The sequence below is a fragment of the Amycolatopsis sp. CA-161197 genome (assembly GCF_050942255.1).
Taxonomy (GTDB): Bacteria; Actinomycetota; Actinomycetes; order Mycobacteriales; family Pseudonocardiaceae; genus Amycolatopsis.
This window is the reverse complement of record NZ_CP192059.1, coordinates 2,515,692-2,571,860: the sequence shown is the minus strand read 5'-3', so window position 1 is coordinate 2,571,860 and position 56,169 is coordinate 2,515,692. Positions and strand designations below refer to the sequence as shown.

Below are 56,169 nucleotides of genomic sequence, written 5' to 3'. Positions count from 1 at the left end.
TGCCGATCTACGACGGAGCGGCGTTCGCGCGGCGCGGGGTCGTGTTCGTGTCGGTGAACTTCCGGCTGGGCGCGGAAGGCTTCGCGCTGCTGCCGGACGCGGTCGCGAACCGCGCTCTGCTCGACCAGGTCGCGGCGCTGGAGTGGGTGCGCGCCGGGATCGCGGCGTTCGGCGGGGACCCGGACGCGGTGACGTTGTTCGGCACGTCGGCGGGCGCGGGCGCGACGCTCGCGCACGTGGCGATGGACCGTGGTTTGTTCCGGCGGGCCATCGCGCAGAGCGCCAACGCGCGGGCCGCGCTTTCCGCGTCCGACGCGCTTCTGGTCACCGGCGAGATCGCGCGCGCGGCCGGCGTGGAGCCGACGGCGGCGGGGTTCGCGCGCGTTGCCCCGGAGAAGCTCGCCGCGCTGTCGACGGCGGCCGTCACGGACCTCACGGCCGACCTCGACCCCGCGCGCTGGGGCGCGACGACCGTGGCCGCCGCGCAGCCGTTCCTGCCGGTCGTGGACGGGGAGGTGCTGGCCGAACCGCCGTTCGACGTGGTGCTGCGCGGAGGCGGGGTGGATCTCTTGATCGGCACCAACGCCGACGAACTGCTGGCGCTGGCCGGCGCGTCGCTTCCGGACAGTGTCTCGCATTCCGACGTGACGGAGTTGCTGGGGCGCCTGGGTCTTGCGGTCGAGGCCGTTGCCGAAGGGACCACGCCGGTCGAGCTTTACGCCGACGTGCTGACCGATGCGCTGTTCCGCCGTCCGGCCTCGGAGATCGCGCGAGCGCGGGCGGCGTTCGTGTACGAGTTCGCGTGGCCCTCGCCGTTGCCCGGGGTGGGTGCGGCGCACGGGCTGGAGCTGGGGTTCGTGTTCGGCAACCTCGGGTTGTCCGCGCTGGAAGGGCCGACGCCGCCGCGCGAGCTGGCCGATCGGGTGCAGGCGGCGTGGGTGGCCTTCGCCGCGACCGGTGACCCGGGGTGGCCGCGGCACGGCGAGGACGGCGGGGTGTTCGTGTTCCGGGCCTGACGGCCTTGAAAAACCACGCGTTCGCCTCCGTGTGGATCGCCGTTACTGTCGGATGCATGTCCGACGCCGTGCTTCTCGCCGTCGACGAGAACGCGGAATCGCTGCGTGACGTCGAACGGGAATTGCGCGAGCGCTACGCGCGCCACTACCGCATCGTGAGCCTTGCTTCGGCTCAGGAAGCGTTGGCGTTGCTCGAAGAACTCGCCGCGGACGGTGAAGACGTCGCGCTCGTGCTGGCCGGTCAATGGCTTTCCGGGACGACGGGCGGCGAATTGCTGGCCCAGGCGCGCCGGCTGCACCCACACGCGAAACGCGGGCTGCTGATCGCGTGGGGCGAATGGGGCGACCGCGCGACGGGTGAGGCGATCTTCGACGCGATCGCGCGCGGGCACATCGACCACTACGTGCTCAGGCCGCTGGCCGCACCGGACGAGGTTTTCCACCACGCGATCTCGAACCTGCTGCTCGAATGGACCGAGGTGCGGCGCACGTCGCCGTACACGATCCACGTGGTCGGCAACTCCTGGTCGGGCCGGGCCTACCAGCTGCGGGAGGTCCTCGGGCGGTGCGCGATCCCGCACTCGTTCTCCCTGGCCGACTCGAGCGAAGGCCGCGCCCGCATCGCCCAGGCCGGGCCGGGCGAGCTCCCGATCGTCGTCTTCCCCGACGGCACGGTCCTGCGCAACCCCACCGACGCCGACATCGCCGTGGCCTCGGGGGCGCCGGTCAACCCGGACCGCATGGAGTTCGACCTCGTGATCGTCGGCGCCGGGCCGGCCGGGCTGTCGGCGGCCATGTACGGCGCGTCGGAAGGGTTCGGCACGCTGGTCGTCGACGAGGGCGGCCTCGGCGGCCAGGCGACGTCCAGCTCGCTGATCCGCAACTACCTCGGTTTCCCGCGCGGCGTCAGCGGCCGCCGGCTGGCGCAGCAGGCGTACGACCAGTCGTGGGTGTTCGGGGCGAAGTTCGTGTTCATGCAGCGGGCGGCCGAGCTGCGGCGCGACGACGAGCTCGCGATCACGCTGTCCAACGGCACGCAGGTGCGCTCGCGCGCGGTGCTGCTCGCGCTGGGCGCCACCTACCACCGGCTGGGCGTGCCGGAGCTGGAGGCGTTGAACGGGGCCGGCGTCTACTACGGCGGTCCGGCTTCCGAGGCGCCCGGTGTCGCCGACCGCGAGGTCTTCGTCGTCGGCGGCGGGAACTCGGCCGGCCAGGCCGCGCTGTACCTGGCGCGGTTCGCCAAGCAGGTCACGCTCCTGGTCCGCGGCCGGTCGCTGGGGGCGGGCATGTCGCACTACCTGGCCCGGGAGATCGAGGCCACGCCAGGGCTGCGGGTGCGGGTCGCCACCGAGATCGTCGGCGGAGGGGGCACCGGGTGGCTGGAGCAGCTCGTGCTTCGCGACCGGCGGACCGAACGCGAGGAGATCGTGGCCGCGGACGGGTTGTTCGTCATGATCGGGGCGCACCCGCACACGGACTGGCTGCCCCCGGAAGTCGAACGCGACGACCGCGGCTTCATCGTGACCGGCGCTGATCTCCGTGCCTGGCCGCTCTCGCGGGACCCGCTGCCGCTCGAGACGAGCCTGCCCGGCGTGTTCGCGGCGGGCGACGTGCGGCACGCTTCGGTGAAGCGGGTGGCTTCGGCGGTGGGCGAGGGTTCGGTCGCGATCCAGCTACTGCACCGGATGTTCGCGGCCGAGGCGCTGCGACCGCGCGGGCGGCCGCAGGAACCGGCGGAGCCCGTCGGGCGGTGAGGGCTGTTTTCAGGCTTGTCGGTGGGAGAACTCGTTGCCCTCGGGATCTTGCTTGGGGGACAACGGATCCGCACCCGCAGCCAGTTCGAGCCGCAGACGGTTGCGGCCGCGCTTGGTGTCGGTGGAACTGAGGAACTCGATCGCCGGGCCCCGGCCGGACGGACTGCGCACGCCGACGATCTGCGGCCCCTGATCGGCCGTGATCGGCCAGCCGATGAGCTCCGACCAGAACTCCGCCAGCCGCGCGGGTTCTCTCGTGTCGACGACCAGCGCCGCGAGCGCCCCCGAACCGTCGTACTCCGGCCGCGGCTCGAGGACGCAGAACTCGTTGCCCTCGGGGTCGGCGAGGACCACCCAGGGGACGTCACCCTGGCCCAGGTCAAGGTGCCGCGCGCCCAACGACAGGGCTCGCTCGACGACCTCGCGCTGGTGCTCCGGGGTGCGGCTCGCCAGGTCGAGGTGGAGGCGGTTCTTGTGCACCTTGGGCTCCGCCTCGGGGACGAACACGAGGTCGAACTCGCACCCGTCCTCGGCGGGCGGCCGCACGGTCGGCGCGACGAGGCCCTGCGCGGGACTGCTCCCCGCCCGGCGCTGCCCCCCGGCCAGGATCGGTGGTGGGTCGGCAACGTCGCTCTGGTCGCCGGGTCGGGCTTCTGGTTGCCCAGCACGACTGTCCCGCCCAGCGCTGACGGCGGCCGCTGCGGAAGGCGGCCGGTCCGCCGCAGGCCCCGGCAGCAAGGCATCCGGCTCGACTTCCACGCCGGGCAAGCCCGGCGCCTCACCGACGCCGAGCGACTGTCCCTCGGCCGCGGCGGAAGCCAACCCACCGACCGAACGGCCCGGCAGCACCGTCGCAGCACCCGTACCGCCGGCGGCCGATTCGACATCTGCGTCGATCGCCGCGTCTTGTTGCTCCGCGAACCTGTCCGGCCCCGCACCAACAACCGCCTCGGACGACGCGGGAGCAGCGGGTGTGCGGACGGCCGGAGGTCCAGCCGGCGCGGGCGCAGCAGCCGCACCCTCGTCGGTCGGCTCGGTGAGGTGCCAGTCGAGCAGCGCGGCCCAGAAGCGGGCCAGCTCCTGGGGCCGCGCGGCGTCGAGGGTGAGGGCGGACGGCGTCGTCATGAGGGCGAAGGTAGCGGGGGCCACCGACAGGAACCGGGGAAGCTTCCCCACTTTCCGGTTCAGCGGGTGGCCAGCCGCAGCAAGGCCCAGAGTTGCGCGGCCAGGTCGTGGCCGCGCGAGGAGACGACGGCGGTCGGGGCGGCGCGGCCCCACAGCCAGAGGTAGACGTTGGCCGGGTCGCCGCTGACGAGTTCGTCGGCGGACCGGGCCTCCTCGGGCGAGCAGCGCCACGCGTCCATGGTTTCGGGGCCCGCGCGGGCGATCCAGCTGTGGCCGCCGGTCTGGATGCCGACGGTGCCGTGGCGGGTGCCGGTGAGGCCGAGCAGGGCGAGTTTGTGGCCGAAGTACAGGGTGAGGACCTCGTCGACGCCGTCGGTGGCGAGGTCGGCGGGCACGGCCGGGTGGTCGACGCCGGCGGCGCGCTCGGCGTCGACGCGGTGGACGAGCGTCTCGTGGAGGGTGCGGCGGCGCCAGAAGCCGTACGTCGGATCGGCGGACCACCAGGTGGCGGCGTGGTCGGCCGGGTCGTGGGCGGCCAGTTCGGCGATCAGCGCGTCGCGGCCCGAGGCGTAGTACTCCGCGACCGTTTCCTCCTGGTGCGGGATGCGCTGCCACTGCGCGGGCTTGTGGCCCTCACGCAGCCAGCCGAGGGTGACGCGGTGGACACTGCCGACGTGCCGCAGCAGCTCCCCCAGCGTCCAGCCGGGGGCCGTGGGCACCGGCGCCTCGGCCGACGCCGTGTGCGCCACTTCCCCCAGCACGCGCGCTTCGATCTCCAGCGCTTCGAGCAACCGGCCGTGGTCGACCGGACCGAGCTCACGCGACATGGGCTTCGCGGGAGATGGGCAGGCCGTGGACGAGCCGGCGGACCAGCTCGAGGAACAGACCGGTGGCGCGCAGCAGGTTCGCGGCCGACTCGGCCGTGACTTTGCCCGTGATGCCGGCTTCGGCGGCCGCACGGGTGGCCGAGTTGGCGGCGAAGAAGGCAGACCACTCCTGCAGCTCCGGCGCCACGGCGTCGAGCAGCACCCAGCCGCTGGCCGGACGGCCGCGGCCCCGGCGCGGCCGCCCGCGCACGGCGAGCACCGCCGCCGCACCGCGCAGCGCCGCGAGGTAAGCGCCGATGAACCGCTCGGCGGGATCACGTTCGTTCTCGGCGTCGGCCAGACCGCGCTTGGCCTGGGCGAGCAGGGTGGCCGCCGCCGGGGGTGCCGGCGGGCGAAGCGACAGGGGCAGCTGAGGCTGCCCGGGGTCAGGGGACACGACCGAGACGGACATGACGACCCTCCTCCCGCTCGGGCGAGTCCGGCAGGTGCCCGGCCGCGGGGCGCTTCCCCCGCCCCTCGCCGGGCACCTGCCGGTGAACACTCACCGGATGTCGAACGTCTGTTCGAACGATTTCCAGAGTAACCCCCGGTGCCGCGTTCTCTCAACCCCGCCGGTGGAATCCGGGGACGTGGTGCGGGACACGGTGCCGTCGGCGTGGTCTCATAACGGCATGAGCTCCCTCGACCATCCCGCCGTCGCCAAGGTCACAGCCGCTCTGAGCGAAGCAGGCCAGCAGACCGCCGCCGAGGGGGTGCGCGTGTTGCCGGCCGAGGTCCGCACCGCGGCCCAGGCCGCCGAAGCGCTCGGGGTCGAGGTCGGGGCGATCGCCAACAGCCTCGTGTTCCGCGCCCGCACGACCGGAGGCGAGGAGACGGCCCTGCTCGCCCTCACCTCCGGCGCCCACCGCGCCGACCCGGCCCGCCTGGCCGCGCTCGCCGGCCTCGCCGAGGTGGGCAAGGCCGACGCGGACTTCGTGCGCGAGCACACCGGCCAGCCCATCGGCGGCGTCGCCCCCGTCGGGCACCCCCGGCGGCTCGTGACGCTCGTGGACACGGCCCTGCGCGCGTACGACGAGGTGTGGGCCGCGGCCGGGCACCCGAAGTCGGTGTTCCCGACGACGTTCGACGGGCTCGTCGAGCTGACCGGGGGCACCCCCGGCGCGCTCGCGGCGGGAGTGGAGGATGGACAGCCGTGACCGCCATGTCCTCCGGGTGTTCCCGATACGTGCAGTTGTCCGCGGACGAGTTCCGCACACGCCTGCCCGAAGCGCTGGCCATCTACGTGAAGGCCATGCAGTACCCCGAAGGCACCGCCGAGCAGCGCGCGCCGATGTGGCTCACCCACGCGTTGCGCGAGGGCTGGCGCTGCATGGCCGCCCTCGACGCCGACGACGTGCTGCTCGGCCTCGCCTACGGGTACAAGGGCCGCGCCGGGCAGTGGTGGCACGAGCAGGTGCGCCACGGCCTCACCCGCCGCTCCGGCCCCGAGGAGGCCGAGCGGTGGATGAGCGACTACTTCGAGCTCACCGAGATCCACGTGCGCCCCGAGAACCAGGGCAAGCAGATCGGCGAGGACCTGCTGCGCCGGCTGCTCGACGGGGTCCCGAACGCCAACGTGCTGCTGTCCACGCCCGAAGGCACCAGCCGCGCGTGGAAGCTCTACCGGCGCACCGGTTTCGTCGACGTCCTGCGCGACTACCAGTTCACGGGCGACCCGCGTCCGTTCGCGATCCTCGGCCGTCCGCTGCCGCTCGACCCGAAGTAGGTTCCGGGCGCCAATAGCCGACGGCCAGGGCCGCGGTCAGCAGGGCCGCGCCGCCCCAGGCCTGCGGGCTCAGGTGCTCGTGGAGGAAGGCGACGGACAGGATCGTCGCCGTGAGCGGTTCCAGCAGCGCCGACAGCGCGCCGAGCACGGGGTGGGCCGTGGTGAGGCCCTTGAAGTACGCGGCGTACGCGAGCGCTGTTGGCACGACGCCGAAGTAGACCGCGACGAGCAGCACGTCGGGGCGCGCGGGCAGCGCCATGCCCAGCGTGAGGGCGGCCGGGGTGAGCAGCAGACCGCCGGTGAGGCAGCCGTACGCGGTGGTGGCCAGGGGGTCGTCGACCGGACGGGTGGTGAGGATCGCGAACCCGGCCGCCGCGGCGAGGGCCAGGACGATGGCTGTTTTCGAGGTTTCGACGTGCGGCGTCCAGGACAGCAGCACCAGGCCGGCCAGGGAGCCGACGACCGACAGCAGGGTCCAGGACCGCGGCGCCCGCCGCTTCCGGACCGCCGTGGCGACGGTGAGCATCACGGGCGCGGCGCCGATGGTGGTCATGGTCGCCGTGGCGACGGACCCGAGCGCGACGGCGGCGAAGTAGGTCGTCTGGAAGAACGCGAACAACACGCCGACCACGAGCACCCGCCCGATCCGGGCGCGCGGAACCCCCTTGCCGGACACCGCGATCGCCGCCGCCCCTCCCAGCAGCAAGCGATACGCGGCGACGGCCAGCGGGTGCAGCCCGGCCAGCTGCCCGAGCAACGACCCGGCCAACCCCCCGGTCCCCCACAACACCCCGGCGACAACCAGCGCGACCGACCCCCGGGCGCGCTCGGACAGCACAACAGACATGGACAACGCTCCAGCGTCGAAGGATTTCGGACATCGACGACGCGGGGCGGTTTTCGCTTTCGTGCAGCACTGATCAGCCGCGGGGTCCTGGGACGGACTCACACGCGGCGGACACCACCCCGCTCAGAGCGCGGGCGGTGGGGTGACGAGGAAGATCCGATGCACGGGCGGGAGTTTAGGGGGTGGGGCGGTGGTGGAGCCAAAGGGTTTTCGCGCGAAGGGAAGTTCCCCGAACACAGTGAAGCCCTCCACCGCCGCGGCCGTGGAGGGCTTCACCGAGCCGAACCAGAGAACTCAGCTCAACAGAGCCAACTGCTCCCGCAACGTGTCCAGCCCCATCCCGCCCATCTCCAGCGCGCGGGTGTGGAACTGCTTGATGTCGAACGCATCCCCCAGCCGGCGGCGGGCGTCGTCGCGGGCGGCCAGCCAGAGGCGTTCGCCGAGCTTGTACGCGGGGGCCTGGCCGGGCCAGCCGAGGTAGCGGTCGATCTCGTCGCGGACGTGGGCCTGGTCGGTGATGGTGCGGGTGAGCATGAACTCCAGGCCGAGGTCCGGGGTCCAGCGCGAGCCCTCGTGGAAGCCCGTGCCGCGCGGGATCTCGAGTTCCAGGTGCATGCCGAGGTCGACGACGACGCGGGCGGCGCGGAACAGCTGTTCCGAGAGCATGCCGAGCAGGTTGCCGTCGTCCGACAGGTAACCGAGTTCCTGCATGAGGCGCTCGGAGTACAGGGCCCAGCCCTCACCGTGGGCGGAGATGAAGGTCATGAGCCGCTGGTACTTGTTGAGCGACGCGGCCTGGTTGACGGCCGTCGCGATCTGCAGGTGGTGGCCCGGCACGCCCTCGTGGTACACAGTGGACACTTCGCGCCAGGTGGTGAACTCGTCCTTGTCCGCCGGCAGCGACCACCACATCCGGCCGGGGCGGGTGAAGTCCTCGCTCGGGCCGGTGTAGTACGCGCCGACGCCGCCGCCCGGCGGAGCGATGCGGCACTCCAGCGCCATGAGGCGGTCGGGGATGTCGAAGTGCTTGCCGCGCAAGGACTTCAGGGCCTCGTCGGACAGCGACTGCATCCAGGCCTCGAACTGCGGGCGGCCCTGCACGCGGTAGCGCGGGTCGGCGTCGAGCACCTCGGCGGCCTCCGCGACGGACGCGCCCGTGCGGATCCGCTCGGCCACCGCGCGCATCTCGGTGTCGATGCGGGCGAACTCGTGCCAGCCCCATTCGTACGCCTCGCGCAGGTCCAGCTCCGCGCCGATGAAGTACCGCGACCACAGCCGGTAGACGTCCTCGCCCACGGCGTCCTTGGCCGGGGCCTTCGGCGCGAGCTCGGCGCGCAGGAAACCGGCGAACTCCGCGAACGCCTCGTCGGCCGCGCGAGCGCCTGCCTGCAGATCACTGGACAACGCGGCACCCACCTCGCCCGCGTTGCCCACGAGGCCGGCGAAGAAGCTCGGCCCCTCGCCGAGGCCGGCGTAGGTCTCGCACTGCTCGGCGACCTTGCCGACCTGCCGCAGCGCCGACACGCGCCCGGCGTCGGCCGCGGCCAGCAGCGACGCGCGCACCCCCGCGAGCGCTTCGGGCACCTTCTTCAGGCGGGCCGCGATGTCAGCCCACTGCTCGGGCGTGTCCATCGGCATCAGGTCGAACACCATGCGCAGGTCCTGCACCGGGCTCGCGATCACGTTCAGCGCGGCGATGTCGAGGCCGGCGTCGTGGATCTCCACGTCCAGGCCCACGCGCTCGGTGAACACCGCCTTCGCGACCCGCTCCCCCGCGTCGGCGGGCTCGGCGGCGGTCACGTCCGCGAGCGCCTTCGCCGCGAGCTCGGCCCGGGCCGCGTGGCCGGCGGGCGAGTAGTCGGTGAGCTGGTCGTCGTACCCCGAGACGCCGAGCATGGTGGCCGCGACCGGATCCACGGCCGCGTAGTCGTCGACGTACCGGTCGGAGATCCCGTGCACGCTGTGTTCGCTGGAAGCCATGGGCCGAACCGTACCGGCCGGGCCCCGGCCGGGGGTACGGACTTACGCGCGCGCCGGCACGAGCCCGAGGCGCGTCACCACCTCGCGCGTGGCTTTGGACCGGTTGAATGTGTAGAAGTGCAGGTCCGGCACGCCCTCGGCGAGCAGTTTCTCACCCAGTTCGGTGACGGCGTCGATCCCGGCCGCGCGGAACGCCTTCGGGTCGTCCGAAAGGGGCTCCAGCCGGTCGAGCAGCCGCTGCGACGCGGGTGCGCCCGAGAGCTTGATCGTGGTGTGCAACGTGCGCAGCGTGGTCAGCGGCATGATGCCGGGCAGCACCAGCGCGTCGCAGCCCGCGGCGGCCACGCGGTCGCGCAGCCGCAGGAAGTCCTCGGCCTCGAAGAACAGCTGCGCGATGGCGAAATCGGCCCCGGCGCGGAACTTCCGCACGAGGTACTTGGTGTCCGACTCCAGGTCCGGCGACCGCGGGTGCCCGTACGGGAACGCCGACACGCCGACGCAGAAGTCGCCCAGCGAGCGGATGAGCTCCACCAGCTCCTCGGCGTACGTGAGACCTTCGGGGTGCGGCACCCAGTCGCCGTACACCTCGCCGGCCGGGTCGCCGCGCAGCGCCAGGATGTTGCGCACGCCGACGGCCGCGTACCAGCCGATCACGTTGCGCAGCTCCGACACCGAGTGGTCGACCGCGGTCAGGTGCGCCATCGGGCAGAGCGTGGTCTCGGTGGCGACGCGGGCGATGCTGCGGATCGTGCCGTCGCGGCTCGAACCGCCCGCGCCGTAGGTGATCGACATGTACGCCGGGTCGAACGGCTCGAGCTCCCGGATGGAGCGCCAGAGCACCGCCTCGTCGGCCTCGTCGCGGGGCGGGAAGAACTCGATGGAGAACCGGGGCCCGTCCCCCTGCAACCGCTCGATCACCGACGTCATGAACGCACATGTTAGTGGGCGAAACCGGACACTGGCAGCCCCGGCGCGTGGCCTTGGCCACGGGTACCGTCGGACTCGCACCCTCCGGCGAGGAGCCACCGATGAGCCGCGAAGACGACACCGCCTGGGACGAAGACGTGCGAGTGGCCGTGTACCGGGCCTTCGCCACCCACGGACGCGCGCCGACGGCACCGGAGCTGGCCGACGCGGCGCACGGCTCGCTGGCCGTGGCCAAGCAGGCCCTGCACCGCCTCGCCGACGCCCGCCACCTGGTGCTCGACGAGTGCGAGCACGTGGTGCTGGCCCACCCGTTCGCGGCGATTCCGCTGGGGTTCTCCGTGATGGGCGAGCGAACGCTGTGGTGGGGCGGCTGCGCGTGGGACTCGTTCGCGATCCCGCACCTGGTGCCCGCCGAGCCCGAAGTCCTCGTCGCCACCCGCTGTCCGTGCTGCACCGAGCCCACCGCGTTGGTCGTGAGCCGCGAAGCGCCGCCCGAAGGGCCTCAGGTCGCCCACTTCCCCGTGCCGACGGCCCGCATGTGGGACGACGTGCGCCACACCTGTTCCGTCCAGCGCCTGTTCTGCGGCGAGTCCTGTGTGGACGAATGGACCGAGCGCACGGGCATGGCGAAAGGCACCGTGCTCGACCTCCCGGCCCTGTGGCGCCTGGCCGAGGGCTGGTACGCCGGACGCCTGGCGCACGGCTACCGGCGCCGGGAACCGGCGGAGGCCGCCGCGTACTTCACCGCCGCCGGGCTGCCCGGCGAGTTCTGGACGGGACGGTCGTAAGGGCCGCGACCGGGCGGGCAGGCTGAGACGACTCGGCCGCGAGCACCCGCCACGGTGCGCACCCACGACCGGCCGAGCACATCCCGCAGCAGACGTCTCGTGCGCCACATCGGGGGCACCCGGCGCGAGCGGCCGGGCCCGCGCCCCGGATGATGGCGGCATGGACGCGCCCGGTTTCGACGACGATCTGCCTGCCCACGTCGAGCGTGCGCTGACCGCGTTCCTCGAGCGTGCGGGCGACGAGATCGTGCGCACGGAGCCGAGTGTCGCGGCGGGCATCGACGTGCTGTCGGGCTTCGTGCTGTGCGGGGGCAAGCGCATCCGGCCGACGTTCGCGTGGTGGGGCTGGCGCGGGGCCGGCGGGGCGGCGTCCGGCACCGAAGCCGAGGGTGCGCTGCAGGTCGTGGCGAGCCTGGAGCTGATCCAGGCGTGCGCGCTGATCCACGACGACCTCATCGACTCCTCCGACTCGCGCCGCGGCAACCCGACCGTGCACGTCGCGTCGGCCAAGGTGCACGCCGACCACGGCTGGCTGGGTTCGCCCGCGACGTTCGGGCTGGCCACGGCGGTGCTCGTCGGCGACCTCGCGCTCGCGTGGGCCGACGACATGTTCGCCGAGGCCCCGCTGCCCGCGCAGACGCTGGCGAAGGCCCGCCCGGCCTGGCGCGCCATGCGCACGGAGGTGCTCGCCGGGCAGTACCTCGACGTCCGCACGCAGGCCGTCGGCGACGCGTCGCCCGAGGCCGCGCTGCGCATCGACCGGCTGAAGACCGCCGCGTACACCGTGCAGCGCCCGCTGCACCTGGGCGCCGCGCTCGCCGGGGCCGACGACCGGCTCGTCGACACGTTGCTGGAGTTCGGCGGCGACGTCGGCGTGGCGTTCCAGCTGCGCGACGACCTGCTGGGCGTGTTCGGCGACCCGTCGGTGACCGGCAAGCCCGCGGGCGACGACCTGCGCGAGGGCAAGCGCACCCTGCTCGTGGCCCTGGGCCTGCAGCTGGCCGACGAGCGCGGCGACCGCACGGCCGCCAAGGTGATCGCCGACGCCATCGGCAAGGCCGACCTGTCCGACACGGCCGTGGACGCCGTGCGCGAGGCCCTGACGAGCGTCGGCGCGGTCGACGCCGTGGAGCACCGCATCGACGACCTCACCGCCTCGGCGATGGCCGCCCTCGAGCGCGCGCACCTGGCCGAGCCGGCTCCGGCCGCGCTGGCCGACCTCGTCGGCAAGGCGACGCGGCGGACCTCGTGACCAAGACCGTCTCCGGGCCCACCGACCACGTGGTGGTGGTCGGAGCGGGCCTGGCCGGGCTTTCGGCGACGCTGCACTTGCTCGGCGCGGGCCGCCGTGTGACGCTGCTGGAGCAGGACAAGGTGCCGGGCGGGCGCGCCGGGCAGCAGGACTTCGGCGCCAACGCGGTGGACACCGGCGCGAGCGTGCTGACCATGCCGGAGCTGGTGGACGAGGCCCTGCACGCCGTCGGCGAATCGCTGGCGGACGCGCTGCCGCTCACCAAGCTCGACCCCGCCTACCACGCCCGCTTCGCCGACGGCAGCACGCTCGCGCTGCGCACCGACGGCGACGCGATGGAGCAGGAGATCCGCGCGTTCGCCGGCCCCACCGAGGCCGCCGGTTATCGCGCGCTGCGCCGCTGGCTCACCGAGCTGTACGCGGCGCAGAAAGACCACTTCATCGGCGCCAACTTCGATTCGCCGCTCGACCTGGCGCGCCCGGAGCTGGTGAAGCTCGCCGCGCTGGGCGGGTTCGGGCGGCTCGGCCCGAAAGTCGCGAAGTTCCTGCGCGACGAACGCGTGCGCCGGCTGTTCTCCTTCCAGGCGCTCTACGCGGGGCTCGACCCGGCGCGGGCGCTCGGCGCGTACGGCGTGATCGCGTACATGGACACCGTCGGCGGCGTCTACTACCCGCGGGGCGGCATGGGCGCGGTTGCGCGCACGATGGCCGCGGCCGCCGCGAAAGCGGGCGCCGACCTGCGGTTCGGCACCGAAGCCGCGTGGCTGGAGCGCGTGTCGGCGCGGGTGCGGGCCGTGCGCACGCGTTCGGGCGAGCGGATCGAGTGCGACGCGGTCGTGCTCGCCACCGAGCTCGGCACCGCGTACCGGCTGGTGGGCGCCCGGCCCGGCCGCGTGCTCCCGTTGCGCTACTCGCCTTCGGCCGTGGTCCTGCACGGGCGCGCGAAGCGGTCGTGGCCGCAGCTCGGGCACCACACGATCTTCTTCGGCCGGGCCTGGGACCGGACGTTCGCCGAGATCGTGCGCGAAGGCCGGCTGATGAGCGATCCGTCGCTGCTCGTCACGCGGCCCACCGCGACGGAACCGGGGCTGGCGGGCGACGGCGGCGAGATCGTGTCGGTGCTCGCGCCCGCGCCGAACCTGCGCCGCGGCGGCATCGACTGGCCGCGCGTCGGCCCGGCCTATCGCGAGGAACTGCTGCGCACACTGGAATCCCGCGGGCTGACGGGGTTCGGCGACGAGTTCACCGTGGACGAGGTCGTGACGCCCGCCGACTGGGCCGCGCGCGGGCTGTCCGCGGGCACGCCGTTCTCGCTGGCCCACACGTTCGCCCAGACCGGCCCGTTCCGGCCCGCCAACCTCGTGCGGGCCGCGGGCAACGTGGTGCTCGCCGGCTGCGGCACCACCCCCGGCGTCGGCATCCCGCCGGTGCTGATCTCCGGACGTCTCGCCGCGGAAAGGATCACCGGCCGGTGACAGAACTGGACGCCGCCGGCATCTCGGACCCCGGCCTGCGGGCCGCCTACGCCGAATGCCGCCGCATCAACGCCCACCACGGCCGCACGTTCTTCCTCGCCACCCGGCTCCTGCCCGCGCGGGCCCGGCCCGCCGCGCACGCGCTGTACGGCTTCGCGCGCATGGCCGACGAGCTTGTGGACAACCCGGAACCGGGTACGGATCCCAAGGCCGCGCTGGACAACGTGGCCGGAATGGTCGACGAGGTCTACGAAGGCGGCGCGCCGACCGATCCCGTGCTTGCCGCGCTCGCCGACACCGTGCGCCGCTACAGCATCCGGCGCGAGCTCGTGGACGCGTTCCTGCACTCGATGCGGATGGACCTCACCGTCACCGAGTACGCCACGTACGCGGAGCTGGCGGAGTACGTCCACGGTTCGGCGTGCGTGATCGGGCTGCAGATGCTGCCGGTGTTCGGCACCGTCGTTCCCTTGGCAGAGGCCGAATCCAGCGCCGCGGCGCTCGGGGAAGCGTTCCAACTTACGAACTTCTTACGGGACATCGGCGAAGACCTCGACCGCGGCCGGCTTTACCTTCCCGTTGAAGAACTTTCGGCGTTCGGTGTCGACCGCGAACTGCTCGTGGAGTCACGCCGGCGCGGGGTGCCCGATCCGCGCGTGCGGCGCGCGCTCGCCGTCGGCGTGTCGCGCGCCCGCGCGGTGTACCGGCGCGCCGAAGCCGGAATTCCCTTGCTGCGTCCCGAATCCCGGCCCTGCGTGCGCACGGCGATCACGCTGTACGAAGGCATCCTCGACGAGATCGAGGCGCTGGACTACGACGTGCTCAACCGGCGCGCGGTCGTCGGCAAGGGCCGCCGCCTGGCCGTGGCGCTGCCGCGGTTGGTCACCGTGTGGGCCCGCGGCCGCGTGCGTAGGCTCTGAGCCATGACTTCCGCTTCGAACCGGCGGCTGCGGGTCGGCCTGCAGCTCCAGCCGCAGCACGCCGACTACGACACCATCCGCCGCACCGCCTCGGCGGCCGAGGACATCGGCGCCGACATCGTCTTCAACTGGGACCACTTCTACCCGCTCTACGGCGATCCCGACGGCATGCACTTCGAATGCTGGACCATGCTCGGCGCCTGGGCGGAGTCGACGTCCCGCGTCGAGATCGGCGCGCTGGTCACGTGCAACAGCTACCGCAACCCGGAGCTGCTCGCGGACATGGCCCGCACCGTCGACCACATCTCGGGCGGCCGGCTCATCCTCGGCATCGGCTCGGGCTGGTTCGAGAAGGACTACGACGAGTACCGCTACGAGTTCGGCACCGCCGGCGGCCGCCTCGACAACCTCGCCGAGTCGCTGCCGCGCATCGAATCCCGGCTGGGCAAGCTGAACCCGGCGCCGACGCGCAAGATCCCCGTGCTCATCGGCGGTGGCGGCGAGAAGAAGACCCTCAAGATGGTCGCGAAGCACGCCGACATCTGGCACGGCTTCGGCGACCCGGAGGTCGTCGAGCGCAAGGTGAAGATCCTCGACCAGCACTGCGCCGACCTCGGCCGCGACCCGCTCGAGATCGAGCGCTCCTGCGGCGTGCAGGGTGACCCGGAAGAGCTCGGCCCGAAGCTCGTCGAGCTGGGCGTGACCACGTTCACCGTCGGCGTCGGCGGTCCCGACTACGACCTCACGGCCCTCAAGACGTGGGTCGCCTGGCGCGACAAGCAGAACGGCTGACACACGAAGTTCTCCGAAGGCCTCCTCGCGCGAGCGGGGAGGCCTTCGGGCGGTTCGGACGGAAAACTCGGAGCGGCAGGCCGCGATCGGCTACCCCGCGTGGTCGGACCGGCGCGGAGCGAATCGGGCGAAAAGCCTAGAAAGCCATGGCCTGGGCGCGCCGCTTCACTTCGGTGCCGTGGCTCGTCCGCAGCGCGTTGACGGGGGTCACGCCCGGCAGCGTGTCGTCCTCCGCGAAGAGCCAGCGCAGCATCTCGGTGCGGCTGAACCCCGAGTCCGCGAGCACCGTGATGGTGCCCGCCAGGCCCTTGACCACTCCGTCTTTGACGAAGAAATCGCTGGGCACGCACAGCTCGCCTTTGCGGCGCACGGCGATCAAGTGACCGTCGCGCAGCATCTGGCGCACCTTGTTGGACGAGATCCCGAGCACGGCCGCCACCTGGTTCAGGGGAAGGACGGTGACAGCGGAGTCGAGGACGTCATCGGCGACAGGAATCCCACTCACACGTGACACTGTGCCACATTCGACCGGTTTCCCGACTGGTACGCACGGGTGACCCGCCTCCTCACCTCACCCACGCGGGCATGGTTCCGTACGATAGCCAGCCGTGACACGCACGCACCCCAGCCTCGTCGGCACGCTGCTCGAACGCCGCTACCGCGTGGACAGGCTGCTCGCCCGGGGCGGGATGTCGTCGGTCTACCGGGGGATGGACACCCGGCTGGACCGCGCGGTCGCGATCAAGATCATGGATCCCCGCTTCGCCGACGACCGCTCGTTCGTGGACCGTTTCGTGCGCGAAGCGCGTTCGGCCGCCCAGCTGCACCACCCGAACGTGGTCGCCGTGCACGACCAGGGCTTCGACGTCCCGCCCGGTGAGGACGCGGGGCTCGCGTTCCTCGTGATGGAGCTCGTCGACGGCGGGACGCTGCGCGACCTGCTGTCCGAGCAGGGCAAGCTCGACGTCGCCCTCGCGCTGAGCATCGCCGAGCCCGTGCTGTCGGCCCTGGCCGCCGCGCACGCCGCCGGGCTGGTGCACCGCGACGTGAAGCCCGAGAACGTGCTCATCGGCCGCAGCAGCGGCGCCCTGTCGGGCGGTGTGGTGAAGGTCGGCGACTTCGGCCTCGTGCGCGCGGTCGCCAGCGCGGGCACGACGAGCTCGAGCGTCATCCTCGGCACCGTCGCCTACCTCTCGCCCGAGCAGGTCACCACGGGCGTCACAGGGGCCCGCGGCGACGTGTACTCGGCCGGGATCCTGCTGTACGAGATGCTCACCGGCCAGACGCCCTACTCCGGCGACACGGCCCTGTCGGTCGCCTACCGGCACGTGAACGACGACGTGCCGCGCCCCAGCGAGCTGCGGCCGGACCTGCCGCCCGCGCTCGACGACCTCATCCTGCGCGCCACCCGCCGCGACCCCGAGCTGCGCCCGGCCGACGCCGGCGTGTTCCTGGCCGAGCTGCAGGCCGTGCGCGCGGAGCTGGGCCTGCCGGTCGTGCCGGTGCCCGTGCCCCCGCCGCCGGACGGCGACCGCATGTCCGACACCGAGCGGACAATGCCGCGCATCCCGGTGACCGAGCAGACGATGCCCGTGGCCGGTCCGCAGGGCACGCGGGCGCTGACCCGGGCCGTCCCGGTCGGGCCGCCGCCGTCGCCGCCCGCGGGCCAGCCGATGCCGACGCAGCAGGTCGCCGCGGTCCCGCCCACCCCGCCTCCGCCGCGGCGCCCGCGTCCGCCGGCCGACGAGCCGAAGCCACGGGACCGGCGGAAGATGTTCGCCCTGATCGCGGTGGGCGTGCTGGTGCTGGGCGGGCTGATCGGCGCGTTCGCGTTCATCCTCAGCGAGTCGGCGCCCACCACGGCGGCCGTGCCGAAGCTGGTGGGCCTGACGCAGGCCGAGGCCGGTGACAAGCTGCGCGCGGCGAACCTGACGCCGCAGTACAGCCAGGAGTTCAGCAACACCGTGCCGGCCAACACCGTGGTCAAGGTGACACCGGCCGAGGGCACGCAGCTGGAGAAGGACGCGAACGTCTCCGTCGTGGTGTCCAAGGGCAAGCCGGTGGTGCCGAACATCCAGGTCGGCACTTCGCTGGCCGAGGCGACGAAGGCGATCCAGGCCCAGCAGCTCAACGTCACACAGGGCACGCCGGCGTTCAGCGACACCGCGCCCCAGGGCACCGTCGTGAGCGTGAGCCCCGCGGCCGGCACGCCGGTGGACATCGGCGGCCAGGTCACCGTGGTCCTGTCGAAGGGCCCGGAACCGCTCCCGCCGGTGCCCGACGTCACGGGCCGGCCGAAGGACGAGGCGTTCCAGCTGCTGCAGCAGGCCGGCTTCCAGCCGGTGGACGGCGGCGAGGAGTTCTCGCAGACGATCCCGGCCGGCGGCGTCACCCGCACCGACCCGCCGGCGAACTCGCCGGGCAGCAAGCAGGTGAAGGTCTTCGTCTCCAACGCCGTGCAGGTGCCCGACGTGCGGTTCAAGCAGTTCGACGAGGCCGAGCAGATCCTCAAGCAGGCCGGGCTCGACGTCGACAAGCAGGGCGGCGGCGGTGGCCGCGGCCACGGTGGCGGCGGCGGCTTCAACTTCGTCTTCCAGCAGGACCCGCAGCCGGGTTCGCTGGTGCCGAAGGGCACGAAGGTGAAGATCCGGGGCTTCGGCGGATGATCGGCAACCGAGGCCGCGTCACGGGCGCCGTCGGCCCGGGCCTGATCGGTGAGGTGCTGCTCAGCGTCCGCGGCGGCACCGAGGCCTTCTACGCCTACGCGGCCGACCCCGAAGTGTCCTTTCCGACCGGTACGCAGGTCCTTGTGGTGGATTTCGAACCCCCGCGCACGGTTTACGTCGAACGGTGGCAACCGCTGAAGCCTTAGCGGCGTCGAAGAGCTACCAACAACCGAAAATCGGGCTGCGAGGGGTTATGGAAATCTGGCTCATCGTCGTGATCGCGGTCGTGGCCGTGATCGTGCTGTTCGGGCTCCTGCGGATCCTGTACAAGGTCGCGGAGCCGAACGAGGCGCTCATCATCTCCGGGTGGGGGATCCGGGTGGAGCGCACCGAGACCGCCGACAGCCTCGGATTCAAGATCGTGACCGGCCGGGGCGTCAACGTGATCCCCGGCTTCCAGACCGCGCGGCGGCTTTCGCTGGACACGCGCGGCGTCAACCTGCAGGTGTCCTGCGTGACCAAGCAGGGCCTGCCCGTGACCGTGCGCGCGGTGGTGATCTACAAGGTGGGCGACGACTACGCCTCCATCGCCAACGCCGCCCGCCGCTTCCTCGACCAGCAGAAGGGCATGAACGACACCATCCACGAGCTGTTCTCGGGCCACCTGCGCTCGATCGTGGGCGGGCTGACCATCGAGGAGATGATCCACAACCGCGACGCGCTGACCGGCGAGATCCGCCAGTCTTCGGCGACGGAGATGATCAAGCTGGGCCTGATCGTCGACTCGCTGCAGATCCAGGAGATCGACGACGAGTCGGGCTACATCCTCAACCTCGGCAAGCCGCACGCCGCGGCCATCGCCGCGTCGGCCCGCATCGCCGAAGCGCAGCGTGACCAGGAGGCCACGCAGGCGGAGCAGGCGGCCGCCGCGCAGAAGGCGGGCGCGATGCGGGAGAGCCAGATCAAGCAGGCCGGGTACCAGGCCGAGGTCGACCAGGCCAAGGCGAAGGCCAGCCAGTCGGGTCCGCTGGCCGAAGCGACGGCGCGGCAGGAGGTCGTGGTCCAGGAGACGCGGGCGGCCGAGCTGGAGGCCGCGCTGGCCGAGCAGCGCCTGCAGTCGCAGGTCCGCAAGCCGGCCGACGCGAAGGCGTACGAGACCCGCACGACGGCCGATGCCGACCGCGACGCACAGATCGCCCGCGCGCAGGCCGAGGCCAAGGAGACCGAGCTGCGGGCCGCGGCCGACGCGACGCGTGTGAAGACGGCCGCCGAGGCGGAGGCGCAGGCCACGAAGGCCCGGGCCGAGGCGTCGGCGGGGGCCACGCGCGCCACCGGTGAGGCCGAAGCGGCGGCCGCGCAGGCTCGCGGTCTGGCGGAGGCAGAGGCTGCGAAGGCGCGGGGTCTGGCGGAAGCCGAGTCGGCCCGGGCCCGTGGTCTGGCCGAGGCCGAGTCGATCAAGGCGCGAGCGGCGGCACTGGCGGAGAACCAGGAAGCTGTGGTAGCACAACAGCTGGCCGAACGTTGGCCGGAAATCGTCGAGGCCGGCGCGCAGGCGTTCGGTAACGTCGACCACATGGTGGTCCTGAACGGCGCGGACGGGATGTCGGACATGTTCACCAAGGCGTTGTCGCTCGGCGGAACGGGCCTCGGCCTGGCCCGCCAGCTGATGGACGCCATGGGCAGCCCCTCGAAGCCGTCGGGTGGCAAGAGTTCGGAGCAGGCCCTCGGTTCGGAGCAGGCGCTGTCGAACGGCGACCTGTCCCCGCGCGAGTAGCCCATGAGCTTCTTCACGGACGGTCCTCGTGAACGCCCCCTGTTCCCCGTGCGGGAACGGGAGCTGTTCGGCTACGAGGGCCGTCCGTGGATGGGCCCGCCGAACGACCACATCGTCCCGGCGCTCCTGCCGTGGGCGCGGCCGCTCGGCCGTTCCGAACGCACGATCGTCGCCCTGCGCGGCATCGAGGTCTGGCCGTCGGCGCTGACGCTGCGGCTGGCCGTGTACTCGCGCGACAGCCTGGAGGAGGGCCGCAGCGGCTCCCTCATCGACCACCGGCGGGTCCCGGACTACAACGCGCTGCTCGTCGGTGTGCTGTACCCCGACGGGAGCCGGGCCAGCTCGGAGTCCATTTCGGTGCCGTCGGCCTCGGAGCCCACTTCGCCCGTGCTGCGCGCTGTCGGTGGCGGCGGGACGCAGTTCCACCTGGACCACCAGATCTTCGTGTGGCCGCTGCCGGGGGACGGGCCGTTCACGCTCGTGGTCCAGTGGCTGGACCGGGACATCAAGGAGACGCACACGGAACTCGACGGCGCGGCGATCCGGGCGGCGGCGGAGGAAGCCGGGGAGTTGTGGCCGGGGCTGCCGAAGCGGCCGGGCAACGGGGTGGCGCTGCGGAACGCCGTGGCGGTGACCGATTCCGGTGTTTCCGCCGGGCCTTCGGCTGCCAGGACCGACAGCGCGCTTGCCCAGCGCACCGACCCTGGTTCCGAGGCCGGCCACGAGATTGAGGACAGCGGCGCCGCTGAGCCGGTGACCGCACCCGGTGAGCTTCGGCCGGAACGGTCCCCCTCCGTGCTGCTCCCGCGCTTGGCCGACGGGGGCTCGCTGCTCCCCCGCCGCAACGTCGCACTCGGCCCCGAGCGGCCGGTGCCGCGCCCACCCGGCACTGCCACGCCCCTTCCCCGGCGCACCCCCACCAGCCGGTCCGGCAACGCGCCCCTCCCAGAACCGCCGGCCGGTCTCGCGGACCTGCTGGCCGGGCCCGTGCCACCGGAGCCGCCGGCCGAGCCCGCAGGGTCGCCCCCGGACACCACCGACAGCCCGACCGTCGCGCTGCCTGTGCCCGGAGCAGCCGAACCGGCACCGCGGCCCGAGCGCACGGGCGACGCGGGCGACAGCCCCACGGTTGCACTGCCTGCGCCCGCAGCCGCGGGTCCGGAGCCGCAGGCCGCAGAACCGCCGCGCCCACCGGCGCCGCTCCCCCAGCCCTCGCGGCGGTTGCCGCAGCCGTCGAGGTCGGCGAAGGACGCGCCGCCGAAGCCGGGGCGGGGTGGCCGGGCGTGGCGGTGGCGTGACCCGGGTGAGTGAAACCGCGGGTCGTTAGCGCCCGCGAAACACGGTGACCACCCTCCCGTCATGTCAAGGTGGTGTCGTGGGGCGCATTCCACCCCTGCCTGCCGCAGAAGGACGGTCGCGATGGTTCGCACCCCGCTCAGCCCGCTCGACGTCGCGTTCCTTTGCCTGGAAAGCGAAACCGCGCCGATGCACATGGGTGCGGTACTGGTGTTCACCTCTCGCGGGCGAGCCGATGGCGCGGAGCTCGCGGCGCTGCTGGCCGAGCGCGCGGAGAAAATGCCGCAGCTGCGCCGAAAAATGCGGACCGAGCTGTTTCCGCCCGGTGCCGCGACGTGGTCGGACGACCCGGATTTCGTTGCGGCGCACCACATCCACCACCACCAGCTGAGCACGCTGTACGACCCCGACCCGCTCGCGGACTTCGCCGCGCGGTGGATCGCCGAGCCGCTCGACACGGGCCGCCCGTTGTGGGATCTGACCGTGGTGACCGGGCTGCCCCAGGGTGGTTTCGCGGTGCTGCTCAAACTGCACCACGCGCTCACTGACGGCGAAGGCGCGTACGCGGTGACCGTCGGCCTGCTCGACGGCCTGGCCGTCGCGGACCGCACCCTCGCCCGCGCGTCCGGGCCGGCGCCGATCCCGCGGCCGCGTTCGGCACTGAACAGCGTCAGAAACAGTGTGAAGGACAGCCTCGCCCACGCCGGGGAGACGGCCGGGATCGCGACGTCGCTCGTCCGCGCGGCGCGGCCGCCGCTGTCGCCGGTGTCGGCGCCCGCGTCGGCCGAACGCCGGCTCGGGTTCGTGCGGCTGCCCACCGCCGACCTCCGCCGCATCCGCCGCGCGCACGGCGGCACGAGCAACGACGTCGTGCTCGCCGTGCTGGCCGGCGCGCTGCGCGAATGGCTGGTCAACCGCGGCAAACGCGCCGACGGCCGCACCCTGCGAGCGCTGATTCCCGTGAGCGTGCGCGGCCGCGCGAACGCCCAGGTCGGCGGCAACAAGCTGTCCGGCTACCTGTGCGACCTGCCGATCGGCGAGGACGACCCCGTGGAGCGCCTGCACGTGGTGCGCCGCGCGATGACGCGCAACAAGGCCGCCGGCCCGGCCCGCGGCGCCGGCGCGTTCCCGCTGCTGGCCGACCGCGTGCCCCCGGTGCTGCACCGCCTCGGCACGAAAACGGCCGGGCTGGCCGCGCCGCTGCTGTTCGACCTGGTCGTGACCACCGTGCCGCTGCCGGCCGCCCGCCTCACCCTCGCGGGCGCGCCGCTGGCGCACGTGTACCCGTTCGTGCCGCTGGCCCCGCGCCACGCCGTGGGCATCGCCGTCGCGACCTACCGCGACGGCGTCCACATCGGACTCCAGGCGAACGCCGAGGCCGTCCCCGACCTCGGCGGCCTGCGCGACTCGGTCCTCAAGTCGACCGCGGCGCTGCTGAACACCGTTTAGGCGTCAGCCCCGCAGCATCTCCGCCACGAGGAACGCCAGCTCGAGCGACTGCTGGGTGTTCAGGCGCGGGTCGCAGGCGGTTTCGTAGCGGCCGGAGAGGTCGACGTCGGAGATCTCCTGGGCGCCGCCGAGGCATTCGGTGACGTCTTCGCCCGTGAGCTCCACGTGGATACCGCCCGGGTAGGTGCCGAGCTTGTGGTGCACCTCGAAGAAGCCCTGCACCTCGTCGACGATGCGGTCGAAGTGGCGGGTCTTGTAGCCGGTGGACGACTCGTGCGTGTTGCCGTGCATCGGGTCGCACTGCCAGATGACCTTGTGGCCCGAGGCCTCGACCTTCTCGACGATCGCGGGCAGCACCTCGCGGACCTTGCCGTTGCCCATGCGCGAGATGAGCGTGAGCCGGCCCTCTTCGTGGCGCGGGTCGAGGCGCTCGACGTACTCCAGCGCCTGCTCGGGCGTGGTCGTCGGGCCGATCTTGAGGCCGATCGGGTTGGACAGCAGCTCCGCGAACGCGATGTGCGCGCCGTCGAGCTGGCGGGTGCGCTCGCCGATCCACAGGAAGTGCGAGGACAGGTTGTACAGCTTGGGGTTGGCCGCGTCGGCGTTGTCCAGGCGCAGCAGGGCGCGCTCGTAGTCGAGCAGCAGGGCCTCGTGGCTGGCGAAGATCTCGGTGGACTGCAGCGACGTGTCGGTGACGCCGCAGGCGTTCATGAACCGCAGGCCGCGATCGATCTCGTTGGCGAGCGCCTCGAAGCGCTGCGCGGCCGGGGAGGCCGACACGAAGTCCTTGTTCCAGTCGTGCACCTGGTGCAGGTCGGCCATGCCGGCGCCGGTGAGGGCACGGACCAGGTTCATGGCGGCACCCGCGTTGGCGTAGGCGCGGATCATGCGGCCGGGGTCGGGCACGCGCAGCTCGGGCTTGGGCACCAGCGAGTTGATGATGTCGCCGCGGTACACGGGCAGGCCCAGCGCGTCGGTGGCCGCCGAGCGGGGCTTGGCGTACTGGCCGGCGATGCGGCCCATCTTCACCACGGGCAGGCTGGCGCCGTAGGTGAGGACCACGGCCATCTGCAGCAGCGTGCGCAGGTTGGCACGGATGTGGGGCTCGGTGTTGGACTCGAACGTCTCTGCGCAGTCGCCGCCCTGCAGCAGGAAGGCCTCGCCGCGCGCCACCATCGCGAGCCGGCTCTGCAGCCGGTCGATCTCGGCGGGCACGGTGATCGGCGGCACGCTCTCCAGCACGCCGCGGACCCGCTTGGCCAGCTCGACGTCCGGCCACTCGGGCTGCTGGGCGGCGGGCAGCGCCAGCGCCGCGTCGAGGCGTTCGCGCAGCTGAGGCGGAAGCGGCGGGAGCTCGGGAAGCGTGTCGACGGGAACGTCCACTGTCCAGTTCACGGCTCCCAGGATAGGGTTCGCCGCCCGCGCGGCTCCCGGAGGGCGGTGCGGGTCACACGTCCGGGTCGTCCTGGTGATCGTCCTGGCTCGTCCGCATCGAGCGCCGGGGGGACCGCGGACCGGTGGTGGAGGCTCACGGCTGCGGCGACGATCCGGCAGCGGGCCCGGCACGAAGAACGGGCTCCGGCGCGTCCGCACGCCGGAGCCCGGTGGACCGCGAAACGTCAGGTGCGCAGCGTCAGCTTTTCGATCGAGCCGGACGGCTTGCCCGCGCTCGGCGACGTGCCGTGGTTGGCGATGTACACGTCGTCGCCGTCGTGGCGAGGCCTGCGGGGTGAAAAACAGGCCCCCAGCGCGCCATTGCGCTGGGGGCCTGCGTACGGGGGACGGATCAGACCACCGCGAGCGGCAACGCCGTCGGGTGCACCGGAGCCGGCAGGTCCGAGTCGCCCATGAGGAACGCGTCCACGGCGTTGGCCACGGACCGGCCCTCGGCGATGGCCCACACCACCAGCGACGCGCCGCGGTGGACGTCGCCGCAGACGAACACGCCCGGCGTCTCGGTCTGCCAGTCGGCGCCGCACGACAAAGTGCCGCGCCGCGTCAGGGAAAGGCCGAGCCCGTCGAGCAGCGGCATGTGCTCCACGCCTTCGAAGCCGATCGCCAGCAGCACCAGGTCGGCGGGCAGCACCTCGACCTCGTCGCTCGTCGGTACGACCTCGCGCCGGCCCGTCTCCGGGTCCTTCACCACGCGGACCTGCTGCAGCTCGAGGGCCTTGACGTTGCCGGCACCGTCGTCGACGAACCGCTTCACGGCCACGGCGAACTTGCGCTCGCCGGCCTCCTCGTGCGCCGGGTAGGTGCGCAGGATGTAGGGCCACGTGGGCCACGGTGAGCGGCCGTCGTCGCGGCTCGTCGGCGGCACGGGGTACTGGTCCAGCTGCGTCACCGACAGCGCGCCCTGGCGGGTGGCGGTGCCGTAGGAGTCGGCGCCGGTGTCGCCGCCGCCGATCACGACCACGTGCTTGCCGGCCGCGTCGATCGGCGACGGGCCGTCGCCCTCCACGAACCGGTTGGCGGGCACGAGGTGCTCCATGGCCAGGTGGATGCCGCGCAGCTCGCGGCCCGGCGTGGTCCGGTCGTCGCGACCGCGCAGCGCGCCGACGGCGAGCACCACGGCGTCGTACTGCTCGCGCAGGTCCTCCACCGTGAGGTCCACGCCGACCTCGCAGCCGGTGACGAACCGCGTGCCTTCCTTGCGCAGCTGCGCGAGGCGCCGGTCGAGGACCTTCTTCTCCATCTTGAACTCGGGGATGCCGTAGCGCAGCAGGCCGCCGAGGCGGTCGTCGCGTTCGAACACCGTGACCTCGTGGCCCGCGCGCGTGAGCTGCTGGGCGGCGGCGAGCCCGGCCGGCCCGGACCCGACCACGGCGACGCGGCGGCCCGAGGACACCTCGGACACCTGCGGCTGCACGTACCCGGCTTCCCACGACTGGTCGGCGATCGTCGCCTCCACCCGCTTGATGGCCACCGGCCCGCCCGAGAGCGGCGAGATCGACAGCACGCAGCCGGCCTCGCACGGCGCCGGGCACAGCTTCCCGGTGAACTCGGGGAAGTTGTTGGTGGCGTGCAGGCGGTCGCTCGCCGCGGCCCAGTCGCCGCGGCGGACGAGGTCGTTCCACTCGGGGATCAGGTTGCCGAGCGGGCAGCCCGAGGCGCCGGAGTGGCAGAACGGGATGCCGCAGTCCATGCAGCGCGAGGCCTGCGTGCGCACGGTTTCGTTGCGCTCACCGGGTTCGACGTCCGCGTAAACCTCGCCCCAGGAGGCGAGACGGTCCTCTTTGGACTTCTTCTTCGGCTCTTCGCGCCGATACTTGAGAAAACCGGTCGGGTCAGCCACGAGCGGCCTCCATGATCGCTTCGTCGACGTCGCGGCCGGCGGCACGAGCCGCCGTCGCCGCGTCGAGGACCCGCTGGTAGTCGCGCGGCATCACCTTGGTGAAGGCCACCGAACGCCGCGTCCAGTCGCCGAGGAGCGACGCGGCCACCGCCGAGCGGGTCAGGTCGTGGTGCTGCTGGACGATCTGCTTGAGCCACACCAGGTCCTCGGAACCCGGCACGGACAGATCCACCATGTCACCGTTGACCTTGGCGCGATCGAGGTCGAGCACGTACGCGGTGCCGCCGGACATGCCGGCCGCGAGGTTGCGGCCCGTCGGGCCGAGCACCACGGCGCGGCCGCCGGTCATGTACTCGAAGGCGTGGTCGCCGACGCCCTCGGCGACGACCGTGGCGCCGGAGTTGCGCACGCAGAAGCGTTCGCCCACCTGGCCCCGCAGGAACATCTCGCCGGCCGTGGCGCCGTACGCGAGCGTGTTGCCCGCGATCGTCTGGCGCTCGGCGGAGAACACGGCTTCGGGGTCGGGCCGCACGATGATGCGGCCACCGGAGAGGCCCTTGCCGACGTAGTCGTTGGCGTCGCCCACCATGTCGAGCGTGATGCCGCGCGGGAGGAACGCGCCCAGCGACTGCCCGGCCGAACCGGTGAGCAGCACGTGGATCGTGTCCTCGGGCAGGCCCTCACCGCCGTAGCGGCGGGTGATCTCCGAGCCCAGCAACGTGCCGACGGTGCGGTTCACGTTGCGCACCGGCAGCTCCAGGCGCACCGGGTGCGCGTCCTCCAGCGCCGCCTCGGCGAGCTGGATGAGCGTGCGGTCCAGGGCGTGCTCCAGGCCGTGGTCCTGCGCCCGCACGCGCCGCTTCGCCCCGCCGTACGGGGTCTCGGCCGGCACCTCGAAGATCGGCTTGAGGTCGAGCCCGGCCGACTTCCAGTGCGCCTCGGCCTCGGCGGTGTCGAGCACCTCGGCGTGCCCGATGGCCTCGTCGAGCGTGCGGAAACCCAGCTGCGCCAGCGTTTCCCGCACCTCCTCGGCCACGAACTCGAAGAACTTCACGACGTGCTCGACCTGGCCGGTGTACCGCTTGCGCAGCTCGGGGCTCTGCGTCGCGACGCCGACCGGGCAGGTGTCGAGGTGGCACACGCGCATCATCACGCAGCCCGCGACGACGAGGGGGGCCGTCGCGAAGCCGTACTCCTCGGCGCCGAGCAGCGCCGCGATCACCACGTCGCGCCCGGTCTTCATGGCGCCGTCGACCTGCACGGTGATGCGGTCGCGCAACCCGTTGAGCAGCAACGTCTGCTGGGTCTCGGCGAGGCCGATCTCCCACGGCGTGCCGGCGTGCTTGAGCGAGTTCATCGGCGAGGCGCCGGTGCCGCCGTCGTGCCCGGAGATGAGCACCACGTCGGCGTGGGCCTTGGACACACCGGCCGCGACCGTGCCGACCCCGAGCGAGGAGACCAGCTTCACGTGGACCCGGGCCTGCTCGTTGGCGTTCTTGAGGTCGTGGATCAGCTGCGCCAGGTCCTCGATGGAGTAGATGTCGTGGTGCGGCGGCGGCGAGATCAGCCCGACGCCCGGCGTCGAGTGCCGCGTGCGCGCGATCCACGGGTACACCTTGTTCGGCGGCAGCTGGCCGCCTTCGCCGGGCTTCGCGCCCTGCGCCATCTTGATCTGGATGTCGGTGGCGTTGACCAGGTACTCGCTCGTCACGCCGAAGCGGCCCGAAGCGACCTGCTTGATCGCGCTGCGGCGCTCGGAGTCGTACAGGCGCTCCGGGTCTTCGCCGCCCTCACCGGTGTTGGAGCGGCCGCCGATGCGGTTCATCGCGATGGCGAGCGTCTCGTGGGCCTCGGCCGAGATCGAGCCGTAGGACATGGCGCCGGTGTTGAAGCGCTTGAGGATCGCCGACGCGGGCTCCACCTCGTCGAGCGGCACGGGCTCGCGCACGCTGTCGCGGAACTTGAACAGCCCGCGCAGCGCGCCGCCCTCGCGGTAGAGGCGGTGCACCTCTTCGGTGTAGGAGCGGTACACCTCTTCGCGGCCGGTCTTCGACGCGTGCTGCAGCAGGAACACCGTCTCCGGCGTGAACAGGTGCAGCTCGCCCTCGCGGCGGTAGGCGTACTCGCCGCCGGTGTCGAGTCCACGGTGGACACGATCGGTCGGGTTGTCCGGGTAGGCGCGGCGGTGGCGCACCGCGACCTCCTCGGCCAGCACGTCGAGCCCCACGCCGCCGAGCTTCGAGGACGTGCCCGTGAAGTACTCGTCGAGCAGGTCCTGGCTCAGGCCGAGCGACTCGAACACCTGCGCCGCCGTGTACGCGCCGACGGTGGAGATGCCCATCTTCGACATGATCTTCAGGACGCCCTTCACGAGCGCCTGCACGTAGTTGCGGATCGCCTTGCCCGGCTCGATGCCCGTGACCGCGCCCTGGGCGATCATGTCCTCGATCGTCTCGAACGCGAGGTACGGGTTCACCGCGGCGGCGCCGTAGCCCAGCAGCACGGCGATGTGGTGCACCTCGCGCGCGTCGCCCGTCTCCACGACGAGCGCGACGCGCAGACGCTCCTTGGTGCGCACCAGGTGGTGGTGCACCGCGGAGACCAGCAGCAGCGACGGGATCGGCGCCATGCGGTGGTCGGAGTCGCGGTCGGACAGCACGAGCGTGCGCGCCCCGGCGGCGATCGCTTCCGACGCTTCCCGGCGTACTCGCTCGATCGCGGCGGCCAGCGCCTCGGCGCCGCCGTCCACTTCGTACAGTCCGGAAAGGACACTGCACGCGAAGCCCGGCAGGTCGCCGTCGTCGTTGACGTGGATGAGCTTGGCGAGCTCGTCGTTGTCGATCACCGGGTAAGGCAGGTTCAGGTGCCGGCACGACGCGGGGCCGGGCGCGAGCAAGTTGCGCTCCGGACCCATGATGCGTGACATCGAAGTGACCAGCTCTTCGCGGATCGCGTCGAGCGGCGGGTTGGTGACCTGCGCGAAGTTCTGCTTGAAGTACTCGTACAGCAGCCGCGAACGCTTCGACAGCACGGCGACCGGGGTGTCGGTGCCCATCGAACCGAGCGGCTCGGCGCCCTTGGCGGCCATCGGCGCGAGCAGGATCTTGAGCTCTTCCTCGGTGTAGCCGAAAGCGAGCTGGCGGCGCAGCACGGAGTCGTGGCTCTGCACCACGTGGTCGCGGTCGGGCAGCTCGGCGAGCTTCAGCAGCCCGGCGTGCAGCCAGCCCTCGTACGGCTGTTCCGCGGCCAGCGCCGACTTCACCTCGTCGTCGGAGACGATGCGGCCGGCCTCGGTGTCCACGAGGAACATCCGGCCCGGCTTGAGGCGGCCCTTCGCCACGACGTCTCCGGGGGCCACGTCGAGCACGCCGGCTTCGCTGGCGAGGACCACGCGGCCGTCGACCGTCTGCCACCAGCGCGCCGGGCGCAGGCCGTTGCGGTCCAGGACCGCGCCGACGAGCGTGCCGTCGGTGAACGTGACGCAGGCCGGGCCGTCCCACGGCTCGATGAGGCTCGCGTGGAACTGGTAGAACGCGCGCCGCGCCGGGTCCATCGTCGCGTGGTTCTCCCACGCTTCGGGGATCATCATCAGCACCGCGTGCGGCAGCGACCGGCCGCCGAGGTGCAGCAGCTCCAGCACCTCGTCGAACGACGCCGAGTCCGACGCGTCGGGCGAGCAGATCGGGAACAGCCGCGTGAGGTCGCCCGGGATCAGGTCGGACTCCAGCAGCGCCTCGCGGGCGCGCATGCGGTTGCGGTTGCCGCGCACGGTGTTGATCTCGCCGTTGTGCGCCACGAACCGGAACGGGTGCGCGAGCGGCCACGACGGGAACGTGTTGGTGGAGAACCGCGAGTGCACCAGGGCGATCGCGCTCTCGAGCCGCTCGTCGGTGAGGTCGCTGAAAAACGCGGGCAGCTGCGCGGTGGTGAGCATGCCTTTGTAGACGATCGTGCGCGCCGACAGCGACGGGAAGTACGTGCCGCAGCCCGAGGCCGCGCTCTCGTGCTCCACGCGCTTGCGCAGGCAGAAGACCAGCCGTTCGAGCTCCAGCCCGGCTTCCCCGCCCGGCGACGAGACGAACAGCATGGCGAAGTGCGGCATCACCGAACGCGCGGTGGGACCGATTCCGGCCCGGTCCGCGTCGACGGGGACCTCGCGCCAGCCGAGGACCTCGAGGCCCTCTTCGGCGGCGATGCGCTCGGCCAGCTCGACGGCCTTGCGGCGCTGCTCGGCCTCGCCGGGCAGGAACGCGATGCCGGCGGCGTAGGCGCCTGCCTGAGGCAGGGCGAAGCCGGCTTCTGCGCGCAGCAGCTCGTCGGGCAGCTGCAGGAGGATGCCCGCGCCGTCACCACTCGTGGGTTCGGCGCCCGCGGCGCCGCGGTGTTCGAGGTTCGCCAGCGCGGTCAGCCCGTCGGCGACGATGCCGTGGGAGCGGCGCCCCTGGATGTCGGCCACCATGGCCACACCGCAGGAGTCCAGCTCGTTCGCCGGGTCGTAGAGACCCTGCTTGCCAGGAATGGCGGAGAAGATCATGGAAAAGGGACCTCCTTCGTCGTCTTCGTGCGAGGCCGGCGGACCGGCCGTGGGGAGCGCACGGGACGACGATGGCCCGCTTGTTAGCGCGACTTTAACACCTGGGAAACACCGGAGCAGCACCTCAGAGCGCCCCGGACGACGGTGAACGGTAACGATCTGGCTGCGCGGAACGACGTAGTTCCTGATGGCACCCAGGTCGTTCGCTTAGCTAACTATCGGATCTGGGCTGTTCCGTCAAGTGTAACCGGACTTTTACGCATCCGGCCTGACACAGCCGTTTCCGGCCGTTTTCCTGGGATCTGTGCGCGCTGAGTGATCGCCCGTGTGACCGATCCCGCTCGCCGCGCAACCGTGTTAGCGTCCGCCGCATGATCCTCGATCGGTTCCGTGTCACGGACCGCGTCGCGGTGGTCACCGGCGCCGGTCGCGGCATCGGCGCGGCCACCGCCGTGGCGCTCGCCGAGGCGGGTGCCGACGTGGTCATCGCCTCCCGCACCGAGTCCCAGCTGAACGAGGTGGCCGCCCGCGTGGCCGCGGACGGGCGCCGCGCGCACGTGGTGGCGGCCGACCTGTCGGACCCGGCCGCGGCCGGCGCGCTGGCCGCCGAGGCCATGGAGGCGTTCGGGCGGCTTGACATCGTCGTCAACAACGTCGGTGGCACGTACCCGCGGCCGTTCGTCGAGTCGACGACGGACTTCCTCGAGGAAGCATTCCGGTTCAACGTCGGGACGGCCCACGCGCTGACCGTTGCCGCAACCCCGGCGCTGCTCGAAAGCGGCGGCGCGGTCGTCAACATCTCGTCGATCATGGGCCGCGTGCAGGGCCGCGGTTTTCTCGCCTACGGCACGGCGAAGGCCGCGCTGGCGCACTACACGCGGCTGGCCGCCGTGGACCTCGCGCCGAAGGTGCGCGTGAACGCGATCAGCGTGGGCTCGGTGCTCACGTCGGCACTGGAACTGGTGGCGGGCAACGAAGAGATCCGGGTGAAGATGGAGAGCGCAACCCCGTTGCAGCGCATCGGTTCCGCCGACGACGTGGCTTCGGCGGTGCTGTACCTGGCTTCGCCGGCCGGCGCGTACGTGACGGGCAAGGTGCTCGAAGTGGACGGTGGGCTCCAGGCGCCGAACCTCGAACTCGGCCTGCCGGACCTCTGACCGTCCTTTGTGGATGCGTGACTGATTTGCCCGTTTTGACGGGTTGCTGTTTCCGAACCGGTGGATTTCCCGAAACACCCCACGCTGGGTGATCACTTCCTGCCATAGTGTTCGTCGACCGACGATCACGGGGAGGGAATCGGTGTCGGACTTCGACGTACACACCGACGTCATGCGCGAGTACGCGGACGTCGTCGACGGGCTGCACGCCCAGGTCGGCAAGATCAGGGACTACATGCGCACGACCGCGTGCGACAAGTCGGGCTTCACCGGCTTGTTCGCGTTGCTGCAGCCCGTGGTCGACCTGGTCGGCAACCTCTACGGCAGCACCCTCGACTTCGGCGACAACCGCCTCACCTCGCTGAGCCAGGGCGTCCGCTCCGCCGCCGACTCCTACGACCACCACGACGGCCAGGTCGCGGCGGTCCTCAAGGAGTTCGGCATCGCGATCGACGAGGTCGGCGCGCCCGCCGCGAAGTGACCACCCACCACTGACTCCGACCACCACCGAGGGGGAACGACATGGCCAGGCACAGCCACCCGGGCGGGTCCGGCGGAACGACGCACCACACGCCGACGCACCCTGCCCCGCCCCGGCAAGGGCACGCGAACACACCGCCACCGCCGCACCCGAACACGCCGCCGCAGCACCCGACCGCACCGCCGAACCGGCCGGGTTCGCCGCCGCAGCAGCACACCCCCGGCACGCCGGCGCCTGGCGTGCCGCCGCAGGGGCACCAGCCGGAGGACCCGCGCAACCCGAACCGACCCGGCCAGGACGAGGGCGACGAGCGCAAGCGGCCGGGGCAGGGCGAGGACGAGGACGGCAAGAACAAGGGCGACGAGGACAAGGACGAGAAAAAGAAGAAGGACGACGAGGACGACTCCGACGAGCCCGAAGACGACGACTCGGACGACGACGACTCGGACGACGACTCGGACGATGACGACGACTCCGATGACGGTGGTGATTCCCCGTCGTCGTCCGGAGGAGATCCCGGCGCCGCGCCGACGACGTCGCCGAGCGGGTTCGACGAGGGCAGCTCGATCAGCGAACAGCTGCAGCCGCCCGAGGACACGTCCGGCGAGGACATCCAGGACCTCGTCAAAGAGGCCGGCGTCGAGGTCATGGCCGTCGAGTGGATCTTCCAGCAGCTGACGGGCCAGACGCTCACCCAGATGTTCATCGAGCCGATCACCGGTGACTTCTCGAAGATCTCCGCCGACGCCGAGGCGTGGCGCAACATCGCCGAGGCGATGAAGGCGTTCTCGACCGTGATGGTGGGCAACGAGAAGATCCTCGGCGAGAGCTGGTCGGGCCCGGCATCGCTGGCGCACAAGGCGTACGTGGACCTCGGGTGGCGCGCGGGGCTGGCCGCGGAGGCCGGGATCGCGGAGCTGATCGCCAAGGGGTTCGAGCTGCTGTCGGACACGTCGCAGAAGCTGGCGGCCAAGGCGCTCGACCTGTTGAAGAGCCTGATCGACCGGCTGCTGGTGATGGCGGCCGAGGCGTGCGTGCCGATCGCGGGGTGGATCGCCGACGCGATCACCGGGCTGTCGGAGATCCTGCCGCTCATCAACGCGCTGATCTCGATCATCGACATGATCAAGGACATCGTGCAGAAGGTCGGCGACCTGTGGAACTCGGTGAAGGACATCGGGTCGCAGCTGGCGAAGATCAAGGACGTCGGCAGCATCTCCGACGTGGTCGACATCGGCAAGGGCATCGCGGGCGACGTCGGCGACATCAAGGACAACGCCAAGGACATCGCCGGCGACGTGGGCGACATCAAGGACTCCGTGAAGGACGGCGTCGAGGAGTCCCGCGGCAACCACGAGGACAACAAGGACCACTGGGACAGCCGCCGCAAGACCCGCACCCCGGCCCACTCCGGCAGCGGCCGGATCAGCGGCCGCATCGACGACTGAGAGGACCCGCCGTCATGTCACGGCCCACCCCCGCGCAGGACGCGTGGAAGACGCCGGAGATCCGCCAGGCGGAATCGGCGCTCGACAGCACCGTGAGCAAGTCGCGGCAGCTGCTGAAGGACCTCGAGAAGATCCGCCTCAAGCCGTTGCCCAAGACCGACACGCCCGAACGCGTCGAGGCGCTCAAGACCGCCGCCTCGAAGCCCGACGCCCCGGCCGCCCTGCGCCTGGTCAAGCGCAAGGTCGACGCCGGCGAGCTGACGTGGAAGGACGTTGCCTCCGGCAAGGCCTTCGCCGACCCCGAGGTGCGCGCGCTGGCCGATGCCAAGCTCGGCGACGCCAAGGACATGTACGAGGAGATGCAGGAGGGCCTGTCGCCCGAGGAGGTGCTCGAAGCCCGCACGGGCTCGCGCGACTTCCTCGCCGACTCGAACCGCTCCACGTACCCGGCCGCCGCGGAGGAACCGAAGGGCTTCTCGACGGACGATCCGCTGGCGAGCAGCGCCTCACCGGCTCACCCGGCGCCGCCGCCGGGCCGCCACAGCGCTCCCCCGCCCGACGACGACTTCGCGAACCCGCTGGCCGATCGCAAGCCGCCGGCATCGCCCGCACCGCCTTCGCCGGAACCAGACCACGGCCGGCACGCCGCACCCCGGCACGAGGACCCGCGCCTGCGCTTCACCACCCCGGACGACGACGAGTTCACCAGCCCCCTCGCCGACCGCGGCACCCCGAAGCGCCAGGACCCGCCCTCCCCGCGCCGCCCCCGCGGCGAAGACCGCTCCGACGGCGACGACGACTACTTCGGCGGCTCCCCGCTCGGCTGACGCCCGGCTGACGGGTGGTGGTGCCGGTGCTCACCGCCACCACCACCCGCGAGCGCCGGGAACCCAAGCGCAGGCGCGAACGGTCTCGGACCATCCACCGCACCGAGCCCGCAACGCTCGATGCCGCCCCAGGCGACCGCGGCGCGCGGCCGGCTACGAGTGCCCAGACCACCAACGCACGAGGTCCCCGGCTCGAACCGCGAGCCGGGGACCTCGTGCGTGAAAAACCGGGTCAGGACTTCTCGGGTTTGTCCGAGTCCGAGCCGGACGAACCGGCGTCGACAGTGATCTCGTCGCGGGCTTCCACTGTCGGGCCGTCGTCAGGCGAGTCGGCCTCGGCCTTCGGCGAAGCAGGGGCCGAGTCCGAGGAAGACGAGTCCGATTCCGGCGATTCCGCCACCGCATCCCGTTCATCGCCCCGGCTTCGCAGGGTCTCGGGCAGCTCGCGAGGACCGCGTTTCTTGGCCACGATCATGTAGGCCACCGCGCCGATGAAGACCAGGATCGAGGTCCACACGTTGACGCGCAGGCCCAGGATGTGGTTCGCGTTGTCGGTGCGCATGAACTCGATCCAGCAGCGGCCGAGGGTGTAGCCGGCCACGTACAGGGCGAACGCGCGGCCGTGGCCGAGCTTGAAGCGGCGGTCGGCCCAGACCACGACGAGGGCGACGAGCAGGTTCCAGATCAGCTCGTACAGGAAGGTCGGGTGCACGGGGCTGTCGGGCAGCGGGACGTGGCCGGTGGCGATGCCGGTGAGCTCGTTGGGCAGCCCGGTCGTCGGGTCGATGCGCTGGTAGATCTCCAGGCCCCACGGCAGGTCGGTGTGCGCGCCGTAGAGCTCCTGGTTGAAGTAGTTGCCGATGCGGCCGATGGCCTGCGCCGTGACGATGCCGGGGGCGATCGCGTCGGCCAGCGCCGGGAGGGGGATGCCCTTGCGGCGGCAGGCGATCAGGGCGCCGACGCCACCGAGGGCGATGGCGCCCCAGATGCCGAGGCCGCCGTCCCAGATGGCGAACGCGTTCCACGGGTTCTTGCCGGCCGTGAAGTACAGCTCGGGGTCGGTGATCACGTGGTAGAGGCGACCGCCGACGAGGCCGAACGGCACCGCGAACACGGCGATGTCGATCACGGTCCCCTTGGTGCCCCCGCGCGCGGCCCACCTGCGCTCGCCCCACCAGATCGCCACGATGATGCCGGCGATGATGCACAGTGCGTAGGCGCGGATCGGGATGAACCCCAGGTGCCACACACCGCGGTCGGGGCTCGGGATCGTGGCCAGGAAGGCTGCCGAGGCGGAATACACGCGGTCACCGTAGCGCGTCAATGCTCCGGTGTGGTGAGGGAGCCGCCGAAGGGTTCGTGAAGGACCGGTCACGGTCCGGTCGCGACGGTGACTACTCGTAGCCGCCCGGCTGCAGAGCGGCGAGGTACCCGGCCATCAGTGCGCGCGCCACCTGGCCGACGGCGGCGTCCTCGGGCAGGAACACCTCGTCGTGCAGGCTGGGCGCGCCCGCGGTGTCGCCGAGGCCGACGAACAGCATCAGCCCGCGGGTGCCGGTGCCGCAGTAGTGGGCGAAGTCGTCGGCGCCGAAGGAGCGGAAGTCCACGTCGACGTCGGCACCGCCGTCGAGCAGCCACGTCTGGGCGCCCGCGGCGAGCGCCGGGTCGTTGACCAGCACGGGCTCGCACGGGCTGATCTGCAGGTCTGCGGTGCAGCCGTAGGCGCGGGCGGTGGCGTGCACGATCTCGGCCAGCACGTCCAGCGCGCGGTCGCGGTCGCTCGCGCGCATGAGCCGCAGCGAGCCGAGCGCGGTGGCGGTGTTGGGGACGACGTTGGCGGCCGTGCCGGCGTGGATGCGCCCGACCGTGCAGACGGCGCCGTGCACGGGGTCGATCCGGCGGCTCGCGAGCTGCTGCAGGCTGACCACGAGCTGGCTCAGCGCCAGCACCGGGTCGCGCACCAGGTGCGGGTATCCCGCGTGGCCGCCCTGGCCGTGGAGCACGATCTCGAACTCGTCGGTCGACGCGTTCACCGGCCCGGGGGCGGCGGAGACGACGTTGTGCGCGAGCCGCGGCTGCACGTGGGCGCCGATCACGGTGTCCACGCCGAGCTCCTCCAGCGCCCCCGACTCGACGATGTCCAGCGCACCCGAAGGCGATGTCTCCTCACGCGGCTGCAACACCGCGACCAGCCGTCGCGGCAGGTCCACGCGTTGCGCCGCCCGGCAGACGGCGACCAGTGCGGCCAGGTGCACGTCGTGGCCGCACGCGTGCATCAGGCCGGAGTCCGACGCCCAGGCTGCGCCCGTGCGCTCGACGATCGGCAACGCGTCCATCTCCGCCCGCAGCGCCACGGCGGGGCCGGCGTGCTCACCGGGCAGCTCGACCAGCCGTCCCGTCTTGGCAACGCGCAGACCTTCGCCGGCGCCCAGCGCGGCGGCCACCACGCGCGCGGTGTCCTCCTCGTCGCCGGACGCGCGCGGGTCGGCGTGCAGCCGGTGGCGCAGCTCGATCGCGTCCGGCAGCTCGTCGGCGAGGGCGGCGCGCCAGCGCGCGGCCAGGTCGGTCATCGGGGCTCCAGGCGGTAGATCCGGGTCGCGTTCTCGTGGCCGGCGAGGTGCACGAGCCGTTGGGCGTCCACTTCGGACAGTGCGTCGGCTTCGAGCGCCGGCTGCAGGAAGTCGGAAAGCCCTTGGCGGAACAGGGTTGTACCGAGGTGGTAGAGCTCCGCGAGGCCGAACGCGTCGGTGGAGAACAGCAGCTTGCCGAACGGCACGAGCTCCAGCGTCTCGGCCAGGATCGCGGGCGCGCGGAAGCCGGCGTTGTGCGTGATGAGGCCGGTGTCCACGAAGACGTGCTCGAAGACCTGCGCGAGGTAGGCGGCGTTGCGGTGGAACGGGTAGTTGTGCAGCAGCAGGATCGGCACGCCGGTCTCGCGCGTCGCACGCAGGAACTCGGTGAGCAGCAAGGGATCGCAGCGGTGCAGGTCGACGTCGGAGTCGCCGTAGCCCACGTGGAACTGCACGGGCAGCCCGAGGTCGATGCCCGCCCACACGAGGTGGCGGTGCAGCACCTCGTCGGCCAGGCGCAGCCCCAGCCCGGCCCCGACGCGCGCGAGCCACCGCCCGGCCGCGTCGACCACTTCGACGGCGTCGGGCCGCTCCCCCGACAGCGCCAGCCCCACCCGGTACGCCGCGATCGACTTCACCCCGACGGCGTCCTTCGTCCGTTTTTCCAGCTCCGCCCCGAAGTCGGCGGCGAACCGGCCCGCCGTGGTGCCGGCGCGCACCACGTCCTCGGCGACCTGTTCGAGCCGCACCACGTCGTGCGCGCGGGCGCCGGCGAGGCGGGCGAACTCGGCGGTGCCGGTGAGCTCGTCGGGCTGGAAACCGCCGTCGAGCAGGAAGTCGGTAGTCCCGGTGCCGCGCAGGAACCGCCGGTTGACCTCCTCGGCGCCCAGCTCGGCGCGCCGGGCGAGGTAGTCGTCCGGTTTTGCGTGCTTCGGCAGGTCGAGGACCGGCGCGCACCGCTCGCGCACGGCGAGCCCGATAAGCGAGTCGAACAGCGACGTCCCCAGCGGCGAGACGCTGTCGGCCTCGGTGAGCATCCGCTCGAAGCGCTCGCGTTCCAGCGTGCCCGTCACCACGCCGTGGCAGTGGTGGTCGACCAGCGGCGCCTCCGCGACGAAGTCCAGCATGTCCCCACCATAAGGGCGGACAGCGGAAAGCCCTCAGCGTTCTCGGGTCGCTGAGGGCTTTCCGCTGTTCAGTACCGGCTGGTCAACGCCCGAGCTGCGCGAGGAACGCCGACCATCCATCGCGGGTCGCCATGAGGTGACCGGCCTCCCGCTGCTTGGTGTCACGGATGCCGACGAGGTCCGGTGTGACCGCGACTTCCACGCAATCCGAGGTGTTCTGCGACCGGCTCGACTTCCGCCAGTTGGTGAAGGTTTGTTTCATGCCACCGTCTCCAAGTTGCCGAGGACATCCGCGATGAGTGCCCGGGTCTCCGCCGGGCTCATCGCGATGTCCTGGACTCTATCGATTGCCAGCTGATACGCCTCGACATCGACAGCTTCATGGAAGAACAGCGCGGATCGGCGGTTCTCGATCTGCACGACAGGCGTGCGGTCGGCGAACTCCAGTAAGACGAATGGGCCTTCGAGCGCGGGGTGCCAGCCCGCGGACTCGGGGATGGCTCGCAACGTCACGTTGGCCCAATGGCTGGCTTCTTCGAGTGAGCGCAGCTGGTCGGCCATGACCGCCGGCCCGCCGATGTTGCGACTCAGCGCGGTCTCGTCGAACAGCGCGAGCAGTTCCGCCGGGCGCTCGCGGCGCATGATCACATCGCGCCGGCCGATTCGCACAGCGACTCTGGTCTCGACCTCGCCCGCAGGAACTCCCCCGCCGCCGATAATGGCGCGCGCATAGCCGGAGGTCTGGAGCAGGCCGGGTACCAGCAGCGGTGAGACGTTCACGATCCGCGCCGCATCGCGCTCCAGTTCGAGCAGGGCCGCGAGCTGGCGCTTCTGCTCCGGGAGGCCGGAGGCGACCCAGTGGCGCCCATCGGTGTTGCGGGACAGCTCGATCAGTTCCTCGCGCAGCTCGTGGTCCGCGCCGAGTGCGCCGAGCACCGCGGCGACGTCGGTCGGGCGCGGGCTGCGCTCGCCCGACTCCCAGCGACCGACCGTGGTGTGCGCGACGCCCAGCCGGGCCGCCAGCGTGCGTGCGCTCAGCCCGGCGTCTTCGCGGGCCCTGCGGAGTTCGGCGCCGATGGCGCGCGCTCGGGGAGTGGTGCCAGCCATGCACCACAGCAAAGCACATCTTTTGGTGCCAGCAATTAACTCTATCGGTGCATTGTGCTAACTGGTGCCGCCGTTCATAGTTCTTCGGCTTTCGGCGGCACCGAATGGCACCAGGGCGGCACCGGCCGGAAAGACGGGAGAGGACATGCCAGTGGAACTCGCGGAGCAGGAGACAGCGCCGATCCGGCTGTCGGCTCTCGAGCAGCTCGTCACCGTGGCCGAGCGGCTCGACCAGATCCGCCGGGAGGAGGGCCTGAGCTTCCGCGAAGCCGGGCGGATGCTCGGTCTCCGGGCGGCGAACGTGCTCGTGGTGAAGACGCGGGCGGCGACGAGTACGACGGTGCCGTTGTTCGATGCGTACGCGCGCTACCTCGGTTGTTCCCTGCGGGTGCTGCTGGTCGAGGACGATCCGGGGCAGCGGCGTCCGCCGTGGCGGCAGCGGATGCCCCACGGCGACAACCCCGCCGACGAGCACGCGATGACCGAGCTGTGGCGCCTGCAGCGGCAGCTGCGCCGGCTGCGGCAGCGGGCGGGGTACACGTGCGACGAGGTCGCGGAGGCGTTGGGGATCGACGCGATCGCGTTGTGGCGCAAGGAGAACGCGCCGGTGTTCGTGGATCACGCGGTGGCGAACGTGATGATGTTGGCGCGCTTCTTCGGCTACACCGTGCGCCTGTACCTGGTCGGGCCGGAGGTGATGGACGTGGGCTGGTGGATCGGCGACGACGATTCCGTGGTCTACGACGGCAACCCCGAAACCGGCGACGACGAGCCGCACCTGCCGGGCGAATGAGCTCCCGGCCGCCGCGGCCGTACCCCGAGCGGGCACGGCGGCCGGGTTCCCGCTTCGCCGCGCTGCGGCGGAGGCCGGCGCCCCCGGTGGCTTCTCGGGCTCCGGGGGCGTCGTCGGGTGGTTACCCGTCCGAGGCGGCCACGCTCAGCTTCTCCCCCACCCGGCGGGCGAAGCCGGGTGCGGCGATGACCAAGAGGATGGCCAGCACGAGCACCGCGCCCGCCGTGACGGGGAACCAGCGGGCCGGGCCTTCGGTCGGGTAGGGGACGACGTTGACGTACACCGTGTAGCCCAGCAGCGCGAGCGCGCCGAGCGGGAAGATCAGGTGCCACCACGGGACGTGCATGCGCCGGCGCACGAAGAGCAGCAGGATGGCGCCGAGGGTGGTCAGCAGGTAGATCACCAGCAGGATCAGCGTGCCGATGGACCCGCTCCACGCGAAGGTGTCCGCCGCCGTCGCGCCGAAGAACACCGCACACACCACGATGATGAGGGCGGCCGCCGACGCCACCGCCGTGACGGCGACGACCGGCGTGCCCTTGGGGGACGTGCGGCCGATGCCGTGGCCGCCGAAGGCGTCGCGGCCCAGGGCGAAGAGCAGGCGCGAGCCGCCGACCACGCAGGCGAGGCAGCAGCCGAAGGCGGAGATCGCCGCGCCCACGCTGATGACGTCGCCGGCCCACGATCCGACGAACGTGCTGCCCAGATCGCCGAGCAGGGAGGGCGAGTCGTGGAAGGCCTGGGCGTCGGAGCGGAACGCCATCATCTCCACGGCCGTCACGATCACGAAGAACGCGCCGCCGAAGATGGCGGTGCCGAGGATGGCGCGCGGGATGTTGCGGCGTGGGTCGCGGGTCTCCTCGCCGAGCGTCGCGGCGGCTTCGAAGCCCGCGAAGGACAGGAAGCCGAACACGGCGCCGAGGAACACGCCGGACAGGCCGACGTCCGGGGTGAAGGTGAACACCGACATCGTGAAGTGGGCGTCGCCGGGTGCGTTGCCGGCGATCAGGCGGACCAGGATCACGGCGGTGACCAGGAGGATGACCGCGATCGTCGCGCCTTCCACGGCGAGCAGCGTCGACGTGCCGCGGCGCGCGGGCGCCACCGCGAGCAGCCAGCTGCCGACGAGCGCGACGCCCGTGAGCACGAACGGCCCCCACCACGGAGGGTTCGGCCAGATCCCCACCTGCGTGAGGAAGGCCGTACCGAGCGTGCCCGCGGCGGAGCTCGTGACCACGGCGTAGAAGGTGTACGTGCCGAGCAGGCCGATGCCCGACACCACCCCGGCGCGTGGGCCGAGCGTCGCGCCGACGAACGCGTAGACCGAGCCCGCGTGGTGGTAGTGCTGGCAGAGGCGGACGAAGCCGTAGGCGACCAGCAGCACGCCGGCGGCCGAGAGCAGGAAGGCCAGCGGCACGGCGCGCCCGGCCGCGGCCGCCGTCTGCTGGGGGTTGATGTTGGCGGCCATGCTCGGCGCCATCAGCGCCACGGACAGGCCCACGGCCTGCCACACCGAGAGAGTGCGCCGCAGCGCTGGACGGGTTTCGACGATGTCTGACACGATGCGCTCCTTCGTCCGGAGGCAGCAGGTGGTTCCACGGCCGGCGAGGACGACGGCGTGAAGTACACAGTGAACATCGCGGGGGCAGGATGAGCCAGCTCGATCGGGTTGAACTTTCCAGGCGAGGTGCCGAGGAAGCGGCGCGGCTGGGCCGTTCGGGGGTCGAGGTGGTGGCGGTGACCTTCGTCGACAACTCCGGGATCTCGCGCGTGAAGGCGGTTCCGGTGAACCGGCTCGCCGAGGTCGCGGCGTGGGGTGTGGGCGCGTCGAACTCGTTCGACTTCTTCTTGTGCACGGACACGATCACGTCGGGCGCGTACTCGCTCGGCCCCGTCGGCGACCTGCGGCTGCACCCGGACCTCGACGCGCTCACGGTGCTCGACGCGCAGCGGGGGTGGGCGTGGGCGCCGGCGCTGCGCTACGACCAGGAAGGCGAGCCACACCCGCAGGACTCACGCGCGCTCGCGGCGACGGCGGTGGCGAAGCTGGCCGAACGCGGGTTTTCGGCGCGGATGGCGTTCGAGCTCGAGTGGGTGGTCGCCGGGCCGAGCGGGGCGCCCGTGGCGGGGCCGGCGTACGGGTATTCGCGGCTGGCCGAGCAGTCGGCGTACGTGCGAGATCTGGTGTCCGCTTTGGACAGTCAGCAGGTCGGGGTCGAACAGGTGCACCCGGAGTACGCCGCGGGGCAGTTCGAGGTTTCCGTGTCGGCCGATGATCCGGTGCGCGCGGCGGACGTCGCGGTGCTGGCGCGCGAGACGATCCGCGCGGTGGGGATGAACCACGGGTTGAAGACGTCGTTCACGCCTAAGTTCGCGCCCGGCGGCGTGGGCAACGGCGGGCACGTGCACTGCAGCCTGTGGGCGGGCGGGCGCAATCTGTGCGCCGGCGGCGACGGGGTGTTCGGGCTGAGCGAGGTGGCCGAGTCGTTCGCCGCGGGGATTTTCGGGCGGTTGCCGGCGTTGCTGGCCGTCGGGGCGCCTTCCGTGGTGAGTTACCTGCGGCTCGAACCGCACCACTGGGCCGGCGTGTTCACCGCGTGGGGTCTGGAAAACCGGGAAGCGCCGCTGCGGCTGGTACGCGGCCCGGCGGGGAAACGGGACACGGCCGCGAATTTCGAAGTGAAGTGCTTTGATCTCACGGCCAATCCGTATCTGGTCGTCGCCGGGCTGCTGTTCGCGGGAATCGCGGGCCTCGATTCCGCGGCGCGGCTGCCGGAGCCGGTGGCGGTGGACCCGGGGACGTTGTCTCCTGGTGACGCTGCCGCCGCGGGTGTGGTTCGCCTCCCCCGCTCACTGGAGGAGGCCGTCGCCGCGTTCGTCGCCGACGACGCGCTGAAGTCGGCCTTCGGCGCGGAACTGGCGACGACGTTGATGGACGTGCGCCGCGGCGAGATCACCGAACTGGGCGGGCTTGACGCCGACTCGTTGTGCGCCGTGATGCGCTGGCTTCACTGAGCTGCGCGGCGACTTCGTCACGCAGCTGCGGGAGCTTCGCGTAGAGCTTGTCGCCCGGGCATTCGGTGTTGTAGTAGTCGCGGTGGCCCTTGATCTCCTCGACGGGGATGCCGTACTGCTCGCAGACGTACGCGACGAAGACGACCAGCGAATCCCACTGCGCCTGCGGCGGTTCGACCAAGGTGTAGGTGCCTTCGTTCTCGATGCCGATCGCATTGTCGTTCTGCCCGGGACAATGGGCGGCGCGCACGATCCGGTTGCCGCTGCGCAACGCGTCGAGGCTGCCGTGGCGGCCCTCCATGCGGTAGCCGCCGCGGGAGATCGTGAAGTGCTGGCCGGTGTCGGACCAGCCGTTGTTGTCGATGTGGTCGGCCTGATCGTCGCGCGCCACCTGGAACGCGTGGGCCAGCGAATAGTCCGTGCTGTTGGGGCACGCGATGTGGTGCACGAGGACGCGGTTGGCCGGGTGGTCGAGGGTGGTCAACGGATCCGCGGGTGGGCGGGCGCCCCACTCGGCGCAGCTGTAGATGCGGGGTTCGGCGGCGGCTCGGGCTTCGGCTTGGGCTCCCGGCAGGAGCAGCCCGGCGGCCGTCGCGGCGGTGAGACCGGCGGCGCCACGAAGGAACGAGCGCCGGGGAAGGTGAGTGAATTCCATGCTGTGGAGGGTCGGCGCGGGGCGTACATGATCTGTACAAATGGCCGAGTTCCTGCACAGCCTCCGCCGCTCGTCACTGTGACCCCGTGGCCACCAGCCTCGCCGTAATCGGCTCCAAAGCAGCGATCAACTCGTCGAGCTCCGCAGCAGACAGCGCCTCATACGGTGGAGCGGCAAGCTCATCCGTCACAGTCTCGATGCGTTGCTTGGTCTCGCGGCCGGCGTCGGTGAAGTGGCCGCCGGCGTCGACGAGGCCGCGGGAGCGCAGGCCCGCCATCACGGCGGCCAGCCGAGGCTCAGGGAGGTGGTGGACGCGCCCGAACGACTCGGGCGGGTGGATGCCCATGTCGATTGCGGAAAGTACGTGGGCTTCCGTGCCGTCGATGCCCGCGCTGAGGAGGGCGGCGATGTGGCCGTCTCCACGGTGTTCGCGGAGCATCGTTGCCGAGTGCCACAGGCGGGCGACGGGGTCGGTGGGCACCGGGAGGGTGCGCATCCCGGCGAACATCATCCGGCCGACGGTGGGGGCGAGCATGGCGGCCTGGGTGGTCAGGTCGGCGGCGCGCACCAGGCCCGGGGAGCCGGCCAGCTCGTCGCCGAGGATTCGGCGCAGCGAGGCGGCGCTGCCGCGTTGCCGGGCGGCGACGGAGGCCTCGGGCGGGATCGTCTCCCATGCGCTCGGGATGTGCCGCGCGACCTCGCCGTCGGCGAAGTTGTAGAAGGCCGCGTGCACGACCTCCGCCGGCACGCGCCCCAGCGGTGCGGCGCGGCTGGCGAAGTAGCCGTCCCAGTAGGTGCGGTGGCCGAGCGCCGCCAGCTCGTCGTTGCACTCGTCGGACAAGAACGTGACCAGGCAGATCGGCTCCAGGAGCTCGAACATGCGACGGGCGGTGCGGGTCATGGGCCGCATCCTGCCAGCGATCACGGCCCCGCGGAGCAGAACGCCGAAGTCAGGCCCGGGCCGGAGCCCGGCGCACGCCTTCCGCGAGCTCCTCGGCCAGCTTCCGCACGCCGTCGACACTGCCCTCGGCCGCGGCCGTGACCAAGGCGGACCCGACGATCACCGCGTCGGCGAAGCCGGCCACCTGGGCCGCCTGGTCGCCGGAGCGGACGCCGAGGCCGACGCCGATCGGGAGGTGCGTGTGGGCCCGCGTGCGGCGGACCAGGTCCTCCGCGTGCACGCCCACCGCGTCGCGGGCGCCCGTGACGCCCATGACCGCCGTGGCGTAGACGAAGCCGGACGACGCCGCGGTGGTCAGCGCCAGGCGCTCCTCCGACGACGACGGCGCCACCAGGAAGATCCGGTCCAGGCCGTGCGCGTCGGACGCGGCCGTCCACTCGGCGGCCTCGTCGGGGATCAGGTCCGGTGTGATCATGCCCAGCCCACCGGCCGACGCGAGGTCGCGCGCGAAGCGGTCCACGCCGTAGCGGTGCACGGGGTTCCAGTACGTCATGACCACGGCCTTGCCGCCGCGCGCCGACACCGACTCGACGACCTCGAAGAGCCGCTTGAGCTTGAACCCACCGGACAGCGCCGACTCCGCGGCGGCCTGGATCGTCGGCCCGTCCATCACCGGGTCGGAGTACGGGACGCCGATCTCGAGCAGGTCGGCGCCGCCGTCGATCGTGGCGGCCAGGAGGTCCTTCGAGCCGTCGACCGACGGGAAGCCGGCGGGCAGGTAGCCGACCAGCGCGGCCCGGCCTTCCGCCCGCGTCGCCGCGAAGACGTCGTCGAGCGCGCTCACTGGTCCTCCCCGTCCACGAGGCCGAACCACTTGGCCGCGGTGTCCATGTCCTTGTCGCCGCGCCCCGAGAGGTTCACCACGATGAGGCCGTCGGGCCCCAGCTCGCGGCCGAGCACCAGGGCGCCGGCCAGCGCGTGGGCCGACTCGATCGCCGGGATGATGCCCTCGGTGCGCGAGAGCAGCCGGAACGCGTCCATGGCCTCGGCGTCGGTGACCGGGCGGTACTCGGCGCGGCCCGAATCCTTGAGCCACGCGTGCTCCGGGCCGACGCCCGGGTAGTCGAGCCCGGCCGAGATGGAGTGCGACTCCACCGTCTGGCCGTCCTCGTCCTGCAGCAGGTACGACATCGCGCCGTGCAGGTTGCCCGGGCTGCCCTTGGTGAGCGTGGCGCCGTGGCGGTCGCCGTCGAGGCCCTCGCCGCCCGGCTCCAGGCCGACCAGCCGCACCGACGGGTCGTCGTAGAAGCCGGAGAAGATGCCGATGGCGTTGGACCCGCCGCCGACGCACGCGGCGACGACGTCGGGCAGCCGGCCGGCCTGCTCCAGGATCTGCTCGCGCGCTTCCTCGCCGATGACCTTGTGGAAGTTGCGCACCATCATCGGGAACGGGTACGGGCCCGCGGCGGTGCCGAACAGGTAGTGCGTGGTCTCGGAGTTGGTCACCCAGTCGCGCAGGGCCTCGTTGATCGCGTCCTTGAGCGTGCGGGAACCGGTCTTGACCGGCACGACCTCGGCGCCGAGCAGCTTCATGCGCGCGACGTTGAGCGCCTGGCGCTCGGTGTCGACCTCGCCCATGTAGACCAGGCATTCCAGGTCGAGCAGCGCGCACGCGGTGGCCGTGGCCACACCGTGCTGACCCGCGCCGGTCTCGGCGATCACGCGCTTCTTGCCCATGCGCTTGGTCAGCAGCGCCTGGCCGAGCACGTTGTTGATCTTGTGCGAACCGGTGTGGTTGAGGTCCTCGCGCTTGAGGAACACCCGCGCGCCCCCGGCGTGCTCGCCGAAGCGCTTGGCCTCGGTGAGCAGCGACGGGCGGCCCGCGTAGTCCTTGAGCAGGCGGCGCAGCTCACCGGTGAACTCCGGGTCGCGGCGCGCCTTGTCGTACTCGGCCGCGACCTCGTCGACGACGCCGATCAGCGCTTCCGGCATGAACCGGCCGCCGTACGGGCCGTAATAGCCGCGCTCGTCCGGGTCGTGCTTGCTGTGCTCTTCGGTCACCGCGACGGCCTCGGGCAGGCGGGGTGCGAACCGGCGGTGACGAGCTTCACCAGTGCGCCCTTCGGGTCGCCGGAGGCCACCAGGCCCTCGCCGACCAGCACGGCGTCGGCACCCTGGCCGGCGTAGGACATCAGGTCGCCGGGGCCGCGGACGCCGGACTCGGCGACCTTGAACACCTCGAACGGCAGCCCCGGGGCGAGGCGGGAGAACACGTCCCGGTCGACTTCCAGCGTGTGCAGGTTGCGGGCGTTGACGCCGATCACCTGGGCACCGGCCTCCAGGGCGCGGTCGGCCTCTTCGGCGTTGTGGATCTCCACGAGCGCGGTCATGCCGAGCGACTCGACGCGGTCGAGCAGCGCGGCCAGCGCGTTCTGCTCCAGCGCGGCGACGATCAGCAGCACCATGTCCGCGCCGTGCAGGCGCGCCTCGTGGACCTGGTACGGGCTGACGATGAAGTCCTTGCGCAGCACCGGAACGTCGACGGCCGCGCGCACGGCGTCGAGGTCGGCGAGCGAACCGCCGAAGCGGCGCTGCTCGGTGAGCACGCTGATCACGCGCGCGCCGCCGTCCTCGTAGTCCTTGGCCAGGGAAGCGGGGTCGGCGATCGGAGCGAGGTCGCCCTTGGAGGGGCTGCGCCGCTTCACCTCGGCGATCACGCCGATGCCCGACTCACGCAGGGCAGCCATCACGTCTCGGGGCGCCGGGGCCTTGGCCGCGCGGGCCTTCAGTTCGTCGAAGGGCAGGGCGGACTCGCGCACGGCGAGGTCCTCCCGCACACCGGCGACGATGTCTTCGAGCACGCTCACCGGGCGCACCCGCCCGTCGGCGAAATCATCGATCCTGTCGCAAGTTCGCTCACAAAAACCTTCCCCTTCCCGCCGAAACGATGCTAACCCCCGCTCGAAGACCGGCCCGTTCCGGGTGCACGCCTTGCTCCGAATGCGCTTCGGTATCCGGCGCTCACCTGCTCGCGGTGGGGTCCTCACCCTCGGAAAGCGCCTCCCACAGCTCGATGTCCGGATCACGCTTGGCGCGCTTGGCGCCCGGCGCCGCGTACCGGGTGCCGAGCCGCCGCGCGGTGCCCGCACCCTTGACCGCAACCAACCCCGCGACGACGAGGAGAATTCCGCCCAGCACGGCCAGCCCGCGGCCCAGCAGCAGCTCGGTGACGGGCAATCCCGGCGCCCAGCCGGTGAACTTGACGCCGTTCACGCCGGTCCAGACACCCGCGAGGCCCGCCAGCGCCAGCACGACGCCCAGGATTCGCCGCGCCCAGCCGCCGGTGGCGATCACGCCCGCAACACCGGCCAGCGCCAGCAACGCCAGCGGCACGAGCGCCGTGGCGCGCTGCTCGCCGTCTTCGGTGTAGAGCTGTGTGCCGAGCACGCCGCCGTCGCGGAACTCGGCGAACCACGCGAGCTTGGACGCGCCCCACAACGCGAGCGCGCCCAGCAACAGGCCGACGACGATCATCCACAGTGGACGGCGCGAGGGCTTGGCCTCGGTCTGTACCTGCTGCGGTCCGGCCGGTTCCGGTTCCTGCTGCTCAGACACCGGCGGAGTCCTCGGCCGGATCCAGCTCGCCCGCGGGGACCATGGTCTGGGCCGCCGCGACAGCCGAAAGCACCGTGCGCGCCTTGTTGAGCGACTCGGTGTCCTCGTAGTCGGCCACGGAGTCGGCGACCACGCCGCCGCCGGCCTGGACGTAGGCGACGCCGTCGCGCATCAGGGCGGTGCGGATGGCGATGGCCGTGTCGGCGTCACCCGCGAAGTCGAGGTAGCCGACGACGCCGCCGTACAGCGCGCGGCGCACGGGCTCGAGCTCCTCGATCAGCTGCATCGCGCGCACCTTGGGCGCGCCCGAGAGCGTGCCGGCCGGGAAGCACGCGGTGACGGCGTCGAAGGCCGTCTTGCCCTCGGCCAGCTCGCCGGTGACCGTGGACACGATGTGCATCACGTGGCTGTAGCGCTCGATCTGGAAGAAGTCGACCACGTGCACGCTGCCGGGGCGGCAGACCTTGCCCAGGTCGTTGCGGCCGAGGTCGACGAGCATGAGGTGCTCGGCGCGTTCCTTCTCGTCGGCCAGCAGGTCCTTGGCCAGCTGCGCGTCCTCGTCCGGATCGGCGCCACGCCAGCGCGTACCCGCGATGGGATGCGTGGTCGCCCGGCCGTCGCGCACGGTGACCAGCGACTCGGGGCTGGAGCCGACGATGTCGAAGCCCTCCAGCCGCAGCAGGTACATGTACGGGCTCGGGTTGGAGGTGCGCAGCACGCGGTAGACATCGAGCGCATCGGCGCCGGTCTCGATCTCGAACCGTTGCGAGGGCACGACCTGGAACGCTTCGCCGGCCTTGATCGCTTCCACGGCCTTGTCGACGGCGGCGTGGAAGTCCTCCTTCGTGCGACGGCGCTTGAACTCCGGCGCCGGCCGGTCGAACGTCGCGACGGTGGGCGGCGCGGGCACGCGCAGCTGCTCGGTCATCGCCGACAGGCGCTCCAGCGCGCTGTCGTAGGCCGCGTCCACGCGCTCGGGCGAGTCGTCCCAGTTGACGGCGTTGGCGATCAGCGTGACGGTGCCCTCGTGGTGGTCGAACGCCGCGAGGTCGGTGGCCAGGAGCATGGTCAGCTCGGGGATGTCGAGGTCGCGCTCGGCGAGCTCGGGCAGCTTCTCCAGCCAGCGCACGGCGTCGTAGCCGATGTAGCCCACCATGCCGCCGGTCAGCGGCGGCATGCCGGGCAACGGCTCGGTGTGCAGGGCCTCGACGGTCGCGCGCAGCACCTGCAGCGGGTCGCCTTCGGTGGGCAGGCCGACGGGCGGCGTGCCGGTCCACACGGCCTTGCCGTCCCGCACGGTCAGCGCGGCCGGGCTGCGCACGCCCACGAACGACCAGCGCGACCACGACTTGCCGTTCTCCGCCGACTCGAACAGGAACGTGCCGGGCCGGTCGGCGCCGAGCTTGCGGTAGATCCCGAGCGGGGTCTCCCCGTCGGCGAGGACCTTGCGCACCACGGGGATCACGCGGCGGCCTTCGGCGAGGGCGCGGAACTCGGCGCGCGAGGGGCTGACCGGGCCGGGCCCGGCGGATTTGCCGGCTGCTGAGCTGACCATGGGCCCCATTGTGCCGCGCGGGCCTCGGCGGACCTTGGGCGGCCCTTGAATTCAGCGCCTGTTGAATTCAAGGGGGCGACGAGTCATAGTGGACCCGTGAGCACCGAAGACACTACCTCCCGCAGGCGCGGCCGCCGCCCCGCCGGACAGGACACCCGGACGGCGCTGATCGAGGCCGCGCGCGCGGTGTTCGCGGAACACGGCTACGAACGCGCCACCGTGCGCGCGATCGCCGCGCGCGCCGGCGTCGACGCGGCCATGGTCAACCACTGGTTCGGCGGCAAGGAGGGCCTGTTCGCCCAGGCCGTGCTCGAGCTGCCGTTCTCCCCGCACGAACTGCTCGCGTCCCTGCGCGACGGCCCCGACGAACTGCTGGGCGAACGGATCGTCCGCGTCTTCGTCACCCGCTGGGACGGCGCCGGCGGCGACACGTTCCAGGCGCTCATCCGCAGCGTCGCGGGCCACGAGCTGGCCGCGACCGTGCTGCGGGAGTTCTTCTCGCGGTTCTTCGCCGAGGTGATCGGCGACATCGGCTCCGACCAGCTCGGGCTGCGGACGACACTGTGCGCCTCGCAGGTCGTGGGGCTCGGCATGGTCCGCTACATCGCCCGCTTCGAGCCGATCGCGACGGCCGAGGTCGAAACGCTCGTGACGGCGATCGCGCCGAACCTGCAGCGGTATCTGACCGGGGATCTCGGGCTTTAGGTTTCGGACTCAGGTCCAGCGCGTGGACACCGCCTCCACCGCGACCGAGCCCGTGCCGGGGACGAGCAGCAGCATGTGTGCGTCTTCGCCCGCGAGGAAGCCGGTGCGCCGTCCGGTGCCGAAGCGCGCGTACTCGCGGGACAGGCCGCGGACCGGGCGCAGCCGCAGGCGCGTGCGGTCGCCGAAGGCGGCGAGGACGACGCCCGGCTCGCCGAAGTCGAACCGGGCCGCCCGCCACCCAGTCTGCCGGGCCGCGCGACGGCGGCGCCACGCGGCCGCGCCGAACCCGACCCCCGTCAGGACGCCGGCCATCCCGGCGGCGATCAGCAGGCTCGCGAAAGTGGCCATGAGGCCGTCGATCCGCGAGCCGGCCACCTCCCGCGCGGCGGCGGGCGCGCCCTCGTCGTAGGTCACGTCGATCCGGTCGCCGACGCCGCGGACCTCGCCGTCCCGTTGCGGCATGAGGGTGGTGTACTCGCCGCCCGGGCCCTCGTAGCGCGCCTGGAAGTACTTGTCGCCGGCCCAGACCACCAGCGCGGAAGCGGTGAACGCGGCCGGATTGCCGCGCGCCGCCCACGCCGCGGTGTCGAGCGCCTGGACACCGCCCACCACCAACCCGACGGACACGATCACGCCGACGATCCCCTCCACCGCCCGGCGCGTGAGCCGGGCGACGGCGGCCTCGCCATCGCCCGGCGCCGCGTCGGATCCCGGAGGAAGCCACGGCTGCAGGTCGCCGGGCGTTCCGCGGACGACCGGGAACCTGGGCTCGCGGCGGCGTTTCTTGCCGACCGGACGGTTCACGGGCCGGTTCACCGGCCGGCGATCCGGCGCGAGCCGCGCGGGACGTGCAGCGGGATCGCGTACGGGCGGGTCGAGAAGTCCGGCAGCACGAGGGCGAAGCTGCGGCCCTCACCGGAGATCCACGCGTCGACCGGGCCGGCACGCAGGAACGAGTAGCGCCCGCGCACGGCCGCGACGGTGCGGGCGATCAGCTGCGCCCCGCCGGGGAAGCCGAGGCGCAGCACCTGGTAGCCGCCGGAGGAGTCGACCACCGTCGCCGTCACCGGCTGCCACCCCTCGCGCCGGGCGATCTTGCGCCGGCGGGCCCAGACCACCGCGTACGCCACCGTCATCGGGAAGGCGAACACCGCGACGAGCAGGGGCACGACGAAGACTCCCGTCCAGCCCTCGGAGAGGTTCTGCTCGTCGGCCGTCCGCACGTCGTGCGGGTCGGCCGGGTCGTAGAACACCCGCACGGTGTCGCCTTCGGCGTACGTACGGGCGGAGTCACGGGTGACGACGGCCTCGTCGAGGACGTCGCCGACCTCGTAGTCGACCGTGATGGTGGGCGTGCCGTTCCCGCGGTGGGGGTTGTCCACTGCGGTCACCGTCCCGGTCACTTCCGTGCCGTGGGTCAGCAGCCAGTCGGCGTCCGTCGTGAGCAGAGCGACCCCGGCGAAGGCGGCGGGTATCACGAGGAACCACACCACCGCGGCCAGGAGCGCGCGCCGGAAACGGTGGCGCAGCACCAGATCCCACTCTCCGGCGGCGGCCGGCTGGGGTCGGGTCCGGTCTCGGTGGGTTCGCTCGGCTCCGCCGGTGGCGTGTGGCGGACGGGTCTCGTCGCGGTGGCGTTTGGCTCGCGGACGTCTCGCGGGTCGGTCATCCCCCAGATCCATCAGCAGAGATTACGACCGGGAAATCGCGCTCCACCAGCGAAAAAGCTGCGATCCAAAACACCGGACGGGAAGGCAACCGGCAGTGCCGGTCGAGCGTGTTGCCGATTGGCGTCCCCCTGGGATCGCGAAGCGCTACTTTCCGGCGCGTGCCTTCAAGGCGACGACCCGCGGCCGGCCGCGGCGGGAACCTTGGGGCAGCACGAGAACGAACCGACGGCCCACCCCCGCGATCCGCGCGCCGGCCCGGCGGTTCCGCTCGGCAGGGGGCACGCGCGTCAGCGAGGTCGGGCGGGCGACGAGCCGACGGCCGCCGAGGGCGAAGCGAACCTCCTGCGCGCTGTCGTCGGAGTCGGAGGCCTGGACGTGGACCGGCCGCCAACCCGTGTCGCGAGCGAGCCTGCGGCGACGCGCCCAGCCCACCGCGAGGGTGATCAACCACGGCAGGAGGATCACGACGAAGATCAGCGGGATCGAGAAGACGGCCATCCAGCCGTCGCCGACGTTCTGTTCGTCTTCGGTGCGCACGTGGGTCGGATCGTCGGGGTCGTAGAAGACCGAGACCGGTTCGCCCATCTCGTAGTCGCGATCGGAGTCGCGGTTGATCTCGGCCTGTTCGGGGACTCCGCCGGCGGTGTAGGAGACCGTGACCGTGGGAGTCCCGTCGCCGCCCTGAGGGTTGGTGACCCGCACGACCTTGCCGGTGACCTCGTCGCCGTGGTCGAGAAGCCAGTCCGCGCGGTTCTCCTGCCACCCGATGCCCAGCGCCGACGCCGGCACCACCAGCGCGCACAGCACGGCCCAGCCGACGGCCCGCCGGAACTGCCGGCGCAACGCGCGGTCCTCGGACACGGCGTTCACAGCCGGCTCGCCGACGGTTTTGTTGGTCTTCCCCAGTGCCACCGGCAAAGCGTACGACGGCGCGGGGTTCAGACGAGCTTCCACTTCGAGGCGGACGTCAGGCGAAGCGGGACCGCGTACGGCTCGCCGCGAGGGCCGACGGACAGGACCACGACGAGGGTGCGGCCGGAGCCGGAGACCCAGGCCGTTCGCCCGGCGCGGCGGAGGAACGCGTACCGGCCGGGCAGGACGGAGGTGGTCTTCGCCTCGATGGTGACGCCGCCGGGGAGGGCGAGCTCCAGCGTGTGGAACACCTCCGGCGCGGTGGTACTCAGCCGCGGAGGCAGGACGATCGCCGTGGCGGGGAACCAGGGCGAACCCCGGCGGCGGGCCCAGCCCACGACGTAGGCGATCTCGATGGGGATGGCGACCAGGCTCACGAGAACGGCGAGGAGGGACGGCAACGTCAGCCAGGGGCTGAGGCTCACGTCGTCGGGCAGGCGCGCGGCGTGCGGGTCGGCGGGGTCGTAGAACACCGGCACGGTCTCCCCGGTGACGTACCGGTGGTCGGAGAGGTGGTCGATCACCGCCCGCAAGCTCACGCCGGCGACCGCGTAGTCGACGGTCACGGCCACGTCGCTCACGTCCGCCACCTTGCCGTCCGTGCGGGCGCCGTGGGTCAGGAGCGTTTCGGCCACGACACCCGCCACCAGGAAACCGCCGACCCCGGCGAGCAGCACGACCAGCCACGCCACGGCAGCCCGCACGGAACGCCGGAAGCGGCGGTGCACCGCGGCGACCCACTTCCGCTGCTGTTCCGCGAGCCGCTTGTCCTGCCGGCGCGCGCGGGCGTTCCGAGGCCGCACCGGCCCGCTCACCGGCGTCGCCCGGCCCGGCGGAGGCGGACCACGGCGTTGTCCCGGTCTGCCGGAAGAGGCTGGTCGTTTGCACCGCCGACGCTTTCGCGTCCGCCGGTCCTCCCCAGGTCCATCGGGAGAGGGTACGGCCAGGAAATCGCACTCCACCAGGGGACAAGGTGCGATCGAAAACACCGGCGGCGAAGGCAACCCGACAGCCCTGTGCGGCGTTTTGGCTCAGCTGCGCGCAACCACGGCCGGCACGGCGTACGGCGCGTCGCCGCGGCCGTGGCGGAAGAGGACCACCGACGCGGACCCGGTGCCGCCCAGCCAAACGGGGCGGTCGGTGTAGGTGCGCAGGAAGCGGGCGCCGTGGGTGGACGGTACGGCGCGCAGGCGGACGGCTTCGCCGGCGCGCAGGCGCACGTGCAAGTACGGCGGGTTCACGCCCCGGCCGGTGCGGGGCGCGAGGACGACGGTGGCCGTGCCCTCTTGCCAGCCCGTGCGGCGAACGGCGCGGAAGCGGCGGGACCAGCCGACGGCGCCCGTCGCGGCGACCAGGAAGCACAGCAGCGCCAGGCCGAAGCCGATCCAGGCGAAGCCCAGGCCGTTCTCGCTCAGGCCGTCCTCGGCGGTCGTGCGGGCGCGCGCCGGGTCGGCCGGGTCGAAGACCACCGTCACGCGCTGGCCCGGGGTGTAGGCGGCCCGAGAGCTGCGGTCGACGCGTGCGGTCAGCACCCGGCCGTCGGCCCGGAAGGACACGTCGATCCAGCGCATGCCCTTCGGCGGGGTGGCGACGGAAACGACCGTCCCCGGCACGCGCGTGCCGGTCGCCAGGAGGGTGTCCGCCGAGTGGAGGACGCCCAGCACCGCGGCGAGCCCGCCCGCGGAAACCAGGCACCACAGCGCCGCGAGCGCCCAAGCCCGCGAGGCGACGGCACGCAACCGCCGCGTCTCGCGGGCCGGATCGGCGGTCAGCGCGCCAGCAGCACGAACACCAGCGCGAGGACGCCCGGCAGCACCTGCACCAGCAGGATCCGCTTGGACGCCGTCGCGGCGCCGTACAGGCCGGCGACGATCACGCAGGCCAGGCCGTAGAGCTTGAACTGGAAGCCGGTCGGGTCGGTCGCGATGAGGCCCCAGATCAGGGCGGCCGCGAGGAAACCGTTGTAGAGCCCCTGGTTCGCGGCGAGCGCCTTGCTCTCCTGCGCGAACGCCTCGGTGGTGCCGAACGCCGCGCGGGCGCGCGGGGTCGTCCAGAGGAACATTTCGAGCACCACGATGTAAACGTGGATGACGGCGACCAGCCCCACCAGCACGTTCGCGACAACCGTCACGGGGTGTTCTCACTCTCGTCGGCGAGGAGCAGGCGCTCCGCGGAGTCGAAACAGGTGTGGGTGCCCGTGTGGCAGGCCGGGCCGGTCTGGTCCACGCGCAGGAGCACTGTGTCACCGTCGCAGTCGATCCGCACTTCGCGAACGTGCTGGACGTGGCCCGAGGTCTCGCCCTTCACCCACAGCTCCTGGCGGCTGCGGGACCAGTAGGTCGCGCGCCGGGTGGTGAGGGTGGATTCGAGGGCCTCGTCGTTCATCCAGGCCATCATCAGCACGTCGGACGTCGAGTGCTCCACGACGACGGCCGCGATCAGGCCGTCGGCGTTGCGCTTGAGCCGCCCGGACAGGTCCGCATCGAGGCTCATCGGACGACGACCCCGCCCTCGCGCAGCGCGCCCTTGACGTCGCCGATCTTCAGCTGTCCGAAGTGGAACACGCTCGCCGCGAGCACCGCGTCGGCGCCGGCCTCCACGGCGGGCAGGAAGTGGTCGACGGCGCCCGCGCCGCCGCTGGCGATCACCGGCACGCGCACCGCGCGGCGCACCATCTCGATCAGCGACAGGTCGAAACCGGACTTGGTGCCGTCGGCGTCCATCGAGTTGAGCAGGATCTCGCCGACGCCCAGCTCCTCGCCGCGCGCGGCCCACTCCACCGCGTCGATGCCGGTGCCGCGCCGCCCGCCGTGGGTCGTCACCTCGAAGCCCGACGCCGTCGGCTCGCCGCCCTCGGGCACGCGCCGCGCGTCGACCGACAGCACGATGCACTGGGCCCCGAACCGGCGCGACGCCTCGCGCAGCAGCTCCGGACGCGCGATCGCGGCCGTGTTGATGCTCACCTTGTCCGCGCCCGTGCGCAGCAGGCGGTTGACGTCGTCGTTGGAGCGCACGCCGCCGCCGACGGTCAGCGGGATGAAGACCTGCTCGGCCGTGCGGCGGACCACGTCGAAGGTGGTCTCGCGGTTGCCCGACGACGCGGTGACGTCGAGGAAAGTCAGCTCGTCGGCGCCCTCGTGGTCGTACAG

51 protein-coding genes and 1 pseudogene (2 of these 52 running past the window's edge) are annotated in these 56,169 nt (G+C 72.1%); 21 read left to right on the top strand and 31 right to left on the bottom strand.

Annotated elements, in window-relative coordinates; genetic code table 11:
* Positions 1-1,016: the 3' portion of a carboxylesterase/lipase family protein gene (locus ACQPXB_RS12375; protein ID WP_432851593.1), read on the top strand. The gene continues 340 nt to the left of window position 1, outside the view; the window shows 1,016 of its 1,356 coding nt (coding positions 341-1,356); the start codon falls outside the window, past its left edge; it ends in the stop codon at positions 1,014-1,016.
* A 56-nt stretch (positions 1,017-1,072) separates the two neighbouring features.
* A complete protein-coding gene (locus ACQPXB_RS12370) occupies positions 1,073-2,770 on the top strand; it encodes an FAD-dependent oxidoreductase (protein ID WP_432851591.1) in 1,698 nt (565 codons plus the stop codon).
* 9 nt (positions 2,771-2,779) lie between these two features.
* Here the strand turns inward: ACQPXB_RS12370 and ACQPXB_RS12365 are convergent, their stop codons facing one another.
* The 3 genes from ACQPXB_RS12365 to ACQPXB_RS12355 are packed head-to-tail and all read right to left on the bottom strand — an operon-like array spanning position 2,780 to position 5,173.
* Complete coding sequence (locus ACQPXB_RS12365) at positions 2,780-3,895, bottom strand: VOC family protein (protein ID WP_432851589.1); 1,116 nt, start codon at positions 3,893-3,895, stop codon at positions 2,780-2,782.
* 59 nt (positions 3,896-3,954) lie between these two features.
* On the bottom strand, positions 3,955-4,722 hold the full coding sequence (locus ACQPXB_RS12360) for a maleylpyruvate isomerase N-terminal domain-containing protein (protein WP_366583738.1): 768 nt from the start codon (positions 4,720-4,722) through the stop codon (positions 3,955-3,957).
* Positions 4,712-5,173, bottom strand: a complete 462-nt coding sequence (locus ACQPXB_RS12355; protein WP_432851587.1) for an SAV_6107 family HEPN domain-containing protein — start codon at positions 5,171-5,173, stop codon at positions 4,712-4,714. The genes ACQPXB_RS12360 and ACQPXB_RS12355 overlap by 11 nt, the downstream gene beginning before the upstream one ends.
* A gap of 220 nt (positions 5,174-5,393) precedes the next feature.
* Between ACQPXB_RS12355 and ACQPXB_RS12350 the strand changes: the two genes are divergently transcribed.
* Together ACQPXB_RS12350 and ACQPXB_RS12345 are read left to right on the top strand one after the other, a co-directional pair.
* Entirely contained in the window at positions 5,394-5,918 is a 525-nt protein-coding gene (locus ACQPXB_RS12350) for a YbaK/EbsC family protein (protein WP_432851585.1), read from the top strand.
* Positions 5,915-6,487 (top strand): GNAT family N-acetyltransferase, encoded by a 573-nt coding sequence (locus ACQPXB_RS12345; protein WP_366583735.1) that lies wholly within the window; start codon positions 5,915-5,917, stop codon positions 6,485-6,487. Before ACQPXB_RS12350 ends, ACQPXB_RS12345 begins: the two co-directional genes overlap by 4 nt.
* Here the strand turns inward: ACQPXB_RS12345 and ACQPXB_RS12340 are convergent.
* The 3 genes from ACQPXB_RS12340 to ACQPXB_RS12330 form a co-directional block, all read right to left on the bottom strand.
* Positions 6,426-7,334: a DMT family transporter gene (locus ACQPXB_RS12340; RefSeq protein ID WP_386956011.1), complete on the bottom strand. Its 909-nt coding sequence runs from the start codon at positions 7,332-7,334 to the stop codon at positions 6,426-6,428. The genes ACQPXB_RS12345 and ACQPXB_RS12340 overlap by 62 nt on opposite strands.
* A 294-nt stretch (positions 7,335-7,628) precedes the next feature.
* On the bottom strand, positions 7,629-9,314 hold the full coding sequence (locus ACQPXB_RS12335) for a DUF885 domain-containing protein (RefSeq protein WP_432851582.1): 1,686 nt from the start codon (positions 9,312-9,314) through the stop codon (positions 7,629-7,631).
* Between the two features lie 42 nt (positions 9,315-9,356).
* On the bottom strand, positions 9,357-10,241 hold the full coding sequence (locus ACQPXB_RS12330) for a methylenetetrahydrofolate reductase (RefSeq protein WP_366583732.1): 885 nt from the start codon (positions 10,239-10,241) through the stop codon (positions 9,357-9,359).
* Between the two features lie 101 nt (positions 10,242-10,342).
* On the opposite strand from ACQPXB_RS12330, the gene merB reads away from it, so the two are divergent.
* From merB to ACQPXB_RS12305, 5 genes are all read left to right on the top strand, one after another.
* Positions 10,343-11,029, top strand: coding sequence for an organomercurial lyase (gene merB / locus ACQPXB_RS12325; RefSeq protein ID WP_366583731.1), 687 nt, complete (start codon positions 10,343-10,345; stop codon positions 11,027-11,029).
* Between the two features lie 160 nt (positions 11,030-11,189).
* Positions 11,190-12,281: a polyprenyl synthetase family protein gene (locus ACQPXB_RS12320; protein ID WP_366583730.1), complete on the top strand. Its 1,092-nt coding sequence runs from the start codon at positions 11,190-11,192 to the stop codon at positions 12,279-12,281.
* On the top strand, positions 12,278-13,756 hold the full coding sequence (crtI, locus tag ACQPXB_RS12315) for a phytoene desaturase family protein (RefSeq protein WP_432851579.1): 1,479 nt from the start codon (positions 12,278-12,280) through the stop codon (positions 13,754-13,756). Before ACQPXB_RS12320 ends, crtI begins: the two co-directional genes overlap by 4 nt.
* Entirely contained in the window at positions 13,753-14,676 is a 924-nt protein-coding gene (locus tag ACQPXB_RS12310; RefSeq protein ID WP_432851577.1) for a phytoene/squalene synthase family protein, read from the top strand. The genes crtI and ACQPXB_RS12310 overlap by 4 nt, the downstream gene beginning before the upstream one ends.
* A gap of 3 nt (positions 14,677-14,679) precedes the next feature.
* A complete protein-coding gene (locus ACQPXB_RS12305; RefSeq protein WP_432851575.1) occupies positions 14,680-15,468 on the top strand; it encodes an LLM class F420-dependent oxidoreductase in 789 nt (262 codons plus the stop codon).
* Between the two features lie 136 nt (positions 15,469-15,604).
* Here the strand turns inward: ACQPXB_RS12305 and ACQPXB_RS12300 are convergent, their stop codons facing one another.
* Entirely contained in the window at positions 15,605-15,973 is a 369-nt protein-coding gene (locus ACQPXB_RS12300; RefSeq protein ID WP_360605980.1) for an Rv2175c family DNA-binding protein, read from the bottom strand.
* A 103-nt stretch (positions 15,974-16,076) separates the two neighbouring features.
* Between ACQPXB_RS12300 and ACQPXB_RS12295 the strand changes: the two genes are divergently transcribed.
* From ACQPXB_RS12295 to ACQPXB_RS12275, 5 genes and pseudogenes are all read left to right on the top strand, one after another.
* Entirely contained in the window at positions 16,077-18,134 is a 2,058-nt protein-coding gene (locus ACQPXB_RS12295; RefSeq protein WP_432851573.1) for a PASTA domain-containing protein, read from the top strand.
* Entirely contained in the window at positions 18,131-18,340 is a 210-nt protein-coding gene (locus ACQPXB_RS12290) for a hypothetical protein (protein ID WP_220238050.1), read from the top strand. Before ACQPXB_RS12295 ends, ACQPXB_RS12290 begins: the two co-directional genes overlap by 4 nt.
* A 47-nt stretch (positions 18,341-18,387) precedes the next feature.
* On the top strand, positions 18,388-19,908 hold the full coding sequence (locus ACQPXB_RS12285; protein ID WP_366583725.1) for an SPFH domain-containing protein: 1,521 nt from the start codon (positions 18,388-18,390) through the stop codon (positions 19,906-19,908).
* Positions 19,909-19,911: 3 nt separating this feature from the next.
* Positions 19,912-20,526: pseudogene (locus tag ACQPXB_RS12280) on the top strand (hypothetical protein); the annotation flags it as partial.
* Between the two features lie 801 nt (positions 20,527-21,327).
* Positions 21,328-22,653: a wax ester/triacylglycerol synthase family O-acyltransferase gene (locus ACQPXB_RS12275; protein ID WP_432851570.1), complete on the top strand. Its 1,326-nt coding sequence runs from the start codon at positions 21,328-21,330 to the stop codon at positions 22,651-22,653.
* A gap of 3 nt (positions 22,654-22,656) precedes the next feature.
* On the opposite strand, the gene ACQPXB_RS12270 is transcribed toward ACQPXB_RS12275, so the two are convergent.
* The 3 genes from ACQPXB_RS12270 to gltB all read right to left on the bottom strand — a co-directional run bounded on the left by ACQPXB_RS12270 (position 22,657) and on the right by gltB (position 30,482).
* Positions 22,657-24,048, bottom strand: coding sequence for a class II 3-deoxy-7-phosphoheptulonate synthase (locus tag ACQPXB_RS12270; protein WP_285969235.1), 1,392 nt, complete (start codon positions 24,046-24,048; stop codon positions 22,657-22,659).
* Positions 24,049-24,439: 391 nt separating this feature from the next.
* Positions 24,440-25,948 (bottom strand): glutamate synthase subunit beta, encoded by a 1,509-nt coding sequence (locus tag ACQPXB_RS12265; RefSeq protein ID WP_432851568.1) that lies wholly within the window; start codon positions 25,946-25,948, stop codon positions 24,440-24,442.
* Positions 25,941-30,482 carry a glutamate synthase large subunit gene (gene gltB, locus ACQPXB_RS12260; protein WP_432851566.1) on the bottom strand — a complete coding sequence of 1,514 codons (4,542 nt, stop codon included), beginning with the start codon at positions 30,480-30,482 and terminating at the stop codon, positions 25,941-25,943. The genes ACQPXB_RS12265 and gltB overlap by 8 nt, the downstream gene beginning before the upstream one ends.
* Positions 30,483-30,853: 371 nt before the next feature.
* Between gltB and ACQPXB_RS12255 the strand changes: the two genes are divergently transcribed.
* From ACQPXB_RS12255 to ACQPXB_RS12240, 4 genes are all read left to right on the top strand, one after another.
* Positions 30,854-31,639, top strand: coding sequence for an SDR family oxidoreductase (locus tag ACQPXB_RS12255; protein WP_432851564.1), 786 nt, complete (start codon positions 30,854-30,856; stop codon positions 31,637-31,639).
* A 142-nt stretch (positions 31,640-31,781) separates the two neighbouring features.
* Positions 31,782-32,120 (top strand): hypothetical protein, encoded by a 339-nt coding sequence (locus ACQPXB_RS12250; RefSeq protein WP_366583719.1) that lies wholly within the window; start codon positions 31,782-31,784, stop codon positions 32,118-32,120.
* A 41-nt stretch (positions 32,121-32,161) separates the two neighbouring features.
* Positions 32,162-33,568 carry a hypothetical protein gene (locus ACQPXB_RS12245; RefSeq protein WP_432851562.1) on the top strand — a complete coding sequence of 469 codons (1,407 nt, stop codon included), beginning with the start codon at positions 32,162-32,164 and terminating at the stop codon, positions 33,566-33,568.
* A 14-nt stretch (positions 33,569-33,582) separates the two neighbouring features.
* Entirely contained in the window at positions 33,583-34,395 is an 813-nt protein-coding gene (locus tag ACQPXB_RS12240) for a hypothetical protein (RefSeq protein WP_432851560.1), read from the top strand.
* Positions 34,396-34,627: 232 nt separating this feature from the next.
* Here ACQPXB_RS12240 and lgt read toward each other — a convergent pair whose 3' ends face one another.
* From lgt to ACQPXB_RS12215, 5 genes are all read right to left on the bottom strand, one after another.
* Positions 34,628-35,644 (bottom strand): prolipoprotein diacylglyceryl transferase, encoded by a 1,017-nt coding sequence (gene lgt / locus ACQPXB_RS12235; RefSeq protein ID WP_432856584.1) that lies wholly within the window; start codon positions 35,642-35,644, stop codon positions 34,628-34,630.
* 145 nt (positions 35,645-35,789) lie between these two features.
* Positions 35,790-36,965 (bottom strand): M20 metallopeptidase family protein, encoded by a 1,176-nt coding sequence (locus tag ACQPXB_RS12230; protein WP_366583715.1) that lies wholly within the window; start codon positions 36,963-36,965, stop codon positions 35,790-35,792.
* A complete protein-coding gene (locus tag ACQPXB_RS12225) occupies positions 36,962-38,092 on the bottom strand; it encodes an amidohydrolase family protein (RefSeq protein WP_432851558.1) in 1,131 nt (376 codons plus the stop codon). The genes ACQPXB_RS12230 and ACQPXB_RS12225 overlap by 4 nt, the downstream gene beginning before the upstream one ends.
* Positions 38,093-38,174: 82 nt before the next feature.
* Positions 38,175-38,354, bottom strand: a complete 180-nt coding sequence (locus ACQPXB_RS12220; RefSeq protein WP_432851556.1) for a DUF397 domain-containing protein — start codon at positions 38,352-38,354, stop codon at positions 38,175-38,177.
* Positions 38,351-39,199, bottom strand: a complete 849-nt coding sequence (locus ACQPXB_RS12215) for a helix-turn-helix domain-containing protein (RefSeq protein WP_432851554.1) — start codon at positions 39,197-39,199, stop codon at positions 38,351-38,353. Before ACQPXB_RS12215 ends, ACQPXB_RS12220 begins: the two co-directional genes overlap by 4 nt.
* A gap of 145 nt (positions 39,200-39,344) precedes the next feature.
* Here ACQPXB_RS12215 and ACQPXB_RS12210 point away from each other — a divergent pair, with 145 nt between their 5' ends.
* Positions 39,345-39,992: a helix-turn-helix domain-containing protein gene (locus ACQPXB_RS12210; protein ID WP_432851552.1), complete on the top strand. Its 648-nt coding sequence runs from the start codon at positions 39,345-39,347 to the stop codon at positions 39,990-39,992.
* Positions 39,993-40,113: 121 nt separating this feature from the next.
* On the opposite strand, the gene ACQPXB_RS12205 is transcribed toward ACQPXB_RS12210, so the two are convergent.
* Complete coding sequence (locus ACQPXB_RS12205) at positions 40,114-41,553, bottom strand: APC family permease (RefSeq protein WP_386955998.1); 1,440 nt, start codon at positions 41,551-41,553, stop codon at positions 40,114-40,116.
* Positions 41,554-41,642: 89 nt separating this feature from the next.
* Here ACQPXB_RS12205 and ACQPXB_RS12200 point away from each other — a divergent pair, with 89 nt between their 5' ends.
* Entirely contained in the window at positions 41,643-43,007 is a 1,365-nt protein-coding gene (locus ACQPXB_RS12200) for a glutamine synthetase family protein (protein ID WP_366583710.1), read from the top strand.
* On the opposite strand, the gene ACQPXB_RS12195 is transcribed toward ACQPXB_RS12200, so the two are convergent.
* From ACQPXB_RS12195 to ACQPXB_RS12165, 7 genes are all read right to left on the bottom strand, one after another.
* A complete protein-coding gene (locus ACQPXB_RS12195) occupies positions 42,946-43,662 on the bottom strand; it encodes a peptidoglycan recognition protein family protein (protein WP_432851549.1) in 717 nt (238 codons plus the stop codon). The genes ACQPXB_RS12200 and ACQPXB_RS12195 overlap by 62 nt on opposite strands.
* A gap of 73 nt (positions 43,663-43,735) precedes the next feature.
* Positions 43,736-44,563: an SCO6745 family protein gene (locus tag ACQPXB_RS12190; protein WP_432851547.1), complete on the bottom strand. Its 828-nt coding sequence runs from the start codon at positions 44,561-44,563 to the stop codon at positions 43,736-43,738.
* A gap of 49 nt (positions 44,564-44,612) precedes the next feature.
* Complete coding sequence (gene trpA / locus ACQPXB_RS12185) at positions 44,613-45,407, bottom strand: tryptophan synthase subunit alpha (protein WP_386955994.1); 795 nt, start codon at positions 45,405-45,407, stop codon at positions 44,613-44,615.
* Positions 45,404-46,624 carry a tryptophan synthase subunit beta gene (trpB, locus tag ACQPXB_RS12180; RefSeq protein WP_432851545.1) on the bottom strand — a complete coding sequence of 407 codons (1,221 nt, stop codon included), beginning with the start codon at positions 46,622-46,624 and terminating at the stop codon, positions 45,404-45,406. The genes trpA and trpB overlap by 4 nt, the downstream gene beginning before the upstream one ends.
* Positions 46,621-47,430 (bottom strand): indole-3-glycerol phosphate synthase TrpC, encoded by an 810-nt coding sequence (gene trpC, locus ACQPXB_RS12175; RefSeq protein WP_386955992.1) that lies wholly within the window; start codon positions 47,428-47,430, stop codon positions 46,621-46,623. Before trpC ends, trpB begins: the two co-directional genes overlap by 4 nt.
* 154 nt (positions 47,431-47,584) lie before the next feature.
* Positions 47,585-48,097 carry a Trp biosynthesis-associated membrane protein gene (locus tag ACQPXB_RS12170; RefSeq protein ID WP_432856581.1) on the bottom strand — a complete coding sequence of 171 codons (513 nt, stop codon included), beginning with the start codon at positions 48,095-48,097 and terminating at the stop codon, positions 47,585-47,587.
* Positions 48,098-48,170: 73 nt separating this feature from the next.
* On the bottom strand, positions 48,171-49,733 hold the full coding sequence (locus tag ACQPXB_RS12165; RefSeq protein WP_386955991.1) for an anthranilate synthase component I: 1,563 nt from the start codon (positions 49,731-49,733) through the stop codon (positions 48,171-48,173).
* Between the two features lie 96 nt (positions 49,734-49,829).
* Here ACQPXB_RS12165 and ACQPXB_RS12160 point away from each other — a divergent pair, with 96 nt between their 5' ends.
* Entirely contained in the window at positions 49,830-50,438 is a 609-nt protein-coding gene (locus ACQPXB_RS12160; RefSeq protein ID WP_366583703.1) for a TetR/AcrR family transcriptional regulator, read from the top strand.
* 9 nt (positions 50,439-50,447) lie between these two features.
* On the opposite strand, the gene ACQPXB_RS12155 is transcribed toward ACQPXB_RS12160, so the two are convergent.
* From ACQPXB_RS12155 to hisF, 8 genes are all read right to left on the bottom strand, one after another.
* Complete coding sequence (locus tag ACQPXB_RS12155; protein ID WP_432851542.1) at positions 50,448-51,242, bottom strand: hypothetical protein; 795 nt, start codon at positions 51,240-51,242, stop codon at positions 50,448-50,450.
* An 8-nt stretch (positions 51,243-51,250) separates the two neighbouring features.
* Positions 51,251-51,970 (bottom strand): DUF3592 domain-containing protein, encoded by a 720-nt coding sequence (locus tag ACQPXB_RS12150; RefSeq protein WP_432851541.1) that lies wholly within the window; start codon positions 51,968-51,970, stop codon positions 51,251-51,253.
* Between the two features lie 282 nt (positions 51,971-52,252).
* Positions 52,253-53,020: a DUF3592 domain-containing protein gene (locus tag ACQPXB_RS12145; protein WP_432851539.1), complete on the bottom strand. Its 768-nt coding sequence runs from the start codon at positions 53,018-53,020 to the stop codon at positions 52,253-52,255.
* Between the two features lie 26 nt (positions 53,021-53,046).
* Complete coding sequence (locus tag ACQPXB_RS12140) at positions 53,047-53,823, bottom strand: hypothetical protein (RefSeq protein ID WP_432851537.1); 777 nt, start codon at positions 53,821-53,823, stop codon at positions 53,047-53,049.
* Between the two features lie 228 nt (positions 53,824-54,051).
* On the bottom strand, positions 54,052-54,759 hold the full coding sequence (locus ACQPXB_RS12135; protein ID WP_432851535.1) for a DUF3592 domain-containing protein: 708 nt from the start codon (positions 54,757-54,759) through the stop codon (positions 54,052-54,054).
* A 29-nt stretch (positions 54,760-54,788) separates the two neighbouring features.
* Positions 54,789-55,151 (bottom strand): DUF1304 domain-containing protein, encoded by a 363-nt coding sequence (locus tag ACQPXB_RS12130; protein WP_432851533.1) that lies wholly within the window; start codon positions 55,149-55,151, stop codon positions 54,789-54,791.
* Positions 55,148-55,513, bottom strand: a complete 366-nt coding sequence (hisI, locus tag ACQPXB_RS12125; protein WP_366583696.1) for a phosphoribosyl-AMP cyclohydrolase — start codon at positions 55,511-55,513, stop codon at positions 55,148-55,150. Before hisI ends, ACQPXB_RS12130 begins: the two co-directional genes overlap by 4 nt.
* Positions 55,510-56,169, bottom strand: partial view of an imidazole glycerol phosphate synthase subunit HisF gene (hisF, locus tag ACQPXB_RS12120; RefSeq protein WP_360592030.1) — the 3' portion only. 114 nt of this gene lie beyond the right edge of the window; the window shows 660 of its 774 coding nt (coding positions 115-774); its start codon lies beyond the right edge, outside the window; it ends in the stop codon at positions 55,510-55,512. Before hisF ends, hisI begins: the two co-directional genes overlap by 4 nt.

What these genes read in the sequence shown, in the direction of transcription:
- ACQPXB_RS12355 (WP_432851587.1), bottom strand. Translation starts at nt 5,173, where the DNA reads ATGTCCGTCTCGGTCGTGTCCCCTGACCCCGGGCAGCCTCAGCTGCCC.
- ACQPXB_RS12330 (WP_366583732.1), bottom strand. Translation starts at nt 10,241, where the DNA reads ATGACGTCGGTGATCGAGCGGTTGCAGGGGGACGGGCCCCGGTTCTCC.
- ACQPXB_RS12340 (WP_386956011.1), bottom strand. Translation starts at nt 7,334, where the DNA reads ATGTCTGTTGTGCTGTCCGAGCGCGCCCGGGGGTCGGTCGCGCTGGTT.
- merB (WP_366583731.1), top strand. Translation starts at nt 10,343, where the DNA reads ATGAGCCGCGAAGACGACACCGCCTGGGACGAAGACGTGCGAGTGGCC.
- hisI (WP_366583696.1), bottom strand. Translation starts at nt 55,513, where the DNA reads ATGAGCCTCGATGCGGACCTGTCCGGGCGGCTCAAGCGCAACGCCGAC.
- ACQPXB_RS12230 (WP_366583715.1), bottom strand. Translation starts at nt 36,965, where the DNA reads ATGACCGACCTGGCCGCGCGCTGGCGCGCCGCCCTCGCCGACGAGCTG.
- ACQPXB_RS12190 (WP_432851547.1), bottom strand. Translation starts at nt 44,563, where the DNA reads ATGACCCGCACCGCCCGTCGCATGTTCGAGCTCCTGGAGCCGATCTGC.
- ACQPXB_RS12245 (WP_432851562.1), top strand. Translation starts at nt 32,162, where the DNA reads ATGGCCAGGCACAGCCACCCGGGCGGGTCCGGCGGAACGACGCACCAC.
- ACQPXB_RS12165 (WP_386955991.1), bottom strand. Translation starts at nt 49,733, where the DNA reads ATGGTCAGCTCAGCAGCCGGCAAATCCGCCGGGCCCGGCCCGGTCAGC.
- ACQPXB_RS12360 (WP_366583738.1), bottom strand. Translation starts at nt 4,722, where the DNA reads ATGTCGCGTGAGCTCGGTCCGGTCGACCACGGCCGGTTGCTCGAAGCG.
- ACQPXB_RS12365 (WP_432851589.1), bottom strand. Translation starts at nt 3,895, where the DNA reads ATGACGACGCCGTCCGCCCTCACCCTCGACGCCGCGCGGCCCCAGGAG.
- ACQPXB_RS12170 (WP_432856581.1), bottom strand. Translation starts at nt 48,097, where the DNA reads ATGATCGTCGTCGGCCTGTTGCTGGGCGCGCTCGCGTTGTGGGGCGCG.
- ACQPXB_RS12305 (WP_432851575.1), top strand. Translation starts at nt 14,680, where the DNA reads ATGACTTCCGCTTCGAACCGGCGGCTGCGGGTCGGCCTGCAGCTCCAG.
- gltB (WP_432851566.1), bottom strand. Translation starts at nt 30,482, where the DNA reads ATGATCTTCTCCGCCATTCCTGGCAAGCAGGGTCTCTACGACCCGGCG.
- ACQPXB_RS12275 (WP_432851570.1), top strand. Translation starts at nt 21,328, where the DNA reads ATGGTTCGCACCCCGCTCAGCCCGCTCGACGTCGCGTTCCTTTGCCTG.
- ACQPXB_RS12285 (WP_366583725.1), top strand. Translation starts at nt 18,388, where the DNA reads ATGGAAATCTGGCTCATCGTCGTGATCGCGGTCGTGGCCGTGATCGTG.
- ACQPXB_RS12335 (WP_432851582.1), bottom strand. Translation starts at nt 9,314, where the DNA reads ATGGCTTCCAGCGAACACAGCGTGCACGGGATCTCCGACCGGTACGTC.
- ACQPXB_RS12200 (WP_366583710.1), top strand. Translation starts at nt 41,643, where the DNA reads ATGAGCCAGCTCGATCGGGTTGAACTTTCCAGGCGAGGTGCCGAGGAA.
- ACQPXB_RS12370 (WP_432851591.1), top strand. Translation starts at nt 1,073, where the DNA reads ATGTCCGACGCCGTGCTTCTCGCCGTCGACGAGAACGCGGAATCGCTG.
- ACQPXB_RS12225 (WP_432851558.1), bottom strand. Translation starts at nt 38,092, where the DNA reads ATGCTGGACTTCGTCGCGGAGGCGCCGCTGGTCGACCACCACTGCCAC.
- ACQPXB_RS12215 (WP_432851554.1), bottom strand. Translation starts at nt 39,199, where the DNA reads ATGGCTGGCACCACTCCCCGAGCGCGCGCCATCGGCGCCGAACTCCGC.
- ACQPXB_RS12320 (WP_366583730.1), top strand. Translation starts at nt 11,190, where the DNA reads ATGGACGCGCCCGGTTTCGACGACGATCTGCCTGCCCACGTCGAGCGT.
- ACQPXB_RS12195 (WP_432851549.1), bottom strand. Translation starts at nt 43,662, where the DNA reads ATGGAATTCACTCACCTTCCCCGGCGCTCGTTCCTTCGTGGCGCCGCC.
- ACQPXB_RS12210 (WP_432851552.1), top strand. Translation starts at nt 39,345, where the DNA reads ATGCCAGTGGAACTCGCGGAGCAGGAGACAGCGCCGATCCGGCTGTCG.
- ACQPXB_RS12240 (WP_432851560.1), top strand. Translation starts at nt 33,583, where the DNA reads ATGTCACGGCCCACCCCCGCGCAGGACGCGTGGAAGACGCCGGAGATC.
- ACQPXB_RS12290 (WP_220238050.1), top strand. Translation starts at nt 18,131, where the DNA reads ATGATCGGCAACCGAGGCCGCGTCACGGGCGCCGTCGGCCCGGGCCTG.
- ACQPXB_RS12255 (WP_432851564.1), top strand. Translation starts at nt 30,854, where the DNA reads ATGATCCTCGATCGGTTCCGTGTCACGGACCGCGTCGCGGTGGTCACC.
- ACQPXB_RS12220 (WP_432851556.1), bottom strand. Translation starts at nt 38,354, where the DNA reads ATGAAACAAACCTTCACCAACTGGCGGAAGTCGAGCCGGTCGCAGAAC.
- ACQPXB_RS12350 (WP_432851585.1), top strand. Translation starts at nt 5,394, where the DNA reads ATGAGCTCCCTCGACCATCCCGCCGTCGCCAAGGTCACAGCCGCTCTG.